At 55.8% G+C, this 54,479-nt stretch carries 61 protein-coding genes, 4 tRNA genes and 2 rRNA genes (2 of these 67 running past the window's edge); 58 read left to right on the top strand and 9 right to left on the bottom strand.

Annotated features, from left to right (window positions below; translation table 11 throughout):
• The 52 genes from U6037_RS26155 to bfr all read left to right on the top strand — a co-directional run.
• Positions 1-1,705, top strand: a 23S ribosomal RNA gene (locus U6037_RS26155); it begins 1,189 nt to the left of the window's first position.
• Positions 1,706-1,871: 166 nt separating this feature from the next.
• Positions 1,872-1,987, top strand: a 5S ribosomal RNA gene (gene rrf / locus U6037_RS26150).
• Positions 1,988-2,119: 132 nt separating this feature from the next.
• Complete coding sequence (birA, locus tag U6037_RS26145; RefSeq protein WP_322844989.1) at positions 2,120-3,073, top strand: bifunctional biotin--[acetyl-CoA-carboxylase] ligase/biotin operon repressor BirA; 954 nt, start codon at positions 2,120-2,122, stop codon at positions 3,071-3,073.
• Positions 3,063-3,815 (top strand): pantothenate kinase, encoded by a 753-nt coding sequence (locus U6037_RS26140; RefSeq protein ID WP_322844988.1) that lies wholly within the window; start codon positions 3,063-3,065, stop codon positions 3,813-3,815. The genes birA and U6037_RS26140 overlap by 11 nt, the downstream gene beginning before the upstream one ends.
• Before the next feature lie 7 nt (positions 3,816-3,822).
• Positions 3,823-4,254: a hypothetical protein gene (locus U6037_RS26135; RefSeq protein WP_322844987.1), complete on the top strand. Its 432-nt coding sequence runs from the start codon at positions 3,823-3,825 to the stop codon at positions 4,252-4,254.
• A 143-nt stretch (positions 4,255-4,397) separates the two neighbouring features.
• Positions 4,398-4,482, top strand: a tRNA-Tyr gene (locus U6037_RS26130).
• A gap of 25 nt (positions 4,483-4,507) precedes the next feature.
• Positions 4,508-4,581 (top strand) — tRNA-Gly (locus U6037_RS26125).
• A gap of 26 nt (positions 4,582-4,607) precedes the next feature.
• Positions 4,608-4,683 (top strand) — tRNA-Thr (locus U6037_RS26120).
• 85 nt (positions 4,684-4,768) lie between these two features.
• Positions 4,769-5,962: an elongation factor Tu gene (tuf, locus tag U6037_RS26115; RefSeq protein WP_322844986.1), complete on the top strand. Its 1,194-nt coding sequence runs from the start codon at positions 4,769-4,771 to the stop codon at positions 5,960-5,962.
• Positions 5,963-6,015: 53 nt separating this feature from the next.
• Positions 6,016-6,091 (top strand) — tRNA-Trp (locus tag U6037_RS26110).
• Positions 6,092-6,136: 45 nt separating this feature from the next.
• The gene (gene secE, locus U6037_RS26105) at positions 6,137-6,505 is read left to right on the top strand and encodes a preprotein translocase subunit SecE (protein WP_007916493.1); all 369 of its coding nucleotides are present in this window, start codon (positions 6,137-6,139) and stop codon (positions 6,503-6,505) included.
• A gap of 9 nt (positions 6,506-6,514) precedes the next feature.
• On the top strand, positions 6,515-7,048 hold the full coding sequence (gene nusG, locus U6037_RS26100; RefSeq protein ID WP_007957598.1) for a transcription termination/antitermination protein NusG: 534 nt from the start codon (positions 6,515-6,517) through the stop codon (positions 7,046-7,048).
• A gap of 117 nt (positions 7,049-7,165) precedes the next feature.
• Positions 7,166-7,597, top strand: a complete 432-nt coding sequence (gene rplK / locus U6037_RS26095) for a 50S ribosomal protein L11 (RefSeq protein WP_003228756.1) — start codon at positions 7,166-7,168, stop codon at positions 7,595-7,597.
• Positions 7,597-8,292, top strand: coding sequence for a 50S ribosomal protein L1 (gene rplA, locus U6037_RS26090; protein ID WP_007916481.1), 696 nt, complete (start codon positions 7,597-7,599; stop codon positions 8,290-8,292). The genes rplK and rplA overlap by 1 nt, the downstream gene beginning before the upstream one ends.
• A gap of 198 nt (positions 8,293-8,490) precedes the next feature.
• The gene (gene rplJ, locus U6037_RS26085) at positions 8,491-8,991 is read left to right on the top strand and encodes a 50S ribosomal protein L10 (RefSeq protein WP_008081912.1); all 501 of its coding nucleotides are present in this window, start codon (positions 8,491-8,493) and stop codon (positions 8,989-8,991) included.
• A gap of 74 nt (positions 8,992-9,065) precedes the next feature.
• Positions 9,066-9,431: a 50S ribosomal protein L7/L12 gene (rplL, locus tag U6037_RS26080; protein WP_322844985.1), complete on the top strand. Its 366-nt coding sequence runs from the start codon at positions 9,066-9,068 to the stop codon at positions 9,429-9,431.
• A gap of 221 nt (positions 9,432-9,652) precedes the next feature.
• Positions 9,653-13,726 carry a DNA-directed RNA polymerase subunit beta gene (gene rpoB, locus U6037_RS26075; RefSeq protein ID WP_016984190.1) on the top strand — a complete coding sequence of 1,358 codons (4,074 nt, stop codon included), beginning with the start codon at positions 9,653-9,655 and terminating at the stop codon, positions 13,724-13,726.
• Between the two features lie 64 nt (positions 13,727-13,790).
• A complete protein-coding gene (rpoC, locus tag U6037_RS26070) occupies positions 13,791-17,990 on the top strand; it encodes a DNA-directed RNA polymerase subunit beta' (RefSeq protein ID WP_007916472.1) in 4,200 nt (1,399 codons plus the stop codon).
• Positions 17,991-18,206: 216 nt separating this feature from the next.
• Positions 18,207-18,578 (top strand): 30S ribosomal protein S12, encoded by a 372-nt coding sequence (gene rpsL / locus U6037_RS26065; RefSeq protein WP_003186084.1) that lies wholly within the window; start codon positions 18,207-18,209, stop codon positions 18,576-18,578.
• A 107-nt stretch (positions 18,579-18,685) separates the two neighbouring features.
• A complete protein-coding gene (gene rpsG, locus U6037_RS26060; protein ID WP_007916467.1) occupies positions 18,686-19,159 on the top strand; it encodes a 30S ribosomal protein S7 in 474 nt (157 codons plus the stop codon).
• Between the two features lie 30 nt (positions 19,160-19,189).
• A complete protein-coding gene (gene fusA / locus U6037_RS26055; protein ID WP_016984188.1) occupies positions 19,190-21,295 on the top strand; it encodes an elongation factor G in 2,106 nt (701 codons plus the stop codon).
• Between the two features lie 31 nt (positions 21,296-21,326).
• Entirely contained in the window at positions 21,327-22,520 is a 1,194-nt protein-coding gene (gene tuf, locus U6037_RS26050) for an elongation factor Tu (protein ID WP_095188538.1), read from the top strand.
• A 157-nt stretch (positions 22,521-22,677) separates the two neighbouring features.
• Entirely contained in the window at positions 22,678-22,989 is a 312-nt protein-coding gene (gene rpsJ / locus U6037_RS26045) for a 30S ribosomal protein S10 (RefSeq protein WP_003186070.1), read from the top strand.
• An 80-nt stretch (positions 22,990-23,069) separates the two neighbouring features.
• Positions 23,070-23,705 carry a 50S ribosomal protein L3 gene (gene rplC / locus U6037_RS26040; protein ID WP_003228738.1) on the top strand — a complete coding sequence of 212 codons (636 nt, stop codon included), beginning with the start codon at positions 23,070-23,072 and terminating at the stop codon, positions 23,703-23,705.
• Between the two features lie 12 nt (positions 23,706-23,717).
• Entirely contained in the window at positions 23,718-24,320 is a 603-nt protein-coding gene (gene rplD, locus U6037_RS26035) for a 50S ribosomal protein L4 (protein ID WP_007918468.1), read from the top strand.
• Positions 24,317-24,616 carry a 50S ribosomal protein L23 gene (gene rplW, locus U6037_RS26030; RefSeq protein ID WP_002555488.1) on the top strand — a complete coding sequence of 100 codons (300 nt, stop codon included), beginning with the start codon at positions 24,317-24,319 and terminating at the stop codon, positions 24,614-24,616. The genes rplD and rplW overlap by 4 nt, the downstream gene beginning before the upstream one ends.
• Positions 24,617-24,630: 14 nt before the next feature.
• The gene (gene rplB, locus U6037_RS26025) at positions 24,631-25,455 is read left to right on the top strand and encodes a 50S ribosomal protein L2 (protein ID WP_003228734.1); all 825 of its coding nucleotides are present in this window, start codon (positions 24,631-24,633) and stop codon (positions 25,453-25,455) included.
• A gap of 16 nt (positions 25,456-25,471) precedes the next feature.
• A complete protein-coding gene (gene rpsS, locus U6037_RS26020; protein ID WP_011336172.1) occupies positions 25,472-25,747 on the top strand; it encodes a 30S ribosomal protein S19 in 276 nt (91 codons plus the stop codon).
• A gap of 11 nt (positions 25,748-25,758) precedes the next feature.
• Entirely contained in the window at positions 25,759-26,091 is a 333-nt protein-coding gene (gene rplV, locus U6037_RS26015) for a 50S ribosomal protein L22 (protein WP_003103908.1), read from the top strand.
• Positions 26,092-26,104: 13 nt separating this feature from the next.
• Positions 26,105-26,791 carry a 30S ribosomal protein S3 gene (rpsC, locus tag U6037_RS26010; protein WP_003176422.1) on the top strand — a complete coding sequence of 229 codons (687 nt, stop codon included), beginning with the start codon at positions 26,105-26,107 and terminating at the stop codon, positions 26,789-26,791.
• A 12-nt stretch (positions 26,792-26,803) separates the two neighbouring features.
• On the top strand, positions 26,804-27,217 hold the full coding sequence (rplP, locus tag U6037_RS26005) for a 50S ribosomal protein L16 (RefSeq protein ID WP_007896757.1): 414 nt from the start codon (positions 26,804-26,806) through the stop codon (positions 27,215-27,217).
• Positions 27,217-27,408 (top strand): 50S ribosomal protein L29, encoded by a 192-nt coding sequence (gene rpmC, locus U6037_RS26000; RefSeq protein ID WP_002555481.1) that lies wholly within the window; start codon positions 27,217-27,219, stop codon positions 27,406-27,408. Before rplP ends, rpmC begins: the two co-directional genes overlap by 1 nt.
• A 2-nt stretch (positions 27,409-27,410) precedes the next feature.
• The gene (rpsQ, locus tag U6037_RS25995; RefSeq protein WP_003194644.1) at positions 27,411-27,677 is read left to right on the top strand and encodes a 30S ribosomal protein S17; all 267 of its coding nucleotides are present in this window, start codon (positions 27,411-27,413) and stop codon (positions 27,675-27,677) included.
• 23 nt (positions 27,678-27,700) lie between these two features.
• Positions 27,701-28,069 (top strand): 50S ribosomal protein L14, encoded by a 369-nt coding sequence (gene rplN / locus U6037_RS25990; protein WP_002555479.1) that lies wholly within the window; start codon positions 27,701-27,703, stop codon positions 28,067-28,069.
• Positions 28,070-28,080: 11 nt separating this feature from the next.
• A complete protein-coding gene (gene rplX, locus U6037_RS25985) occupies positions 28,081-28,395 on the top strand; it encodes a 50S ribosomal protein L24 (RefSeq protein ID WP_008081905.1) in 315 nt (104 codons plus the stop codon).
• A gap of 20 nt (positions 28,396-28,415) precedes the next feature.
• Positions 28,416-28,955 (top strand): 50S ribosomal protein L5, encoded by a 540-nt coding sequence (gene rplE, locus U6037_RS25980; RefSeq protein WP_003176415.1) that lies wholly within the window; start codon positions 28,416-28,418, stop codon positions 28,953-28,955.
• 13 nt (positions 28,956-28,968) lie between these two features.
• Complete coding sequence (gene rpsN, locus U6037_RS25975) at positions 28,969-29,274, top strand: 30S ribosomal protein S14 (protein ID WP_003228726.1); 306 nt, start codon at positions 28,969-28,971, stop codon at positions 29,272-29,274.
• Between the two features lie 209 nt (positions 29,275-29,483).
• Complete coding sequence (gene rpsH / locus U6037_RS25970; RefSeq protein WP_007918458.1) at positions 29,484-29,876, top strand: 30S ribosomal protein S8; 393 nt, start codon at positions 29,484-29,486, stop codon at positions 29,874-29,876.
• Positions 29,877-29,888: 12 nt separating this feature from the next.
• Entirely contained in the window at positions 29,889-30,422 is a 534-nt protein-coding gene (gene rplF / locus U6037_RS25965; RefSeq protein WP_024077677.1) for a 50S ribosomal protein L6, read from the top strand.
• Between the two features lie 10 nt (positions 30,423-30,432).
• Positions 30,433-30,783, top strand: a complete 351-nt coding sequence (gene rplR / locus U6037_RS25960; protein ID WP_003186037.1) for a 50S ribosomal protein L18 — start codon at positions 30,433-30,435, stop codon at positions 30,781-30,783.
• 3 nt (positions 30,784-30,786) lie between these two features.
• On the top strand, positions 30,787-31,287 hold the full coding sequence (rpsE, locus tag U6037_RS25955) for a 30S ribosomal protein S5 (RefSeq protein WP_003186035.1): 501 nt from the start codon (positions 30,787-30,789) through the stop codon (positions 31,285-31,287).
• A 2-nt stretch (positions 31,288-31,289) separates the two neighbouring features.
• Positions 31,290-31,466, top strand: a complete 177-nt coding sequence (rpmD, locus tag U6037_RS25950) for a 50S ribosomal protein L30 (RefSeq protein ID WP_003176408.1) — start codon at positions 31,290-31,292, stop codon at positions 31,464-31,466.
• Between the two features lie 3 nt (positions 31,467-31,469).
• Positions 31,470-31,907 (top strand): 50S ribosomal protein L15, encoded by a 438-nt coding sequence (gene rplO, locus U6037_RS25945; protein ID WP_003228720.1) that lies wholly within the window; start codon positions 31,470-31,472, stop codon positions 31,905-31,907.
• On the top strand, positions 31,908-33,236 hold the full coding sequence (gene secY / locus U6037_RS25940) for a preprotein translocase subunit SecY (protein ID WP_003228718.1): 1,329 nt from the start codon (positions 31,908-31,910) through the stop codon (positions 33,234-33,236).
• Between the two features lie 27 nt (positions 33,237-33,263).
• Positions 33,264-33,380 carry a 50S ribosomal protein L36 gene (gene rpmJ, locus U6037_RS25935; RefSeq protein WP_002555468.1) on the top strand — a complete coding sequence of 39 codons (117 nt, stop codon included), beginning with the start codon at positions 33,264-33,266 and terminating at the stop codon, positions 33,378-33,380.
• A gap of 130 nt (positions 33,381-33,510) precedes the next feature.
• Positions 33,511-33,867: a 30S ribosomal protein S13 gene (gene rpsM / locus U6037_RS25930; RefSeq protein ID WP_003186020.1), complete on the top strand. Its 357-nt coding sequence runs from the start codon at positions 33,511-33,513 to the stop codon at positions 33,865-33,867.
• 30 nt (positions 33,868-33,897) lie between these two features.
• On the top strand, positions 33,898-34,287 hold the full coding sequence (gene rpsK, locus U6037_RS25925) for a 30S ribosomal protein S11 (RefSeq protein ID WP_002555466.1): 390 nt from the start codon (positions 33,898-33,900) through the stop codon (positions 34,285-34,287).
• Positions 34,288-34,305: 18 nt separating this feature from the next.
• Positions 34,306-34,926 (top strand): 30S ribosomal protein S4, encoded by a 621-nt coding sequence (rpsD, locus tag U6037_RS25920; protein ID WP_003176404.1) that lies wholly within the window; start codon positions 34,306-34,308, stop codon positions 34,924-34,926.
• Positions 34,927-34,948: 22 nt separating this feature from the next.
• Positions 34,949-35,950: a DNA-directed RNA polymerase subunit alpha gene (locus U6037_RS25915; RefSeq protein ID WP_003186012.1), complete on the top strand. Its 1,002-nt coding sequence runs from the start codon at positions 34,949-34,951 to the stop codon at positions 35,948-35,950.
• A gap of 42 nt (positions 35,951-35,992) precedes the next feature.
• The gene (gene rplQ, locus U6037_RS25910; protein ID WP_003176402.1) at positions 35,993-36,379 is read left to right on the top strand and encodes a 50S ribosomal protein L17; all 387 of its coding nucleotides are present in this window, start codon (positions 35,993-35,995) and stop codon (positions 36,377-36,379) included.
• Positions 36,380-36,619: 240 nt separating this feature from the next.
• Positions 36,620-38,074, top strand: a complete 1,455-nt coding sequence (locus U6037_RS25905) for a catalase (RefSeq protein ID WP_322844984.1) — start codon at positions 36,620-36,622, stop codon at positions 38,072-38,074.
• Between the two features lie 149 nt (positions 38,075-38,223).
• Positions 38,224-38,691, top strand: coding sequence for a bacterioferritin (gene bfr, locus U6037_RS25900; RefSeq protein ID WP_053124309.1), 468 nt, complete (start codon positions 38,224-38,226; stop codon positions 38,689-38,691).
• 65 nt (positions 38,692-38,756) lie between these two features.
• Here bfr and uvrA read toward each other — a convergent pair whose 3' ends face one another.
• Positions 38,757-41,591, bottom strand: coding sequence for an excinuclease ABC subunit UvrA (gene uvrA, locus U6037_RS25895; RefSeq protein WP_095122208.1), 2,835 nt, complete (start codon positions 41,589-41,591; stop codon positions 38,757-38,759).
• A gap of 191 nt (positions 41,592-41,782) precedes the next feature.
• Between uvrA and U6037_RS25890 the strand changes: the two genes are divergently transcribed.
• The 3 genes from U6037_RS25890 to U6037_RS25880 all read left to right on the top strand — a co-directional run bounded on the left by U6037_RS25890 (position 41,783) and on the right by U6037_RS25880 (position 45,165).
• Entirely contained in the window at positions 41,783-43,180 is a 1,398-nt protein-coding gene (locus U6037_RS25890; RefSeq protein WP_322844983.1) for an MFS transporter, read from the top strand.
• A gap of 9 nt (positions 43,181-43,189) precedes the next feature.
• Positions 43,190-43,714 carry a single-stranded DNA-binding protein gene (locus tag U6037_RS25885; RefSeq protein WP_008081898.1) on the top strand — a complete coding sequence of 175 codons (525 nt, stop codon included), beginning with the start codon at positions 43,190-43,192 and terminating at the stop codon, positions 43,712-43,714.
• A 125-nt stretch (positions 43,715-43,839) separates the two neighbouring features.
• Positions 43,840-45,165: an acyltransferase gene (locus tag U6037_RS25880; RefSeq protein WP_322844982.1), complete on the top strand. Its 1,326-nt coding sequence runs from the start codon at positions 43,840-43,842 to the stop codon at positions 45,163-45,165.
• Positions 45,166-45,242: 77 nt separating this feature from the next.
• Here the strand turns inward: U6037_RS25880 and U6037_RS25875 are convergent, their stop codons facing one another.
• The 7 genes from U6037_RS25875 to U6037_RS25845 form a co-directional block, all read right to left on the bottom strand.
• Positions 45,243-46,400, bottom strand: coding sequence for a glutathionylspermidine synthase family protein (locus U6037_RS25875; protein WP_322844981.1), 1,158 nt, complete (start codon positions 46,398-46,400; stop codon positions 45,243-45,245).
• Between the two features lie 2 nt (positions 46,401-46,402).
• Positions 46,403-47,095: a DUF1190 domain-containing protein gene (locus U6037_RS25870; RefSeq protein ID WP_322844980.1), complete on the bottom strand. Its 693-nt coding sequence runs from the start codon at positions 47,093-47,095 to the stop codon at positions 46,403-46,405.
• 17 nt (positions 47,096-47,112) lie between these two features.
• A complete protein-coding gene (locus tag U6037_RS25865) occupies positions 47,113-47,538 on the bottom strand; it encodes a DUF350 domain-containing protein (protein WP_016983572.1) in 426 nt (141 codons plus the stop codon).
• Positions 47,539-47,553: 15 nt separating this feature from the next.
• On the bottom strand, positions 47,554-48,204 hold the full coding sequence (locus U6037_RS25860) for a DUF2491 family protein (RefSeq protein ID WP_322844979.1): 651 nt from the start codon (positions 48,202-48,204) through the stop codon (positions 47,554-47,556).
• Between the two features lie 199 nt (positions 48,205-48,403).
• Positions 48,404-49,102, bottom strand: coding sequence for a PspA/IM30 family protein (locus U6037_RS25855; protein WP_038362095.1), 699 nt, complete (start codon positions 49,100-49,102; stop codon positions 48,404-48,406).
• Between the two features lie 17 nt (positions 49,103-49,119).
• The gene (locus U6037_RS25850; RefSeq protein ID WP_322844978.1) at positions 49,120-49,701 is read right to left on the bottom strand and encodes a YjfI family protein; all 582 of its coding nucleotides are present in this window, start codon (positions 49,699-49,701) and stop codon (positions 49,120-49,122) included.
• 232 nt (positions 49,702-49,933) lie between these two features.
• Entirely contained in the window at positions 49,934-50,488 is a 555-nt protein-coding gene (locus tag U6037_RS25845) for a cysteine hydrolase family protein (RefSeq protein ID WP_322844977.1), read from the bottom strand.
• A gap of 101 nt (positions 50,489-50,589) precedes the next feature.
• Between U6037_RS25845 and U6037_RS25840 the strand changes: the two genes are divergently transcribed.
• From U6037_RS25840 to U6037_RS25830, 3 genes are all read left to right on the top strand, one after another.
• Positions 50,590-51,591 (top strand): GlxA family transcriptional regulator, encoded by a 1,002-nt coding sequence (locus U6037_RS25840; protein WP_322844976.1) that lies wholly within the window; start codon positions 50,590-50,592, stop codon positions 51,589-51,591.
• Between the two features lie 280 nt (positions 51,592-51,871).
• Positions 51,872-52,981 carry a DUF3182 family protein gene (locus U6037_RS25835; RefSeq protein WP_322844975.1) on the top strand — a complete coding sequence of 370 codons (1,110 nt, stop codon included), beginning with the start codon at positions 51,872-51,874 and terminating at the stop codon, positions 52,979-52,981.
• On the top strand, positions 52,971-53,726 hold the full coding sequence (locus U6037_RS25830; RefSeq protein WP_102901724.1) for an alpha/beta hydrolase family protein: 756 nt from the start codon (positions 52,971-52,973) through the stop codon (positions 53,724-53,726). The genes U6037_RS25835 and U6037_RS25830 overlap by 11 nt, the downstream gene beginning before the upstream one ends.
• A 93-nt stretch (positions 53,727-53,819) precedes the next feature.
• On the opposite strand, the gene U6037_RS25825 is transcribed toward U6037_RS25830, so the two are convergent.
• Positions 53,820-54,479 carry the 3' portion of a lysylphosphatidylglycerol synthase domain-containing protein gene (locus tag U6037_RS25825; RefSeq protein WP_322844974.1) on the bottom strand. It continues 330 nt past the right edge of the window, so only the last 660 of its 990 coding nucleotides appear in the window; its start codon lies off the right edge, out of view — the gene reads right to left on this strand; it ends in the stop codon at positions 53,820-53,822.

Raw genomic sequence — 54,479 nt, 5'->3', positions numbered from 1 at the left:
CTGTAAGCCTGTGAAGGTGAGTTGAGAAGCTTGCTGGAGGTATCAGAAGTGCGAATGCTGACATGAGTAACGACAATGGGTGTGAAAAACACCCACGCCGAAAGACCAAGGTTTCCTGCGCAACGTTAATCGACGCAGGGTTAGTCGGTCCCTAAGGCGAGGCTGAAAAGCGTAGTCGATGGAAAACAGGTTAATATTCCTGTACTTCTGGTTATTGCGATGGAGGGACGGAGAAGGCTAGGCCAGCTTGGCGTTGGTTGTCCAAGTTTAAGGTGGTAGGCTGAGATCTTAGGTAAATCCGGGATCTTAAGGCCGAGAGCTGATGACGAGTGTTCTTTTAGAACACGAAGTGGTTGATGCCATGCTTCCAAGAAAAGCTTCTAAGCTTCAGGTAACCAGGAACCGTACCCCAAACCGACACAGGTGGTTGGGTAGAGAATACCAAGGCGCTTGAGAGAACTCGGGTGAAGGAACTAGGCAAAATGGCACCGTAACTTCGGGAGAAGGTGCGCCGGTGAGGGTGAAGGACTTGCTCCGTAAGCTCATGCCGGTCGAAGATACCAGGCCGCTGCGACTGTTTATTAAAAACACAGCACTCTGCAAACACGAAAGTGGACGTATAGGGTGTGACGCCTGCCCGGTGCCGGAAGGTTAATTGATGGGGTTAGCTAACGCGAAGCTCTTGATCGAAGCCCCGGTAAACGGCGGCCGTAACTATAACGGTCCTAAGGTAGCGAAATTCCTTGTCGGGTAAGTTCCGACCTGCACGAATGGCGTAACGATGGCGGCGCTGTCTCCACCCGAGACTCAGTGAAATTGAAATCGCTGTGAAGATGCAGTGTATCCGCGGCTAGACGGAAAGACCCCGTGAACCTTTACTATAGCTTTGCACTGGACTTTGAATTTGCTTGTGTAGGATAGGTGGGAGGCTTTGAAGCGTGGACGCCAGTTCGCGTGGAGCCATCCTTGAAATACCACCCTGGCAACTTTGAGGTTCTAACTCAGGTCCGTTATCCGGATCGAGGACAGTGTATGGTGGGTAGTTTGACTGGGGCGGTCTCCTCCTAAAGAGTAACGGAGGAGTACGAAGGTGCGCTCAGACCGGTCGGAAATCGGTCGTAGAGTATAAAGGCAAAAGCGCGCTTGACTGCGAGACAGACACGTCGAGCAGGTACGAAAGTAGGTCTTAGTGATCCGGTGGTTCTGTATGGAAGGGCCATCGCTCAACGGATAAAAGGTACTCCGGGGATAACAGGCTGATACCGCCCAAGAGTTCATATCGACGGCGGTGTTTGGCACCTCGATGTCGGCTCATCACATCCTGGGGCTGAAGCCGGTCCCAAGGGTATGGCTGTTCGCCATTTAAAGTGGTACGCGAGCTGGGTTTAGAACGTCGTGAGACAGTTCGGTCCCTATCTGCCGTGGACGTTTGAGATTTGAGAGGGGCTGCTCCTAGTACGAGAGGACCGGAGTGGACGAACCTCTGGTGTTCCGGTTGTCACGCCAGTGGCATTGCCGGGTAGCTATGTTCGGGAAAGATAACCGCTGAAAGCATCTAAGCGGGAAACTTGCCTCAAGATGAGATCTCACTGGAACCTTGAGTTCCCTGAAGGGCCGTCGAAGACTACGACGTTGATAGGTTGGGTGTGTAAGCGCTGTGAGGCGTTGAGCTAACCAATACTAATTGCCCGTGAGGCTTGACCATATAACACCCAAGCAATTTGCGTCGAAGAGACCAGATTGCGGTGTGTGAAGACGAAACGAACCGAAAGTTCGACTGCACCTAAAAAGGCAGCACAAGACACCGAAAGCTATCACGTACCCAATTTGCTGAAGCGAGGCCATAAGGTCACGACTCAGTACCCGAATTTCTTGACGACCATAGAGCGTTGGAACCACCTGATCCCATCCCGAACTCAGCAGTGAAACGATGCATCGCCGATGGTAGTGTGGGGTTTCCCCATGTGAGAGTAGGTCATCGTCAAGATTAAATTCCGAAACCCCAATTGCGAAAGCAGTTGGGGTTTTGTTTTGCCCGCAGGAAATGTATCTGCTTGATTTCTATGCAACGGCCCGGGGCATGGCTATTATTCGGGCCTCATTGTGAGGCGAGACCTGCATGCTGACGTTGTTGAACCTTCTGAAGGATGGTCGATTCCATTCTGGTCAGGATCTGGGCGCTGCCCTGGGAATAAGTCGAAGTGCGGTATGGAAGCAGCTTCAGCATCTGGAGGCTGATCTTGGCTTATCTATTCATAAAGTTAGGGGGCGGGGCTATCAACTGGCTGCGCCATTGATGCTGCTCGACCCTCTGACTATATCTGCAATGGCGCCAGGCTGGCCGGTGACCGTTCTGGATTTGGTCGATTCGACAAACGCTGAGGCTTTGCGCGCGATCGGCCAAGGTAGTTTGGCGCCCTTTTTGGTGCTCGCGGAGCGGCAAGTCTCCGGGCGCGGGCGAAGAGGTCGCAAATGGGTGAGCCCGTTTGCTGAAAATCTTTATTACAGCCTTGTTCTGCGTATTGATGGCGGAATGCGTCAACTCGAGGGCTTGAGTCTTGTCGTGGGGTTGGCTGTCTTGCAGGCTCTGCGAAATTTCGGTGTGCCAAGTGCCGGATTGAAGTGGCCCAACGATGTCCTGGTAGGTAACAAGAAAATCGCCGGTATTCTCCTTGAGCTCGTCGGAGATCCGGCAGACGTTTGCCATGTGGTGTTAGGTATTGGCATCAATGTGAATATGCAGCTAGCTGATGAGGTCGACCAGCAATGGACCTCTATCCGGCTTGAGTCAGGCAAAAGCAGTGATCGTAATGCCTTGGTGGTTGAGCTGAGTGAGCAGTTACATGCTTACATTCAGCGTCATCAGGCGAATGGCTTCTCGGTTCTCCAGGCAGAATGGGAGGCTAATCACCTGTGGCAAGATCGGGCTGTATCGTTGATTGCGGGTTCGAGTCAGGTAGATGGCGTGGTGCTCGGAATAGATAGTCAGGGTGCGCTGCGCCTGAAGGTGGGTGGCGTGGAAAAAGTCTTTAGTGGTGGTGAGCTCAGTCTGAGGTTGCGTGATGATTCTTGAGCTCGACTGCGGGAACAGCTTTATTAAATGGCGAGTACTGAAGGCTGCGCCCGGGGCTCTCTTTTCCGAGGGAGTTGTCGACTCTGATTTGGCGTTGCTGGCTAGTTTGAGATCCCTTGACGGGCTCATGCTGCGCAAGTGTCGCGTGGTCAGTGTCAGGACTGCGGAGGAAACCGATGCATTGATCCATGCGATCGAGCGGGAGTTCGGCATTTCGGTGGTGTGCGCGAAGTCCGCTCGTGAAATGTCTGGTGTCAAAAATGGTTATGAAGACTACGAGCGTCTAGGGCTCGATAGATGGTTGGCCATGCTTGGCGGGTTTCATCTCGCATCGGGCAGCGCTTGCCTGGTACTCGATTTCGGTACGGCGGTAACTGCTGATTTTATTGCTGCTGATGGTGAGCATCTGGGCGGCTTTATTTGCCCGGGGATGCCATTGATGCGAAATCAGTTGCGTACCCATACCCGCAAGATTCGCTATGGCGACCTGGCAGCTGAACGCGCGCTGTCCAGCAATGCGCCAGGGCGGACCACTGTTGAGGCGGTGGAGCGTGGGTGTTCGTTAATGTTGCGAGGCTTTGTGCTGACTCAACTGGAAATGGCGAGTTCCTACTGGGGGAAAGATTTCGCAATCTTTATAACCGGCGGTGATGCTGTATTGGTCGCAGATGTCGCTCCCGAGGCCCGAGTCGTACCCGACCTCGTGTTTGTGGGGTTGGCTATGGCGTGTCCTTTTTCCTGAGGTTTGTATGCGTTGGTTGTTTCTCCTGCTCCTTGTTCTTAATGGTTTCTATTATGTCTGGCATCAGCAGGAGGCACCCTTGCGGGCGAAGGACGTAACGCCTCTTAGTTTATATCGAGGTTCCCAGCAAGACATTCGCCTGCTCAGTGAAACGAAGGGTGATGTTCGGGAGGTGCAGGGAGTTGGGCGGAAAGACTGCCTTTTCCTTGGTGGCTTTTCCCGGGAAGAATCGATTTCCGCCCTTCGGCAGCGGTTGGTTGAAATGGATGTCGATGTGGAATCGTCGTCGAAGGATGCTTCTGGGGCTGGTTATTGGTTGTCTATTGCACCTAAGAGCCAGCGTTTGCTAGGGGATGCCCAGTTGCAAAACCTTTCCAAGGAATTCAATGAGTTAAAACATAAAATAATGCTGTGTGAGGGGGTTGCACCTGCTGAATAGTTTGCATAGAATGGCGCCCGCTCCACAGCGAAGACCTAAACAGGAATTCAAAGTGAGGTGATGTCAATGCAGCTAACCTCAGGTTTTTAAATGAGAAAATGCTTGACAGAGGTTTGGCATAGTATAGAATGCCGGCCTGATTAGGAGGGGTTCCCGAGCGGCCAAAGGGATCAGACTGTAAATCTGACGTCTACGACTTCGAAGGTTCGAATCCTTCTCCCTCCACCAGATTTAAGCGTGAGCTGCAGGCTCCGCGGGTATAGTTTAGTGGTAGAACCTCAGCCTTCCAAGCTGATGATGCGGGTTCGATTCCCGCTACCCGCTCCAAGTTTGCAGGTTGTGCAAAGTGTTTTGCTCTTGTAGCTCAGTTGGTAGAGCACACCCTTGGTAAGGGTGAGGTCAGCGGTTCAAATCCGCTCAAGAGCTCCATATAACAAGGCAGATATGAAAATATCTGCCTTTGTTTTAATGGCTGATATTGTTTGTCTAATTTCTTCTGTTGAGGGTGATATCGATGGCTAAGGAAAAATTTGATCGTTCCCTGCCCCACGTCAACGTTGGGACCATTGGTCACGTTGACCACGGTAAAACCACTCTGACTGCTGCTCTGACTCGCGTTTGCTCCGAAGTTTTCGGTTCTGCAATCGTTGACTTCGACAAGATCGACAGCGCACCAGAAGAAAAAGCTCGCGGTATCACCATCAACACCGCTCACGTTGAGTACAACTCGACAATTCGTCACTACGCTCACGTTGACTGCCCAGGTCACGCTGACTACGTGAAGAACATGATCACTGGTGCTGCCCAGATGGACGGCGCGATCCTGGTTTGCTCGGCCGCCGATGGTCCGATGCCGCAAACCCGTGAGCACATCCTGCTGTCCCGTCAGGTAGGCGTTCCGTACATCGTGGTCTTCCTGAACAAGGCTGACCTGGTAGACGACGCTGAGCTGCTGGAACTGGTTGAGATGGAAGTTCGCGACCTGCTGTCCACCTATGACTTCCCGGGCGATGACACTCCAATCATCATCGGTTCGGCTCGTATGGCGCTGGAAGGCAAAGACGACAACGAAATGGGCACCACTGCCGTTCGTAAACTGGTTGAAACTCTGGATACCTACATCCCTGAGCCAGTTCGTATGATCGACAAGCCATTCCTGATGCCGATCGAAGACGTGTTCTCGATCTCGGGTCGCGGTACTGTTGTGACTGGTCGTATCGAGCGCGGTATCGTTCGCGTTCAGGATCCACTGGAAATCGTTGGTCTGCGTGACACTACCGTCACCACCTGCACCGGTGTTGAAATGTTCCGCAAACTGCTCGACGAAGGTCGTGCTGGCGAGAACTGCGGCGTTCTGCTGCGTGGCGCCAAGCGTGACGACGTTGAGCGTGGTCAGGTTCTGGTTAAGCCGGGTTCGGTTAAGCCGCACACCAAGTTCACCGCAGAAGTTTACGTTCTGAGCAAGGAAGAAGGCGGTCGTCATACTCCGTTCTTCAAAGGCTACCGTCCACAGTTCTACTTCCGTACTACTGACGTGACTGGTAACTGCGAGCTGCCAGAAGGTGTTGAAATGGTAATGCCAGGTGACAACATTCAGATGACTGTTACCCTGATCAAAACCATCGCGATGGAAGACGGTCTGCGTTTCGCTATCCGTGAAGGCGGTCGTACCGTCGGCGCTGGCGTCGTAGCTAAAATCATCGAGTAATTGGTTGTAATGTATTTTTCGGGCCGGCATAATGGTCGGCCTGATTTTGTTTTAGGTCAGTAGCTCAATTGGCAGAGCGACGGTCTCCAAAACCGTAGGTTGGGGGTTCGATTCCCTCCTGACCTGCCAGATTCAATCGGTGTGTCTGGCTTTCTTTTCACAGGATCTTCATAGATGACTCCTAAAGCTGAAGCTCAAGGCTCTCGCTTCGATCTGCTCAAGTGGCTTGTAGTTGTCGCTTTGGTAGTTGTTGGCGTTGTTGGTAATCAGTATTACTCTGCTTCGCCGATCCTGTACCGTGTACTCGCTTTGCTTGTCATTGCTGCTGTAGCTGCCTTTGTAGGCCTGCAGACTGCGAAGGGCAAGTCTTTCTTTGTACTGGTGAAGGAAGCTCGCACCGAGATTCGTAAAGTCGTGTGGCCAACTCGCCAAGAAACCACGCAGACCACCCTGATTGTGGTGGCTGTTGTCCTGGTTATGGCGTTGCTGTTGTGGGGGCTTGATTCCCTGCTCGGTTGGCTTGTTTCCTTGATTGTCGGCTAAGGGTGTCCCGTGGCTAAGCGTTGGTATGTTGTGCATGCTTACTCGGGTTACGAGAAGCATGTGATGCGCTCGCTGATCGAGCGCGTAAAGCTGGCTGGCATGGAAGATGGCTTCGGCGAGATTCTGGTTCCCACTGAAGAAGTGGTTGAAATGCGTAATGGCCAGAAGCGCAAAAGCGAGCGTAAGTTCTTTCCGGGCTACGTGCTGGTTCAGATGGATATGAATGAGGGTACTTGGCACTTGGTCAAGGATACTCCTCGGGTGATGGGCTTTATTGGCGGTACTGCTGATAAGCCTGCACCGATCACCGATAAAGAGGCAGAAGCGATTCTGCGTCGTGTTGCTGATGGTAGCGACAAGCCGAAGCCGAAGACTCTCTTCGAGCCAGGTGAAACGGTGCGTGTCAATGACGGTCCATTCGCTGATTTCAATGGCGTTGTTGAAGAAGTTAATTACGAAAAGAGCCGGATCCAAGTGGCTGTGCTTATTTTCGGTCGCTCTACTCCGGTAGAGTTGGAGTTCAGTCAGGTCGAAAAGGTCTAACTGGACAAGCATCCCAACCCCGCAGCCCTAGGCTGTGGGGTTTTGTCGTCACTGGGATAAACGCGCAAGTAACCGGGGAGCCTTTCGAGGCGTTCGAACCCGTAATTGGAGTGCCTCATGGCCAAGAAAATTACCGCTTACATCAAGCTGCAAGTGAAGGCCGCTCAGGCTAACCCAAGCCCACCTGTTGGTCCTGCTCTGGGTCAGCACGGCGTGAACATCATGGAATTCTGCAAAGCTTTCAACGCCCGTACTCAGGGTCTGGAAGCTGGTCTGCCGACTCCAGTGATCATCACTGTCTACAGCGACCGTAGCTTCACTTTCGAAACAAAATCCACCCCTGCTTCGGTTCTGCTGAAGAAAGCGGCCGGTTTGACCAGCGGTTCCGCTCGTCCGAACACCGTTAAGGTTGGCACCGTTACCCGTGCTCAGCTGGAAGAAATCGCGAAAACCAAAAACGCGGATCTGACTGCAGCTGATATGGATGCAGCCGTGCGTACTATCGCCGGTTCTGCTCGTAGCATGGGCCTTAACGTGGAGGGTGTGTAATGGCTAAGCTGACCAAGCGTCAAAAGGCTATCGCCGGCAAAATCGAAGCAGGCAAGGCCTACAACATTGTAGACGCCGCAGCTCTGCTGGCTGAGCTGTCGACTGTCAAGTTCAGCGAGTCGTTCGACGTTGCTGTAAACCTGGGTGTAGACCCGCGTAAATCCGACCAGGTTGTTCGTAGCGCTACTGTGCTGCCACACGGCACTGGCAAGACTGTTCGCGTTGCTGTCTTCACTCAGGGTCCAGCTGCTGAGGCCGCTTTGGCTGCCGGCGCTGACCGTGTAGGTATGGACGACCTGGCTGCCGAAATGAAAGGCGGCGACCTGAACTATGACGTAGTGATCGCATCCCCGGATGCCATGCGCGTTGTAGGTCAGCTGGGCCAGATCCTCGGTCCACGTGGTCTGATGCCTAACCCTAAGGTTGGTACTGTAACTCCAGACGTAGCTACCGCGGTTAAAAACGCTAAAGCTGGTCAGGTTCGTTATCGCACCGACAAAAACGGCATCATTCACACCTCCGTTGGCAAGATGGGCTTCGACGCCGTCAAGCTGAAGGAAAACGTTGAAGCCCTGATCGCTGATCTGAAGCGTATCAAGCCAGCTTCTTCGAAAGGTATCTATGTCAAGCGCGTTACCCTGAGCACCACTATGGGCCCAGGTCTGGTTATCGATCAGAGCTCGCTGGACGCGTAAGACAAAGGTTGGCGCGATTGTTCGCGCCAATCGAAAGATTGGGGTCCCTGCCTGGCGGGGGCTATCCAAGACCGTAGGCGACGCAAGTCTTAAACCATAAGCCTACGCAGATGGTGCTCCCGGTTCCTTACCGAATCAGACACCAAAACGACATTCGGTTTCGATCGAATGAAACGGTAACAAGCAGGAGTTAAACCCGTGGCAATTAATCTCGAAGACAAGAAGGCCATCGTCGCTGAAGTCAACGAGGCTGCCAAAGTCGCTCTGTCCGCTGTCGTGGTTGATGCACGTGGCGTAACAGTAGGCGCAATGACCGGACTCCGTAAAGAGGCTCGTGAAGCTGGCGTTTACGTACGTGTTGTACGTAACACCCTGCTCAAGCGCGCTGTTGCTGACACTCAATACAGTGTCCTCAACGACGTGTTCACCGGCCCGACCCTGATTGCATTCTCGAACGAACATCCGGGCGCTGCTGCTCGTATTTTCAAAGAGTTTGCCAAGGGTCAGGACAAGTTCGAGATCAAGGCAGCTGCGTTCGAGGGCAAGTTCCTCGCAGCTAATCAGATCGACGTACTGGCAACCTTGCCGACCCGTGACGAAGCAATTTCTCAGCTGATGAGCGTGATTCAAGGCGCTACCAGCAAATTGGCTCGTACTCTGGCGGCAATTCGCGACCAGAAAGAAGCTGCCGCAGCCTAAGGCTCGTCAACTTCTCGCGTTTTTTGTTTATTTCGATGGTCGCGTAGGCCGTCCCCCAATTCAGGAATTGAGTCATGTCTCTGACTAACGAACAAATCATCGAAGCAATCGGCCAGAAATCCGTAGTGGAAATCGTTGAGCTGATCAAAGCGATGGAAGAAACTTTCGGCGTTACCGCTGCTGCTGCTTCGGCTGGTCCAGCTGCTGCTGCCGCTGTTGTTGAAGAGCAAACCGAGTTCAACGTAATCCTGAAAGGCGCTGGCGAGAAGAAAGTCAACGTGATCAAGGCTGTACGTGAACTGACCGGTCTGGGTCTGAAAGAAGCCAAGGAGAAGGTTGACACCGCTCCTCAGGTTATCGCTGAAGGCGTTTCGAAAGAAGCTGCTGAAGACGCGAAGAAGAAGCTGGAAGAAGCAGGCGCTGAAGTCGAAGTTAAGTAACTTTCGACTTTGCACCTCCAGCCCGAGCGTCAAGCGACAGGCTGATGGCTGGTGGCTCTTGCCACCGGCCTTTTTCCGTTATTGGCAGCCGACTGGGTCGGTGCTGATAAAGGCGCTGTAACCACCCGATGCGGTGGCGCAAACCATGGGGTTTGCACGATTTTCTGGCTGCTCCCGTCGGGAGGGGCCAAACAAGCAGGTGACCAAGCTGGGGAACGCTGATGGCTTACTCATATACTGAGAAAAAACGTATCCGCAAGGACTTTAGCAAGTTGCCGGACGTCATGGATGTGCCTTACCTCCTGGCCATCCAGCTGGATTCGTATCGTGAATTCTTGCAAGCGGGAGCGACTAAAGATCAGTTCCGCGACGTGGGCCTGCATGCGGCCTTCAAATCCGTTTTCCCGATCATCAGCTACTCCGGCAATGCTGCGCTGGAGTACGTCGGTTATCGCCTGGGCGAACCGGCATTTGATGTCAAAGAATGCGTATTGCGCGGTGTAACTTTCGCCGTACCTTTGCGGGTAAAAGTGCGCCTGATCATTTTCGACAAAGAATCGTCGAACAAAGCGATCAAGGACATCAAAGAGCAAGAAGTCTACATGGGTGAAATCCCCCTGATGACTGAGAACGGTACCTTCGTAATCAACGGTACCGAGCGTGTAATCGTTTCCCAGCTGCACCGTTCCCCGGGCGTGTTCTTCGATCACGACCGCGGCAAGACGCATAGCTCCGGCAAACTGCTGTACTCCGCGCGCATCATTCCTTACCGCGGTTCGTGGTTGGACTTCGAGTTCGACCCGAAAGACTGCGTGTTCGTGCGTATTGACCGTCGTCGCAAGCTGCCGGCATCGGTACTGCTGCGTGCGCTCGGCTATACCACTGAAGAAGTGCTGGACGCTTTCTACACCACCAACGTTTTCAAACTGAGCGGCGAGACCCTCAGTCTGGAACTGATTGCTTCGCGTCTGCGTGGTGAAATTGCGGTTCTGGATATTCAGGACGAGAAGGGCAAGGTCATTGTTGAAGCGGGCCGCCGTATTACTGCGCGCCACATCAACCAGATCGAAAAAGCCGGCATCAAGACCCTGGAAGTGCCTCTGGACTACGTCCTCGGTCGCACCACCGCCAAGGTCATCGTGCACCCGGCTACCGGCGAAATCCTGGCAGAGTGCAACACCGAGCTGAATACTGAAGTCCTGGCAAAAATTGCCAAGGCCGGCGTTGTTCGCATCGAAACTCTGTACACCAACGATATCGACTGCGGTCCGTTCGTCTCCGACACGCTGAAGATCGACTCCACCAGCAACCAATTGGAAGCGCTGGTCGAGATCTATCGCATGATGCGTCCAGGCGAGCCGCCAACCAAAGACGCTGCCGAAACCCTGTTCAACAACCTGTTCTTCAGCCCTGAGCGCTATGACCTGTCTGCGGTCGGCCGGATGAAGTTCAACCGTCGTATCGGTCGTACCGAGATCGAAGGTTCGGGCGTGCTGTGCAAGGAAGACATCGTCGCGGTACTGAAGACTCTGGTCGACATCCGTAACGGTAAAGGCATCGTCGATGACATCGACCACCTGGGTAACCGTCGTGTTCGCTGCGTAGGCGAAATGGCCGAGAACCAGTTCCGCGTTGGCCTGGTACGTGTTGAGCGTGCGGTCAAAGAGCGTCTGTCGATGGCTGAAAGCGAAGGCTTGATGCCGCAAGACCTGATCAATGCCAAGCCAGTGGCTGCAGCGGTGAAAGAGTTCTTCGGTTCCAGCCAGCTCTCGCAGTTCATGGACCAGAACAACCCGCTGTCCGAGATTACCCACAAGCGTCGTGTCTCTGCACTCGGCCCTGGTGGTCTGACTCGTGAGCGCGCAGGCTTTGAAGTCCGTGACGTACACCCGACTCACTACGGTCGCGTATGCCCGATTGAAACGCCGGAAGGTCCGAACATCGGTCTGATCAACTCCTTGGCTGCTTACGCTCGCACCAACCAGTACGGCTTCCTGGAAAGCCCGTACCGCGTGGTGAAAGAGGGTGTTGTCACCGACGAAATCGTGTTCCTGTCCGCTATTGAAGAAGCCGATCACGTGATCGCGCAGGCTTCGGCGACCATGAACGACCAGAAAGTCCTGATCGACGAACTGGTAGCCGTACGTCACCTGAACGAGTTCACCGTCAAGGCGCCTGAAGAAGTCACCTTGATGGACGTTTCGCCGAAGCAGGTAGTTTCGGTTGCAGCGTCGCTGATTCCGTTCCTCGAGCACGACGACGCCAACCGTGCGTTGATGGGTTCGAACATGCAGCGTCAAGCTGTACCAACCCTGCGCGCTGACAAGCCGCTGGTAGGTACCGGCATGGAGCGTAACGTAGCCCGTGACTCCGGCGTTTGCGTCGTAGCTCGTCGTGGTGGCGTGATCGATTCCGTCGACGCCAGCCGTATCGTGGTTCGAGTTGCTGATGACGAAGTTGAAACCGGCGAAGCCGGTGTCGACATCTACAACCTGACCAAATACACCCGCTCGAACCAGAACACCTGCATCAACCAGCGTCCGCTGGTGAGCAAGGGTGATCGCGTTCAGCGTAGCGACATCATGGCCGACGGCCCGTCCACCGACATGGGTGAGCTGGCACTGGGTCAGAACATGCGCATCGCGTTCATGGCATGGAACGGCTTCAACTTCGAAGACTCCATCTGCCTGTCCGAGCGTGTGGTTCAGGAAGACCGTTTCACCACGATCCACATTCAGGAACTGACCTGTGTGGCCCGTGACACCAAGCTTGGGCCTGAAGAGATCACTGCAGACATCCCGAACGTGGGTGAAGCTGCACTGAACAAACTGGACGAAGCCGGTATCGTTTACGTAGGTGCTGAAGTTGGCGCAGGCGACATCCTGGTCGGTAAGGTCACTCCGAAAGGCGAGACCCAGCTGACTCCGGAAGAAAAACTGCTGCGTGCAATCTTCGGTGAAAAAGCCAGCGACGTTAAAGACACTTCCCTGCGCGTACCTACCGGTACCAAAGGTACTGTCATCGACGTACAGGTCTTCACCCGTGACGGCGTCGAGCGTGATGCTCGTGCACTGTCGATCGAGAAGACTCAGCTCGACGAGATCCGCAAGGATCTGAACGAAGAGTTCCGTATCGTTGAAGGCGCGACTTTCGAACGTCTGCGTTCCGCTCTGGTAGGCCACAAGGCTGAAGGCGGCGCAGGTCTGAAGAAAGGTCAGGACATCACCGACGAAGTGCTCGACGGTCTTGAGCATGGTCAGTGGTTCAAACTGCGCATGGCTGAAGATGCTCTTAACGAGCAACTCGAGAAGGCTCAGGCCTACATCGTTGATCGCCGCCGTCTGCTGGACGACAAGTTCGAAGACAAGAAGCGCAAACTGCAGCAGGGCGATGACCTGGCTCCAGGCGTGCTGAAAATCGTCAAGGTTTACCTGGCAATCCGTCGTCGCATCCAGCCGGGCGACAAGATGGCCGGTCGTCACGGTAACAAAGGTGTGGTCTCTGTGATCATGCCGGTCGAAGACATGCCGCACGATGCCAATGGCACCCCGGTCGACGTCGTCCTCAACCCGCTGGGCGTACCTTCGCGTATGAACGTTGGTCAGATCCTTGAAACCCACCTGGGCCTCGCGGCCAAAGGTCTGGGCGAGAAGATCAACCGGATGGTCGAAGAGCAGCGTAAAGTCGCTGAGCTGCGTACCTTCCTGGACGAGATCTACAACCAGATCGGCGGTCGTAACGAAGATCTGGATAGCTTCTCCGATCAGGAAATCCTGGATCTGGCGAAGAACCTGCGTGGCGGCGTTCCAATGGCCACTCCAGTGTTCGACGGCGCCAAGGAAAGCGAAATCAAGGCCATGCTGAAACTGGCAGACCTGCCGGAAAGCGGCCAGATGCAGCTGACTGACGGCCGTACCGGCAACAAGTTCGAGCGTCCAGTTACCGTTGGCTACATGTACATGCTGAAGCTGAACCACTTGGTAGACGACAAGATGCACGCGCGTTCTACCGGTTCGTACAGCCTGGTTACCCAGCAGCCGCTGGGTGGTAAGGCGCAGTTCGGTGGTCAGCGTTTCGGGGAGATGGAGGTCTGGGCACTGGAAGCATACGGTGCTGCTTACACTCTGCAAGAAATGCTCACAGTGAAGTCGGACGATGTGAACGGCCGTACCAAGATGTACAAAAACATCGTGGATGGCGATCACCGTATGGAGCCGGGCATGCCCGAGTCCTTCAACGTGTTGATCAAGGAAATTCGTTCCCTCGGCATCGATATCGATCTGGAAACCGAATAACACGTGACGCGAATCGAGAGCGGGGCAGGATTGCCCGCTCTCTGCTCCGCCAGGAGGAAAGGCCTTGAAAGACCTACTGAATTTGCTGAAAAACCAGGGTCAAGTCGAAGAGTTCGACGCCATCCGTATCGGATTGGCCTCGCCTGAGATGATCCGCTCATGGTCGTTCGGTGAAGTTAAAAAGCCGGAAACCATCAACTACCGTACGTTCAAACCTGAGCGTGACGGTCTGTTCTGCGCCAAGATCTTTGGCCCGGTAAAGGATTACGAGTGCCTGTGCGGTAAGTACAAGCGCTTGAAGCACCGTGGTGTGATCTGCGAGAAGTGCGGCGTTGAAGTTGCACTGGCCAAGGTTCGTCGTGAGCGCATGGCGCACATCGAACTGGCTTCGCCGGTTGCCCACATCTGGTTCCTGAAATCGCTGCCGTCCCGTATCGGCTTGCTGATGGACATGACCCTGCGTGATATCGAACGCGTTCTCTACTTCGAGAGCTATGTCGTTATCGATCCAGGCATGACCACCCTTGAAAAAGGTCAGCTGCTGAACGACGAGCAGTACTTTGAAGCGCTGGAAGAGTTCGGTGACGATTTCGATGCCCGTATGGGTGCTGAAGCTGTCCGTGAACTGCTGCACGCTATCGACCTGGAACACGAGATTGGCCGTCTGCGTGAAGAAATTCCGCAAACCAACTCGGAAACCAAGATCAAGAAGCTGTCCAAGCGTCTGAAGTTGATGGAAGCCTTCCAGGGTTCCGGCAACCTGCCAGAGTGGATGGTGCTGACCGTTCTGCCGGTTCTGCCGCCAGATCTGCGTCCACTGGTCCCGCTGGACGGCGGTCGTTTCGCGACTTCCGACCTCAACGATCTGTATCGTCGAGTGATCAACCGTAACAACCGTTTGAAGCGCCTGCTGGATCTGTCCGCTCCGGACATCATCGTGCGCAACGAAAAACGTATGTTGCAGGAAGCTGTCGATGCGCTGCTCGACAACGGCCGTCGTGGCCGCGCTATCACCGGTTCGAACAAGCGTCCTCTGAAATCCCTGGCTGACATGATCAAGGGTAAGCAGGGTCGTTTCCGTCAGAACTTGCTCGGTAAGCGTGTTGACTACTCCGGTCGTTCGGTAATTACCGTAGGCCCGACCCTGCGTCTGCATCAGTGCGGTCTGCCGAAGAAGATGGCTCTCGAGCTGTTCAAACCGTTCATTTTCGGCAAGCTGGAAATGCGTGGTCTCGCGACCACCATCAAAGCGGCCAAGAAAATGGTCGAGCGCGAACTGCCAGAGGTTTGGGACGTTCTCGCTGAAGTGATTCGCGAACACCCGGTTCTTCTCAACCGTGCACCGACCCTTCACCGTCTGGGTATCCAGGCGTTTGAACCGGTTCTGATCGAAGGTAAGGCTATCCAGCTGCACCCTCTGGTCTGCGCCGCGTACAACGCCGACTTCGACGGCGACCAAATGGCCGTGCACGTACCGCTGACACTGGAAGCCCAGTTGGAAGCGCGTGCGTTGATGATGTCGACCAACAACATTCTGTCGCCAGCCAACGGTGAGCCAATCATCGTTCCGTCGCAGGACGTTGTATTGGGTCTGTACTACATGACTCGTGAAGCGATCAACGCCAAAGGCGAAGGTCGTGTGTTCGCGGATCTGCAGGAAGTTGACCGTGTGTTCCGTGCCGGCGAAGCCGCACTGCACGCCAAGGTCAAGGTTCGTATCAACGAAACCGTCAACGACCGTGACGGCAACAGCGTAAGCGGCACCCGTATCGTCGACACTACTGTCGGCCGTGCGCTGCTGTTCCAGGTTGTGCCAAAAGGTCTGTCGTACGATGTCGTCAACCTGCCGATGAAGAAAAAGGCGATCTCCAAGCTGATCAACCAGTGCTACCGCGTGGTTGGTTTGAAAGAGACCGTGATCTTCGCTGACCAGTTGATGTACACCGGTTTCGCTTACTCGACCATCTCCGGCGTTTCCATCGGTGTTAACGACTTCGTTATCCCGGACGAGAAAGCCCGCATCATCGGTGCAGCCACCGACGAAGTGAAAGAGATCGAGAGCCAGTACGCCTCCGGCCTGGTAACCCAGGGCGAGAAGTACAACAAAGTGATCGACCTTTGGTCGAAAGCGAACGACGAAGTTTCCAAGGCAATGATGGCCAACCTCTCGAAAGAGAAGGTTATCGACCGTCACGGCGTTGAAGTCGATCAAGAGTCTTTTAACTCGATGTACATGATGGCCGACTCGGGTGCTCGGGGTTCCGCAGCACAGATTCGTCAGCTGGCCGGTATGCGTGGTCTGATGGCCAAGCCGGACGGTTCCATCATTGAAACGCCGATTACTGCGAACTTCCGTGAAGGTTTGAGCGTACTTCAGTACTTCATTTCGACTCACGGTGCTCGTAAAGGTCTGGCGGATACCGCGTTGAAAACTGCGAACTCCGGTTACCTGACTCGTCGTCTGGTAGACGTGGCGCAGGATCTGGTTGTAACCGAGATCGATTGCGGCACCGAACACGGTCTGCTGATGACTCCGCACATTGAAGGCGGTGACGTTGTAGAGCCGTTGGGTGAACGCGTATTGGGTCGTGTTATTGCCCGTGACGTATTCAAGCCAGGTACCGAGGACGTTATCGTTCCGGCCGGTACTCTGGTAGACGAGAAGTGGGTCGAGTTCATCGAGCTGAACAGCATCGACGAAGTGATCGTGCGTTCGCCGATCAGCTGCGAAACCCGCTATGGCATTTGCGCCAAGTGCTACGGCCGTGATCTGGCTCGTGGTCACCAGGTGAACATCGGTGAAGCGGTCGGCGTTATCGCTGCCCAGTCCATCGGTGAGCCGGGTACCCAGCTGACGATGCGTACGTTCCACATCGGTGGTGCGGCAAGCCGTACTTCCGCAGCTGACAGCGTTCAGGTGAAGAATGGCGGTACCGTCCGTCTGCACAACTTGAAGCACGTTGAGCGAGTGGATGGTCACCTGGTTGCTGTGTCCCGTTCCGGTGAGCTGGCCATCGCTGATGACTTCGGTCGTGAGCGCGAGCGTTACAAGCTGCCGTACGGTGCTGTGATTTCGGTTAAAGAAGGTGACAAGGTCGACGCTGGCGCAATCGTGGCCAAGTGGGATCCGCACACTCACCCAATCGTTACCGAAATGAAAGGTACCGTGACCTACGTAGGCATGGAAGAAGGCATCACGATCAAGCGTCAGACTGACGAATTGACCGGTATGACCAACATTGAAGTCCTCGACGCGAAAGATCGTCCAGCTGCGGGCAAAGAAATCCGTCCAGCAGTGAAGATGGTCGACGACAACGGCAAGGATCTGTTGCTGCCAGGCACTGACGTTATCGCTCAGTACTTCCTGCCAGCCAACGCCCTGGTCGGTGTTGCGGACGGTGCGAAGATCGCGATCGGTGATGTTATCGCTCGTATCCCGCAAGAAACTTCGAAGACCCGCGACATCACCGGTGGTCTGCCGCGTGTTGCCGACTTGTTCGAAGCTCGTCGTCCGAAAGAAGCGTCGATTTTGGCTGAAGTCAGCGGCACCATCGCGTTCGGTAAAGAGACCAAAGGCAAGCGCCGTCTGGTTATTACCCCGAACGACGGTACCGATCCGTACGAAGAGCTGATTCCGAAGTGGCGTCACCTGAACGTGTTCGAAGGCGAGCAGGTAAACCGCGGCGAAGTTATCTCCGACGGTCCAAGCGATCCGCACGACATCCTGCGTCTGCTGGGTGTGAGCGCGCTGGCCAAGTACATCGTGAACGAGATCCAGGACGTTTACCGTCTGCAAGGCGTGAAGATCAACGACAAGCACATCGAAACCATTCTGCGTCAGATGCTGCGTAAAGTTGAAATCGCTGAATCCGGCGATTCCAGTTTCATCAAGGGCGACCAGATGGAACTGACTCACGTACTGGTAGAGAACGAGCGTCTGGGCGGCGAAGACAAGTTCGTCTCCAAGTACACTCGCGTTCTGCTGGGTATCACCAAGGCGTCGTTGTCCACCGAATCGTTCATCTCGGCGGCTTCCTTCCAGGAAACCACCCGCGTACTGACCGAAGCGGCAGTCACCGGCAAGCGCGATTACCTGCGCGGCCTGAAAGAAAACGTGGTCGTGGGTCGTCTGATCCCGGCAGGTACCGGCCTGGCATATCACAGCGAGCGCAAGCGTCGTCGTGAAGCAGACAAGCCGTTGCGCGTAAGCGCCAGTGAAGTGGAAGCTGCACTGACCGAAGCGCTGAACTCGAGCGGTAACTGAGTTCTGCGATAAATGAGCGTAAGGCCCTGATCGCTCCGTTCATCGAATCGAGACAATTTGTCGAGGTTCGAAGGGCGGGGAGGTCGGGGCCTTGCCTTGACTGGGGGCAAGATCCTCTTTAGACTCTTGATCCCCTAAATTTGGCGGGAATTCGTTCCTGCCATTTTGCTTTTCTTGCAAGACAATAGCGTCGCAAGACAACAGTGGAGCTAGTAGATGGCAACTATCAACCAGCTGGTACGTCAGCCGCGTAAGCGTATCGTCGAGAAATCCGACGTACCTGCGCTGCAGAACTGCCCGCAACGTCGTGGCGTGTGCACCCGTGTGTACACCACTACGCCGAAAAAACCTAACTCGGCACTGCGTAAAGTATGCCGTGTGCGCCTGACCAACGGTTTCGAGGTTTCCTCGTACATCGGTGGTGAAGGTCACAACCTGCAAGAGCACAGCGTGGTACTGATCCGCGGCGGTCGTGTAAAAGACTTGCCAGGTGTTCGTTACCACACCGTTCGCGGCTCCTTGGATACTTCCGGCGTTAAAGGTCGTAACCAGGGTCGTTCGAAGTACGGTACCAAGCGTCCGAAGTAATCGGCCGTTTTGCAGATTTTCATTTTATTGAGTCGATAAGAGTAAGGTCGGGCACGCATCCATTGGATCTGTCCCGAGCTAACCTGAAGACCGCTTGAGGGCTTATCATGCCAAGACGTCGCGTAGCAGCAAAGCGTGAGATTCTGGACGATCCGAAATACGGAAGCCAGATCCTCGCCAAATTCATGAACCACGTTATGGAAAGCGGCAAGAAAGCCGTTGCCGAGCGTATCGTTTATGGTGCCCTGGAAACCGTTGCGACCCGTAAGGCTGGCACCGATCCCCTGGAACTCTTCGAAAAAGCACTCGACGCCATCGCTCCGCTGGTCGAAGTGAAGTCGCGCCGCGTTGGTGGTGCTACTTACCAGGTTCCGGTCGAGGTTCGTCCTTCCCGTCGTAACGCTCTGGCAATGCGCTGGTTGGTAGACTTCGCCCGTAAGCGTGGCGAGAAGTCTATGGCTCTGCGTTTGGCTGGCGAACTGCTGGATGCTGCTGAAGGTAAAGGTGCTGCTGTTAAGAAGCGTGAAGACGTGCACCGTATGGCTGAAGCCAACAAAGCTTTCTCGCACTACCGCTTCTAATTTTAGCTTCACTAATTTTGCGAGGGCTTTATGGCTCGTACTACTCCGATTAGCCGCTACCGTAACATCGGTATCGTCGCTCACGTGGATGCTGGTAAAACCACCACCACCGAGCGCGTCCTTTTTTACACCGGCAAAAGTCACAAAATGGGCGAGGTGCATGATGGCGCCGCGACCACAGACTGGATGGTGCAGGAGCAGGAGCGTGGTATTACCATTACTTCTGCTGCTATCACCGCCTTCTGGAAAGGTTCCGAGAAGCAGTACAAGGATGAGCATCGCTTCAACGTAATCGATACCCCGGGCCACGTTGACTTCACAATTGAAGTTGAGCGTTCGCTGCGCGTACTCGACGGCGCTGTCGTTGTGTTCTGCGGTACTTCGGGTGTTGAGCCGCAGTCGGAAACCGTATGGCGTCAAGCCAACAAATACGGTGTTCCACGTCTTGTTTACGTAAACAAGATGGACCGTGCTGGCGCCAACTTCCTGCGCGTGATCGGTCAGATCAAGCAGCGTCTGGGTCACACTCCGGTGCCGATCCAGTTGGCCATCGGTTCCGAAGACAACTTCCAGGGTCAGATCGATCTGATCAACATGCAAGCTGTCTACTGGAACGACTCTGACAAAGGTATGGTTCCTGTTCGCAAGGACATTCCTGCTGAGCTCCAAGAGCTGGCTGAAGAGTGGCGCAACAACATGGTTGAAGCTGCTGCTGAAGCCAACGAAGAGCTGATGAACAAGTACCTGGAAGGCGAAGAGCTGTCGATCGAAGAGATCAAAGCTGCTTTGCGTCAGCGTACTATCGCCGGCGAAATCGTTCTGGCTGTTTGCGGTTCTTCGTTCAAGAACAAGGGCGTTCCCCTGGTTCTCGACGCCGTTATCGACTTCCTGCCTGCACCGACCGACATTCCTGCTATCAAGGGTACTGACCCGGATAACGAGGAAATCGAGCTGGAGCGTCATGCAGACGATGCGGAACCGTTCTCGGCTCTGGCGTTCAAGATCGCTACCGACCCATTCGTGGGTACTTTGACCTTCGTCCGCGTTTACTCGGGCGTGTTGAACTCCGGCGACGGCGTGATCAACTCGGTTAAAGGCAAGAAAGAGCGCGTGGGTCGTATGGTGCAAATGCACGCAAACGCCCGTGAAGAGATCAAGGAAGTGCGCGCTGGCGACATCGCGGCCCTGATCGGCATGAAGGACGTCACCACTGGTGAAACCCTCTGCAACGCTGACAAGCCAATCATCCTGGTTCGCATGGACTTCCCGGAGCCGGTTATTTCGGTTGCCGTAGAGCCTAAGACCAAGGATGACCAGGAAAAAATGGGTATCGCTCTGGGCAAACTTGCTCAGGAAGACCCGTCTTTCCGCGTTAAAACTGATGAAGAGACTGGTCAAACGATCATCTCCGGCATGGGCGAGCTGCACCTGGACATCCTGGTTGACCGGATGCGCCGCGAGTTCAACGTCGAAGCCAACATCGGCAAGCCTCAGGTTTCGTATCGTGAGCGCATCACGAAGAACTGTGAAATCGAAGGCAAGTTCGTTCGTCAGTCCGGTGGTCGCGGCCAGTTCGGTCACTGCTGGATTCGTTTTGCTCCTGCTGACGAAGGTCAGGAAGGTCTGCAATTCGTGAACGAAGTTGTAGGTGGTGTGGTTCCTAAGGAATACATCCCGGCTATCCAGAAGGGTATCGAAGAGCAGATGAAGAACGGCGTTGTTGCCGGCTATCCGCTGATCGGCCTGAAGGCTACCGTGTTCGATGGTTCTTACCACGACGTCGACTCCAACGAGATGGCGTTTAAAGTGGCTGCCTCCATGGCGACCAAGCAGCTGGCCCAGAAGGGCGGTGGTGAGTTGCTTGAGCCGATCATGGCTGTAGAGGTTGTTACGCCTGAAGACTATATGGGTGATGTAATGGGCGACCTTAACCGTCGTCGCGGCATGATCCAGGGTATGGAAGACACAGTGTCCGGCAAGGTTATCCGCGCCGAAGTTCCACTGGGTGAGATGTTCGGTTATGCGACCGACGTTCGTTCCATGTCTCAGGGTCGCGCAAGCTACTCTATGGAATTCAAAAAATACGATACGGCTCCGTCGCACATCGTCGAATCCGTAACCAAAAAACAAGGCTGATTCAGCCCCTTTAGGCTAGGAGTTAATTGTCGTGGCTAAAGAAAAATTTGATCGTTCCCTACCGCACGTCAACGTTGGCACCATTGGTCACGTTGACCACGGTAAAACCACTCTGACTGCTGCTCTGACTCGCGTTTGCTCCGAAGTTTTCGGTTCTGCAATCGTTGACTTCGACAAGATCGACAGCGCACCAGAAGAAAAAGCTCGCGGTATCACCATCAATACCGCTCACGTTGAGTACAACTCGACAATTCGTCACTACGCTCACGTTGACTGCCCAGGTCACGCTGACTACGTGAAGAACATGATCACTGGTGCTGCCCAGATGGACGGCGCGATCCTGGTTTGCTCGGCCGCCGATGGTCCGATGCCGCAAACCCGTGAGCACATCCTGCTGTCCCGTCAGGTAGGCGTTCCGTACATCGTGGTCTTCCTGAACAAGGCTGACCTGGTAGACGACGCTGAGCTGCTGGAACTGGTTGAGATGGAAGTTCGCGACCTGCTGTCCACCTATGACTTCCCGGGCGATGACACTCCAATCATCATCGGTTCGGCTCGTATGGCGCTGGAAGGCAAAGACGACAACGAAATGGGCACCACTGCCGTTCGTAAACTGGTTGAAACTCTGGATACCTACATCCCTGAGCCAGTTCGTATGATCGACAAGCCATTCCTGATGCCGATCGAAGACGTGTTCTCGATCTCGGGTCGCGGTACTGTTGTGACTGGTCGTATCGAGCGCGGTATCGTTCGCGTTCAGGATCCACTGGAAATCGTTGGTCTGCGTGACACTACCGTCACCACCTGCACCGGTGTTGAAATGTTCCGCAAACTGCTCGACGAAGGTCGTGCTGGCGAGAACTGCGGCGTTCTGCTGCGTGGCACCAAGCGTGACGACGTTGAGCGTGGTCAGGTTCTGGTTAAGCCGGGTTCGGTTAAGCCGCACACCAAGTTCACCGCAGAAGTTTACGTTCTGAGCAAGGAAGAAGGCGGTCGTCATACTCCGTTCTTCAAAGGCTACCGTCCACAGTTCTACTTCCGTACTACTGACGTGACTGGTAACTGCGAGCTGCCAGAAGGCGTTGAAATGGTAATGCCAGGTGACAACATTCAGATGACTGTTACCCTGATCAAAACCATCGCGATGGAAGACGGTCTGCGTTTCGCTATCCGTGAAGGCGGTCGTACCGTCGGCGCTGGCGTCGTAGCCAAAATCATCGAGTAATTCTCTTTTTAGAGTTTGCTTGATGCTTTGAAAAAGCCCCCGCTCAGCGGGGGCTTTTTTATTGGGTTGACACCTATCTGGGGCGTCTATAGAATTGCGCCTCCTTTTAACGGGCGTATTGCGCTCGGTGGGAATAGCAGCCGGAGTCTGAAATCCAATGCAAAATCAGCAAATCCGTATCAGGTTGAAGGCTTTTGACCATCGCCTGATCGACCAATCAACCCAGGAAATCGTGGAAACCGCGAAACGTACTGGTGCTCAAGTGCGTGGTCCAATTCCACTGCCTACCCGTAAAGAGCGGTTCACCGTTCTGGTTTCCCCGCACGTCAACAAAGACGCGCGTGACCAGTACGAGATCCGCACTCATAAGCGCGTTCTGGACATCGTTCAGCCAACGGATAAAACCGTTGATGCACTTATGAAGCTTGATCTTGCGGCCGGTGTGGAAGTGCAGATCAGCCTCGGCTAAGACTCGGTCTTAGTCGTGTAACGCTCTGAAATGGGCGGCCATAGCGGGTGAAAGCCCCGTACACTCATGAGGTTTACAACATGACTATTGGTGTAGTCGGTCGTAAATGCGGTATGACCCGTATTTTCACCGAAGAAGGTGTCTCCATTCCGGTCACGGTCATTGAGATCGAGCCGAATCGCGTCACCCAGTTCAAAACTGAAGAGACCGATGGCTATCGTGCAGTGCAAGTCACTGTCGGCGAGCGTCGTGCTTCGCGTGTAACAGCAGCTCAGGCTGGCCACTTCGCTAAAGCGAACGTTGCCGCTGGTCGCACTACCATGGAATTCCGCCTTGAAGAAGGCGAGTACCAGGCTGGCGATCTGATCAACGCTGAAATCTTCGCCGCTGGCCAACTGGTTGATGTAACCGGTCAGTCCAAAGGTAAAGGCTTCCAGGGTACGATCAAGCGTTGGAATTTCCGCGGGCAAGATAACACCCACGGTAACTCCGTATCCCACCGCGTCCCAGGCTCTATCGGCCAGTGCCAGACTCCTGGTCGTGTATTCAAGGGCAAGAAAATGTCCGGTCATATGGGCGCTGAGCGCGTGACCGTGCAGTCCCTGGAAGTAGTGCGCGTGGACGCTGAACGCAATCTGTTGTTGGTCAAGGGTGCTGTTCCTGGCGCTACTGGCGGCAACCTGGTTGTACGTCCAGCAGCCAAGGCTCGCGGTTAAGGGGAAGCTGACATGCAATTAAATGTAAATGACGCTCAAGCGATCGAAGTTTCCGAACTGACATTTGGCGGCGAATTCAACGAGACGCTGGTTCACCAAGCAGTCGTGGCCTACATGGCCGGCGGCCGTCAAGGTACCAAGCAGCAAAAGACCCGTTCCGACGTTCGTGGTGGCGGTAAGCGCCCATGGCGTCAGAAAGGTACTGGCCGTGCTCGTGCCGGTACTATCCGTAGCCCAATCTGGCGTGGCGGCGGTACCACTTTTGCAGCACGTCCACAGGATCACTCCCAGAAGCTGAACAAGAAGATGTATCGCGCAGCAATGCGTTCCATCCTTGCTGAGCTGGTGCGTACTGATCGTCTGGTCGTGGTTCAGGATTTCGCTGTTGAAACTCCGAAAACCAAAGATCTGCTGGGCAAGCTGAACAACATGAGCCTGACCGACGTTTTGATCGTGTCGGACGCTGTTGATCAGAACCTGTACCTGGCTGCTCGTAACCTGCCGCACGTAGATGTACGTGACGTCCAAGGTTCCGATCCAGTTAGTCTGATCGCATACGACAAGGTGTTGATCACCGTGTCGGCCGTGAAGAAATTCGAGGAGCTGCTGGGATGAACCAGGAACGCGTATTTAAAGTTCTGCTTGGCCCGCACGTTTCCGAGAAGGCTACGGTTCTGGCAGACAAGAAAGGCCAGTTCGTTTTCAAGGTTGCTACTGACGCAACCAAGCTGGAAATCAAGAAGGCCGTCGAAAGCCTGTTCAGCGTGAAAGTAGAGCGCGTCACTACCCTGAATGTTCTGGGTAAGAGCAAGCGCACTGCTCGCGGTCTGGGCAAGCGTAATGACTGGAAGAAGGCAGTTATCTCCCTTCAGCCAGGCCAAGATCTCGATTTCAGCAGCAGTGCTGAGTAAGGAAGGGGTGCATCATGGCAATCGTTAAATGCAAACCGACTTCCCCTGGCCGCCGTTTTGTGGTCAAGGTGGTCAACCAGGAGCTGCATAAAGGCGCTCCTCACGCACCGCTGCTCGAGAAAAAATCGAAGACTGGTGGTCGTAACAACAATGGCCGTATTACCACGCGTCACATCGGTGGTGGTCATAAGCAGCATTATCGTATGGTCGATTTCCGTCGCAACGACAAAGATGGCATCGTCGCCACTGTCGAGCGTATCGAATACGATCCAAACCGTACTGCTCACATCGCACTGCTCTGCTACGCAGACGGCGAGCGCCGCTACATCATCGCCCCTAAAGGCGTGAGTGCTGGCGACCAGCTGATCGCAGGCGCTCTGGCTCCAATCAAGCCAGGCAACGCTCTGCAACTGCGCAACATTCCAGTGGGTTCTACCGTACACGGCATCGAACTGAAGCCAGGTAAAGGCGCACAGATCGCTCGTTCCGCTGGTGCTTCGGCTCAGCTGATCGCTCGTGAAGGCGTTTACGTTACCCTGCGTCTGCGTTCCGGTGAAATGCGTAAAGTCCTGGCTGAATGCCGTGCGACCCTGGGCGAAGTCTCGAACTCCGAGCACAGCCTGCGTTCGCTGGGTAAAGCTGGTGCCAAGCGCTGGCGTGGCGTTCGCCCAACCGTTCGTGGTGTTGCCATGAACCCGGTTGACCACCCACATGGTGGTGGTGAAGGTCGTACCTCTGGTGGTCGTCATCCGGTATCGCCATGGGGCTTCCCGACTAAGGGCGCGAAGACTCGTGGTAATAAGCGTACCGACAAAATGATCGTCCGTCGTCGCAAGTAAATAGAGGGATACGACAGTGCCACGTTCTCTGAAAAAAGGTCCTTTTATTGATCTTCACCTACTGAAGAAGATCGAAGTGGCGGCGGAAAAGAACGATCGCAAACCAATTAAGACTTGGTCGCGTCGTTCGATGATCCTGCCACAAATGGTCGGTCTGACCATCGCAGTACACAACGGTCGTCAGCACGTCCCAGTTCTCGTTAACGAAGACATGGTCGGCCACAAACTGGGCGAGTTCGCCGGTACCCGCAACTATCGCGGGCACGTGGCTGACAAGAAAGCCAAGCGTTAAGGGGTTAGGAAATGGAAGTAGCCGCTAAGTTGTCGGGCGCTCGAATCTCCGCCCAGAAAGCCCGCTTGGTCGCCGACCAGATCCGCGGGAAGAAGGTGGGCGAAGCGCTCAACTTGTTGGCTTTCAGCAGTAAGAAAGCCGCCGAGATCATGAAGAAAGTGCTGGAGTCGGCCGTAGCCAACGCCGAGCATAACGAAGGCGCAGACGTTGATGACCTGAAGGTCAGCACCGTTTTCGTCAACGAAGGGCGTTCGCTGAAGCGCATCATGCCACGTGCCAAAGGCCGTGCTGATCGCATCGTCAAGCGGTCTTGCCATATCACTGTCAAGGTTGCTGACAAGTAACGGAGTCGAAGAGATGGGTCAGAAAGTACATCCCATTGGCATTCGCCTGGGAATCGTCAAGGAGCACACCTCCGTCTGGTACGCAGACGGTCGGACTTATGCGGACTACTTGTTCGCAGATCTGAAAGTGCGTGAGTATCTCCAAGACAAACTAAAAAGCGCGTCCGTAAGCCGTATCGATATCCATCGTCCGGCCCAAACTGCACGTATCACCATCCACACCGCTCGTCCAGGTATCGTTATCGGGAAGAAAGGTGAAGATGTTGAGAAACTGCGTCAGGACCTGACCAAGCAAATGGGTGTGCCTGTGCACATCAATATCGAAGAGATCCGCAAGCCGGAGCTCGACGGTATGCTGGTTGCGCAGAGCGTAGCTCAGCAGCTGGAGCGTCGTGTAATGTTCCGTCGCGCTATGAAGCGCGCAGTTCAGAACGCCATGCGCATTGGTGCCAAGGGCATCAAAATCCAAGTGAGCGGTCGTCTCGGCGGTGCTGAAATCGCACGTACTGAATGGTATCGCGAAGGTCGTGTGCCATTGCACACCCTGCGTGCCGACATCGACTATGCCAACTACGAAGCTCACACCACTTACGGTGTGATCGGTGTAAAGGTTTGGATCTTCAAAGGCGAAGTAATTGGTGGTCGCCAAGAAGAGCTGAAACCACAAGCACCAGCGCCTCGTAAAAAAGCTGCTAAGTAAGGGGTACGCCAAATGTTGCAACCTAAGCGTACGAAGTTCCGCAAGCAGATGACAGGCCACAACCGTGGTCTGGCTCAGCGCGGTAGCAAAGTCAGCTTCGGCGAGTTCGCGCTGAAGTCTGTAGCTCGTGGTCGTCTCACCGCTCGTCAGATCGAGTCAGCGCGTCGTGCTCTGACCCGTCACGTTAAACGTGGCGGCAAGATCTGGATCCGTGTATTCCCGGACAAGCCTATTTCCAAAAAGCCCCTCGAAGTTCGTATGGGTAAAGGTAAGGGTAGTGTGGAGTACTGGGTTGCCCAGATTCAGCCAGGCAAAGTCCTGTATGAAATCGAGGGTGTTTCTGAAGAGCTGGCGCGTGAGGCTTTTGCCCTGGCTGCTGCAAAGCTGCCGCTCGCCACCGCCTTTGTTAAACGGACGGTGATGTGATGAAAGCGAATGAACTTCGTGAAAAATCCGCACAGCAGCTGAACGAGCAACTGCTCGGCTTGCTGCGCGACCAGTTCAATCTGCGTATGCAGAAAGCAACTGGCCAGTTGGGGCAGTCTCATCTGCTCTCGCAAGTTAAGCGTGACATCGCTCGCGTGAAGACTGTGCTCAACCAGCAGGCAGGTAAGTGATCATGGCTGAAGCCGAAAAAACTGTCCGTACGCTGACTGGCCGTGTTGTCAGCGACAAGATGGACAAAACCATCACCGTATTGATCGAGCGTCGCGTAAAGCACCCGATCTACGGTAAATACGTTAAGCGTTCGACTAAGCTGCACGCGCACGACGAAACCAACCAGTGCCACATCGGCGACAAAGTCACTATTCGTGAAACTCGTCCTATGGCCAAGACCAAGTCTTGGGCGCTGGTTGATGTTCTCGAACGCGCTGTGGAAGTCTAAGGACTAGGGGTCGGAGAAATTATATGATTCAGACTCAATCCATGCTCGATGTGGCCGATAACAGCGGCGCTCGCCGTGTTATGTGCATCAAGGTGCTGGGTGGCTCCCATCGTCGTTACGCTGGTATCGGTGACATCATCAAAGTTACCGTGAAGGAAGCAATTCCTCGCGGTAAAGTGAAAAAAGGCCAAGTGATGACTGCTGTTGTAGTCCGCACTCGTCACGGCGTACGTCGTGCTGATGGCTCCATTATCCGCTTTGATGGCAACGCTGCTGTTCTTCTGAACAACAAGCAAGAGCCGATCGGCACCCGTATCTTTGGGCCAGTGACCCGTGAACTTCGTACTGAGAAGTTCATGAAGATCGTCTCGCTCGCCCCAGAAGTGCTGTAAGGAGATCCGACATGCAAAAGATTCGTCGTGACGACGAGATCATCGTGATCGCCGGCAAAGACAAAGGTAAGCGCGGTAAGGTGCTCAAGGTTCTTGCTAATAACCGTCTGGTTATTAGCGGTTTGAACCTGGTCAAGCGTCATACCAAGCCTAACCCGATGTCGGGCGTGCAAGGCGGTATCGTCGAAAAAGAAGCTCCACTGGACGCTTCTAACGTCGCCATTTTCAACGGCGAAACCAACAAGGCTGACCGCGTTGGTTTCAAAGTAGAAGACGGCAAGAAAATTCGTGTCTTCAAGTCGACCCAAAAAGCGGTTGATGCTTGAACACTGCTAGGTAGAAGACCATGGCACGACTAAAAGAGATTTACTGGAAGGAAATCGCACCGAAGCTTAAGGAAGAACTTAAGCTTTCGAACGTGATGGAAGTTCCACGCGTTACAAAAATCACCCTGAACATGGGTCTGGGCGAAGCTGTTGGTGACAAAAAAGTCATCGAGCATGCTGTTGCTGACCTGGAAAAGATCACCGGCCAAAAAGTCGTTGTGACCTACGCTCGTAAATCCATCGCTGGCTTTAAAGTCCGTGAAGGATGGCCGATCGGCGTCAAGGTGACTCTGCGCCGTGAGCGTATGTATGAGTTCCTGGATCGTCTGCTGTCGATCTCCCTGCCTCGGGTTCGCGACTTCCGCGGCCTGAATGCCAAGTCCTTCGATGGTCGTGGTAACTACAGCATGGGCGTGAAAGAGCAGATCATTTTCCCGGAAATCGACTACGACAAGATCGATGCTCTCCGCGGTCTGGACATTACCCTGACCACCACTGCCAAGAACGATGATGAAGGCCGCGCTCTGCTGCGTGCTTTCAAATTCCCGTTCCGCAACTGATTGGAGTAGGAAAATGGCCAAGAAGAGCATGAAAAACCGTGAGCTGAAGCGTCAGCTCACTGTTGCCAAGTACGCCACCAAGCGTGCAGCGCTGAAAGCTATCATCGTCGATCTGAACGCAAGTCCAGAAGCGCGTTGGGAAGCTACCGTAGCTCTGCAGAAGCAACCACGTGACGCAAGCGCCTCGCGCATGCGTAACCGTTGCCGCCTGACTGGTCGTCCGCACGGCGTTTACCGCAAGTTCGGCCTTGGCCGTAACAAGCTGCGTGAAGCTGCAATGCGTGGTGACGTACCAGGTCTGGTTAAAGCCAGCTGGTAATTGCTGTCAAAGTCTCGATGTTCGGGTTCGCAAGAACCTGACCATCGGTGGCCTTGAATCTGAATCAAGCCCCTTTTGGGGCTTGATTCATTTCTGGGGTGTGTCTAGAATGACCGGCTCGCCTGAGCCCGTGTTTTTCATGCCCGGAAGTTCTCGGCGACAAGTAGTAGCCGCAAGGCTAATTTTTCTGTATTAGGAGCGTCTAGCCCATGAGTATGCAGGACCCGTTAGCGGACATGCTAACTCGAATCCGTAATGCCCAGATGGCTGAAAAGTCTGTCGTAAGCATGCCGTCTTCCACGTTGAAGGTGGCTGTAGCAAAAGTCCTGAAGGACGAAGGTTACATCGCGGATTTTCAGATCACCACCGACGCTAAGCCGTCGTTGTCCATCGAGCTGAAGTACTTCGAAGGCCGTCCGGTTATCGAAGAAGTGAAGCGCGTTAGTCGTCCAGGCCTGCGTCAGTACAAGTCCGTTGAAGATCTGCCGAAAGTTCGTGGCGGTCTTGGCGTGTCTATCGTCTCCACCAACAAAGGTGTGATGACGGATCGTGCTGCGCGCGCTGCCGGTGTCGGCGGCGAAGTTCTTTGCACTGTGTTCTAAGGGGGGATAAGCATGTCTCGCGTCGCTAAGAACCCCGTTAAGCTGCCAGCCGGTGTCGAAGTAAAATTCGCAGGCCAACAGCTTTCGGTGAAGGGTGCCAAGGGTACTCTTGAACTGAACATCCATTCGTCCGTTGAGATCGTTGAAGAAGCTGGTGAGCTGCGTTTCGCTGCTCGCAATGGCGATCAACAAACTCGCGCAATGGCCGGTACCACGCGTGCGTTGGTAAACAACATGGTCCAAGGCGTAAGCCAAGGCTTCGAGCGCAAGCTCCAGCTGGTCGGTGTTGGTTACAAAGCGCAAGCAAAAGGCTCGGTTCTGAACCTGGCCCTTGGCTTCTCGCACCCAGTGGATTACGAACTGCCGGAAGGCATCACCGCTGAGACTCCTAGCCAGACCGATATCCTGATCAAGGGCATCGACAAGCAGCTGGTAGGTCAAGTGGCCGCTGAGATCCGCGACTTCCGTCCACCAGAGCCGTACAAAGGCAAAGGTGTGCGCTACGCGGACGAAGTCGTCCGTCGTAAAGAAGCCAAGAAGAAGTAGGGCATAGCAAATGACCGACAAAAAAGTTACTCGACTGCGTCGCGCTCGCAAAGCACGCCTGAAAATGCACGAACTCGAAGTCGTGCGTCTCTGCGTGTTCCGCTCGTCGCAGCACATCTACGCCCAGGTCATCTCGGCCGACGGCAACAAGGTCCTGGCAAGCGCCTCGACTTTGGATAAAGAACTGCGTGATGGTGCCACTGGCAACATCGACGCGGCCACAAAGGTTGGCCAGCTGGTCGCTACGCGTGCTAAGGCCGCTGGCGTCTCGCAAGTGGCTTTCGACCGCTCTGGCTTCAAGTACCACGGTCGCGTGAAAGCGCTGGCTGATGCTGCTCGTGAAGCTGGGCTGGAGTTCTAAGTTATGTCAAATAACGACCAAAAGCGCGACGAAGGCTACATTGAGAAGCTGGTTCAAGTTAACCGCGTAGCCAAAACCGTTAAAGGCGGCCGTATCTTCACTTTCACCGCGTTGACCGTGGTTGGTGATGGTAAAGGGCGTGTTGGCTTCGGCCGTGGCAAGTCGCGTGAAGTGCCTGCTGCGATCCAGAAGGCAATGGAAGCTGCTCGCCGCAACATGATCCAAGTTGATCTGAACGGCACCACTCTGCAGTACGCAATGAAGTCCGCTCACGGCGCTTCGAAGGTGTACATGCAGCCTGCTTCTGAAGGTACCGGTATCATCGCTGGCGGCGCTATGCGTGCTGTCCTCGAAGTTGCTGGCGTTCAGAACGTTCTGGCCAAGTGCTACGGCTCGACTAACCCGGTAAACGTGGTTCACGCCACTTTCAAAGGTTTGAAAGCAATGCAGTCTCCTGAATCCATTGCCGCCAAGCGTGGCAAAAGCGTCAAGGAGATCTTCTGATCATGGCTACCGTTAAAGTAACGCTGATCAAAAGCATGACCGGCCGCATCCCTAACCACAAATTGTGCGTTAAGGGTCTGGGTCTGCGTCGCATCGGTCACACTGTAGAAGTCCAGGATACTCCCGAGAATCGCGGGATGATCAACAAGGCTTACTACATGCTGCGTGTCGAGGGTTAATCGATGAAACTCAATGATCTGAGTCCAGCGCCGGGTTCCCGTCGCGAAAAGCATCGTCCGGGCCGTGGTATCGGTAGCGGTTTGGGTAAGACTGGTGGCCGTGGTCACAAAGGTCAGACCTCCCGCTCCGGTGGCACCATTGCTCCAGGCTTTGAAGGCGGTCAACAGCCGCTGCATCGTCGCCTGCCGAAGTTCGGTTTCGTTTCCCTGAAAGCCATGGATCGCGCAGAAGTGCGTCTGTCCGAGCTGGCTAAAGTGGAAGGCGACATCGTCACCGTGCAGTCCCTGAAAGATGCCAACGTGATCAACGTCAACGTACAGCGTGTGAAAATCATGCTGTCCGGTGAAGTGACTCGCGCTGTCACTATCGGCAAGGGAATCGGCGCCACCAAAGGTGCGCGTGCGGCTATCGAAGCAGCTGGCGGCAAGTTCGAGGAATAAATGGCTAAGCAAGGTGCTCTCTCTGCGCTCGGCAAAGGCGGTATGTCTGAACTCTGGGCTCGTCTGCGTTTTCTGTTCCTGGCGATTATCGTCTACCGAATAGGCGCACACATCCCGGTTCCAGGTATCAACCCGGACCGACTCGCAGACCTGTTTCGACAGAATGAGGGGACCATTCTTAGCTTGTTCAACATGTTCTCCGGCGGCGCGCTGGAACGGATGAGCATCTTTGCACTGGGGATCATGCCGTACATTTCGGCATCGATCATCATGCAATTGATGACCGCCGTCAGCCCGCAGCTGGAGCAGTTGAAGAAGGAAGGTGAAGCTGGCCGTCGCAAGATCAGCCAGTACACCCGCTACGGCACCGTCGTCCTCGCTCTCGTTCAGGCTATTGGCATGTCCATTGGTCTGGCGGGGCAGGGCGTTGCGTTCACTGGTGACTTTGGCTTCCATTTCGTCGCGGTATCCACGTTTGTGGCTGGTGCGATGTTTATGATGTGGCTGGGTGAGCAGATTACTGAGCGTGGTGTAGGCAACGGTATCTCGATGTTGATTTTTTCGGGTATCGTCGCCGGTCTTCCGAGAGCAATCGGGCAGTCTTTCGAGTCTGCGCGACAGGGTGATATCAACATCTTCGCCTTGGTTGCCATCGGTTTGCTGGCAGTAGCGATTATCGGTTTTGTGGTGTTCATTGAGCGTGGTCAGCGTCGTATTGCTGTTCACTACGCCAAGCGTCAGCAGGGCCGCAAGGTTTTTGCTGCGCAGACAAGCCACTTGCCGCTTAAGGTGAACATGGCCGGTGTTATTCCGGCTATTTTCGCGAGCAGCATTTTGCTGTTCCCGGCTTCGTTGGGTGCCTGGTTCGGTCAGTCTGAAGGTATGGGCTGGTTGCAGGACATCTCGCAGTCGATCGCTCCTGGTCAGCCGTTGAATATTCTGCTGTTTAGTGCAGGGATTATTTTCTTCTGCTTCTTCTATACGGCGTTGATGTTCAATCCGAAAGACGTAGCGGAAAACCTGAAGAAGTCCGGTGCCTTTATTCCGGGCATCCGTCCAGGTGAGCAGTCTGCACGCTATATTGATGGCGTTCTGACCCGCTTGACCATGTTCGGTGCTCTTTACATGACGGCCGTGTGCCTGTTGCCCCAGTTCCTGGTGGTTGCAGCAAACGTTCCGTTCTACCTTGGCGGGACCTCGTTGCTGATCGTGGTCGTGGTTGTGATGGACTTCATGTCCCAAGTACAATCGCACCTCGTTTCGCACCAGTACGAATCCCTGATGAAGAAAGCCAACCTGAAGGGTTACGGCAGCGGCATGTTGCGCTGAGTACCCATAAGGTTCGAGGAGTTGGTGATGAAAGTTCGTGCATCGGTGAAAAAGCTGTGCCGTAACTGCAAGATTATTCGCCGCGAAGGTGTTGTTCGAGTAATTTGCAGCGCGGAACCGCGTCACAAACAGCGCCAAGGCTGAGTGTGATTGTGCTTCAAGCCCGGTAGCTAGTGCGCTACCGGGTTGATTATTTGTTATTACAGCGATATTATCTCGCGCCCTATTTCTTGGCTTCCGGGGCGTAGGTAGCTGTCAATTGGAGTCCCACTGAATGGCCCGTATTGCAGGCGTTAACATTCCAGATAACAAGCATACTGTTATCTCGCTGACCTACATCTATGGTGTTGGTCGCACTACTGCGCAGAAGATCTGTGCAGTGACTGGGGTAAACCCAGCAGCAAAGATCAAAGATCTGAGCGACGAGCAAATTGAACAGCTGCGTGGCGAAGTGGCGAAGTTCACCACTGAAGGTGACCTGCGTCGCGAAATCAACATGAAAATCAAGCGCTTGATGGACCTCGGTTGCTATCGCGGTCTGCGTCATCGTCGTGGTCTTCCAGTACGCGGTCAGCGTACCAAGACCAACGCGCGTACCCGTAAAGGTCCGCGTAAGCCGATCCGCAAGTAATCGCCCCAGCGAATCGACAGGAATTTAATCATGGCAAAACCTGCTGCTCGTCCTCGTAAAAAAGTTAAAAAGACAGTGGTTGATGGCATCGCCCACATCCATGCATCTTTTAACAACACCATCGTGACCATTACCGACCGTCAAGGTAACGCTCTTTCCTGGGCTACCTCCGGTGGTTCGGGTTTCCGCGGTTCCCGCAAGTCCACCCCGTTTGCTGCTCAAGTAGCTGCTGAACGTGCTGGTCAAGCTGCGCTGGAATACGGCCTGAAAAACCTCGACGTTAACGTCAAAGGTCCAGGTCCAGGTCGTGAATCCGCAGTCCGCGCTTTGAACGGCTGTGGCTACAAGATCGCCAGCATCACCGACGTGACGCCAATCCCGCACAACGGGTGCCGTCCGCCGAAGAAGCGCCGCGTGTAATCCAGGAGATTGTAAAGAATGGCTCGTTACATTGGTCCAAAATGCAAACTCGCTCGTCGCGAAGGCACCGATCTCTTCCTGAAGAGCGGCGTGCGCGCGATCGAATCGAAGTGCAACATTGAAGCAGCACCTGGTATCCACGGCCAACGCCGCGGTCGCCAGTCCGATTACGGCACCCAACTGCGTGAAAAGCAGAAGGTCCGTCGTATCTACGGCGTTCTCGAGCGTCAATTCAGCGGCTACTACAAAGAAGCTGCTGGCAAGAAAGGTGCAACCGGTGAAAACCTGCTGCAACTGCTCGAATGCCGTCTGGACAACGTTGTATACCGTATGGGCTTTGGTTCGACTCGTGCCGAATCCCGTCAGCTGGTATCGCACAAGTCGATCAGCGTTAACGGTCAGACCGTAAACGTTCCGTCGTATCAGGTTCGTGCTGGTGACGTGGTTGCAGTTCGCGAGAAAGCAAAAAACCAACTTCGCATTGTCCAAGCTCTCGATCTGTGTGCCCAACGTGGCCGCGTAGAATGGGTAGAAGTAGACACTGAGAAGAAGTCGGGCGTTTTCAAGAACGTTCCTGCTCGCAGTGATCTGTCCGCCGACATCAACGAAAGCCTGATTGTCGAGCTCTACTCCAAGTAAGGGCTAGAAAATAGGTGCATCCATGCAGATTTCGGTAAATGAGTTCCTGACACCCCGCCACATTGATGTGCAGGTTGTCAGTCCAACCCGCGCCAAGATCACTCTCGAGCCTCTCGAGCGTGGTTTTGGCCACACCCTGGGCAACGCGCTGCGACGCATCCTGTTGTCCTCAATGCCCGGCTGCGCAGTAGTCGAGGCCGAGATTGACGGTGTGCTCCACGAGTACAGCGCCATCGAAGGTGTACAGGAAGACGTAATTGAAATCCTGTTGAACCTTAAAGGTCTGGCCATCAAGCTGCACGGTCGTGACGAAGTTACGCTGACCTTGTCGAAGAAGGGTTCGGGGGTGGTTACCGCTGCCGATATTCAGCTGGATCATGATGTCGAGATCGTTAATCCCGATCACGTAATCGCTAACCTGGCGTCTAACGGCGCCCTGAACATGAAGCTCACCGTAGCTCGTGGTCGTGGTTATGAACCAGCCGACTCGCGTCAGAGCGATGAAGACGAAAGCCGCAGCATCGGTCGCTTGCAGCTTGACTCTTCGTTCAGTCCGGTTCGCCGTATCGCATACGTGGTGGAAAACGCCCGTGTCGAGCAGCGTACCAACCTGGACAAGCTGGTTATTGATCTGGAAACCAACGGTACTCTGGATCCTGAAGAGGCTATCCGCCGCGCTGCAACCATTCTGCAACAGCAGTTGGCTGCGTTCGTCGACCTCAAAGGTGACAGTGAGCCAGTGGTTGTCGAGCAGGAAGACGAGATCGATCCGATCCTGCTTCGCCCGGTTGACGATCTGGAACTGACTGTACGTTCGGCTAACTGCCTTAAGGCGGAAAACATCTACTACATCGGCGACCTGATTCAGCGTACCGAAGTAGAGCTGTTGAAGACTCCGAACCTGGGCAAGAAATCCTTGACTGAAATCAAGGACGTTCTGGCCTCCCGCGGTCTGTCCCTCGGCATGCGCCTCGACAACTGGCCGCCTGCAAGTCTTAAGAAGGACGACAAGGCGACTGCCTGATCGTCGTAATCACCGAACGTAGTGTTTGGTAAGGAATGAACCATGCGTCATCGTAAAAGTGGTCGTCACCTGAGCCGCACCAGCTCGCACCGCAAGGCCATGTTCCAAAACATGGCGGTGTCGCTGTTCGAGCACGAGCTGATCAAAACTACTCTGCCAAAAGCCAAAGAACTGCGCCGCGTTGCTGAGCCGCTGATCACTCTGGCCAAGACAGACAGCCTGGCTAACCGCCGTCTGGCTTTCGACCGTACTCGTTCGAAAGCTATCGTTGGTAAGCTCTTCAACGACCTGGGCAAGCGTTACGCTACCCGTGAGGGTGGCTACCTGCGCATCCTCAAGTGCGGTTTCCGCGCTGGCGACAACGCGCCTATGGCGTACGTCGAGTTGGTTGATCGTGCTACTGCTGGCGAAGCTGTATCCGCCGAGTAAGACGACAGTCTGAAACAAAGAACCGGGCCTAGTGCCCGGTTTTTTGTGCGTGTAAGAAAATGATCTGTTCGTACAAGCTTCTGACACTGGCCTGTTGTCACTATGTGCTGGGAAACATAATTAGTAATTATCTATCGATGTCTGCAGGTTAATGAATTTGTGGCTGTCACATGGATGATCAATACTTCCCATCAAGCCGATTAGCCGGCAGTTTCAAGACTGACAGAGGAAGAAGACCGTATGAGCCAGATCAAAACGCTTACGAGCGCCAGTGGCGCACCTGTCGCTGATAATCAGAATTCTCGCTCCGCCGGCCCGCGTGGCCCGCTGCTGCTCGACGATTTTCATTTGCTCGAGAAGCTTGCCCACTTCAACCGTGAAAATATCCCTGAACGCCGCGTGCATGCGAAAGGCTCGGGTGCTTACGGCACGTTCACCGTGACCCGTGATATCACTGAATACACCAGCGCCAAGCTGTTTGAATCCGTCGGCAAGCAAACCCCGACCTTCCTGCGCTTCTCTACGGTGGGTGGCGAACGCGGATCGGCTGACACCGAGCGAGATCCGCGTGGTTTCGCGCTGAAGTTCTACACCGAGGAAGGCAACTGGGACATCGTTGGCAACAACACGCCTGTATTCTTCATCCGTGATCCACTGAAATTCCCTGACTTCATCCACACCCAAAAGCGCCTGCCGCAAAGCAACCTGAAAAGCGCGCAGATGATGTGGGACTTCTGGTCGCATTCGTCTGAAGCGCTGCACCAGGTCACCATTCTGTTCTCCGATCGGGGCATCCCGGACGGCTACCGTCACATGCACGGTTTCGGCAGCCACACCTACAGCCTGATCAGCGCGCAAGGCGAGCGTCACTGGGTCAAATGGCATTACAAGACCAAGCAGGGCATCAAGAACCTCGCACCAGCGGATGCTGCTCGTATTGCCGGTACCGATCCGGATTACGCCCAGCGCGATCTGTTCGAGGCGATTGAACGCGGTGATTTCCCAAAATGGCGCGTGTGCATTCAGATCATGACTGAAGCCCAGGCGGCAGCGCATTACGAGAACCCGTTCGACGTGACCAAAACCTGGTCGCAGAAGGAGTTCCCGTTGATCGAAGTCGGCGAACTGGAACTGAACCGCAACCCGCAGAACTACTTCGCTGAAGTCGAGCAAGCTGCGTTTGGTCCGAGCAACATGGTGCCGGGCGTCGGTCTTTCGCCTGATCGCATGCTGCAAGGTCGTGTGTTTGCGTACGCCGATGCTCACCGCTACCGTGTGGGCACCAATCACCAGCAACTGCCAGTGAATGCGCCACGCAGCCCGGTCAACACTTACCAGCGCGACGGCTCGATGGCGTTTGGCAGCAATGGTGGGGCTGCGCCTAACTACGAGCCAAACAGCTACATCGAATCGCCGAAACAAGCTCCGCATTACGCTGAGCCTGCCCTGGCCCTGAGCGGCGCGGCCGATCGCTACGATCACCGTGAAGACACCGATTACTACAGTCACGCCGGTGCACTCTTCCGCTTGATGAGCGACGAGCAGAAAGCGTTGCTGGTCAGCAACATTGCCGGTGCGATGGGTGGCGTTTCAAGTGATGTGGTTGACCGCCAGTTGCAGCATTTCTACAAAGCCGACCCGGCGTATGGAGAAGCAATCGCAAAGCTGCTCAACGTACAGCTTAACGAAGTCTAAACGAGAAGCAGAACCGCCCTCATTTGGGCGGTTTTTGCGTTATTTAGGCTGGTTTTCTCAGAATATCTTCGCTTTTATTGCGCGAAACGGGTGACCTTCCAGTCAGGTTGGTTCAAACTACAGACTTTCAAGTAGGGAGATGTAGGGCGATGCAAGGCCACCCAGACGTAATCGATTACCTCAACACGTTGCTGACCGGCGAACTGGCCGCGCGTGATCAATATTTCGTTCATTCGCGGATGTATGAGGACTGGGGGTTCACCAAGCTCTACGAGCGAATCAACCACGAGATGGAAGAAGAAGCGGGTCACGCTGATGCATTGATGCGCCGGATTCTGATGCTCGAAGGTACGCCGCGCATGCGTCCGGATGATCTGGATGTCGGCAGTACTGTGCCGGAGATGCTCGAAGCGGATCTGCGTCTCGAATACAAGGTTCGCGCTGCCCTGTGCAAAGGCATTGAACTGTGCGAGCAGCACAAGGACTACGTCAGCCGTGAGATCCTGCGGGTTCAGCTCAACGACACCGAAGAAGATCACACCTACTGGCTGGAAAAGCAGTTGGGCCTGATCAAGCTGATCGGTCTCGAGAACTACCTGCAATCCCACACGTCCTGATTGTAAAAGATACAAAAAAGCCCCTGTCACAGATCAAGTGACAGGGGCTTTTTTATGTCTCGCGTTTAAGCCCGATCGCGGATCAGTAGCGGCTTAAGGTAGTGACCGGTGTGAGATTGCTTCATCTCGGCCACGTCCTCAGGGGTGCCAGTGGCAATGATCTGCCCACCTTTTGAACCGCCCTCAGGCCCGAGATCGACCAGCCAGTCAGCCGTCTTGATCACGTCGAGGTTGTGTTCGATCACCACGACAGTGTTGCCGTGATCGCGCAGACGATGCAGCACGTCGAGCAATTGCTGAATATCCGCGAAGTGCAAACCGGTGGTTGGCTCATCAAGGATGTACAGGGTCTTGCCGGTATCGCGCTTCGACAGTTCGCGAGACAGCTTGACCCGCTGCGCCTCGCCACCAGACAGCGTGGTCGCCGACTGTCCAAGCTTGATGTACGACAGGCCGACATCCATCAATGTTTGCAGCTTGCGCGCCAGCGCCGGCACCGCGTCGAAGAACTCCCGCGCCTCCTCGATGGTCATCTCGAGGGTTTCGTGGATGCTCTTGCCCTTGTATTTGATCTCGAGGGTTTCGCGGTTGTAGCGCTTGCTCTTGCACACGTCGCACGGCACGTAGATGTCCGGCAGAAAGTGCATTTCCACCTTGATCAAGCCATCGCCCTGGCACGCTTCGCAGCGACCGCCCTTGACGTTGAACGAGAAACGCCCCGGGCCGTAACCGCGCGAGCGTGACTCGGGTACGCCGGCAAACAGTTCACGGATCGGCGTGAACAGCCCGGTATACGTCGCAGGGTTGGAGCGCGGTGTACGACCGATCGGGCTCTGGTCGATATCGACGACTTTATCGAGATGCTCCAGGCCTTTAATGCTGTCGTGCGCTGCCGCTTCCAGGGTGGTCGCACCATTGAGCGCCGTGGCGCTCAGCGGGAACAGCGTGTTGTTGATCAGCGTCGACTTGCCCGAGCCGGACACGCCGGTGACGCAAGTCAGCAGACCGATCGGGATGTCCAGATCGACATTGCGCAGGTTATTGCCGCGCGCCCCTTTGAGCGACAGGTTGAGCTTCTTGTTGCGCGGGGTGCGTTTGGCTGGCACTTCGATCTTCACCCGGCCCGACAGGTATTTGCCGGTCAGTGAGTCCGGGTGCGCCATGACTTCAGCCGGCGTACCTTCGGCAACGATTTGCCCGCCATGCACACCGGCGCCCGGGCCGATGTCGACGACATAGTCAGCCAGACGAATCGCGTCTTCATCGTGTTCGACCACAATCACCGTGTTGCCGATATCGCGCAGGTGCTTGAGTGTGCCGAGCAGTCGATCGTTGTCTCGCTGGTGCAAGCCGATGGACGGCTCGTCGAGGATGTACAGAACGCCGACAAGACCGGCACCGATCTGGCTGGCCAGACGAATCCGCTGCGCCTCGCCACCGGACAGCGTGTCGGCGCTGCGATCCAGCGAAAGATAGTCGAGACCGACGTTGACGAGGAACTGCAGACGCTCACGGATTTCCTTGAGAATCTTGTCAGCGATCTCGCCGCGACGGCCGGTCATCTTCAGTTCGCCGAAGTACACGCACGCATCGCCGATCGGCAGGTTGGTCACTGCCGGCAGCGTTTTCTCGCCAACCCAGACATGCCGCGCTTCACGGCGCAGACGAGTGCCACGGCAATCCGGGCAGGACTGGGTGCTGAGGAACTTGGCCAGTTCTTCACGCACGCTCGCCGACTCGGTTTCGCGGTAGCGACGTTCCAGGTTCGGCACGATGCCTTCGAACGGGTGCGAGCGTTTGACGATGTCGCCACGGTCGTTGAGATATTTGAAGTCGACGTTCTGCGAGCCGCTGCCATGCAGGATGAATTTCTGCTGATCGGCGGGCAGTTCGTTGAACGGCACCTCGAGGCTGAACCCATAATGCGAGGCCAGTGAGCCCAACATCTGGAAGTAATATACGTTACGCCTGTCCCAGCCACGTATCGCGCCTTCGGCCAGCGTCAGATCACCGTTGACCAGTCGTTTGATGTCGAAGAATTGCTTCACCCCCAGACCATCGCAGGTCGGGCAGGCGCCGGCCGGGTTGTTGAAGGAAAACAGCTTCGGCTCAAGTTCGCTGATGGCATGGCCACAGATTGGGCAGGCGAAGCGCGCGGAGAAGATCATCTCTTCACCGGGCTCGTCGTCCATCGGCGCAACCAGTGCAATGCCGTCCGCCAGTTTCAGCGCGGTTTCGAAGGATTCGGCCAGACGCTGCTGCAAATCGGCGCGCACTTTGAAGCGGTCGACGATCACGTCAATCGAGTGCTTCTTCTGTTTATCCAGTTTTGGCAGCTCGTCGAGCTCGCAGATGCGGCCGTTGACCCGGGCGCGAACAAAACCTTGCGCGCGTAGCTCTTCGAAGACCGAAAGGTGTTCGCCTTTACGCTCGCGAATCACTGGCGCCAGCAACATCAGTTTGCTGCCTTCGGGCTGAGCCAACACCAGATCAACCATCTGGCTGACGGTCTGCGCCTCCAGTGGAATGTCGTGATCCGGGCAGCGCGGCGTACCGACGCGTGCATAGAGCAAACGCAGGTAGTCGTAGATTTCGGTGATGGTGCCGACCGTGGAGCGCGGGTTGTGCGAGGTCGACTTCTGTTCGATGGAGATTGCCGGCGACAGGCCTTCGATGGTGTCGACGTCGGGTTTTTCCATCATCGACAGGAACTGGCGGGCATAGGCCGACAGCGATTCGACATAGCGGCGCTGACCTTCGGCATACAGCGTATCGAAGGCCAGGGACGACTTGCCGGATCCGGACAGGCCGGTGATGACGATCAGCTTGTCCCGTGGCAGGGTCAGGTCGATGTTCTTCAGGTTGTGGGTACGGGCCCCACGTATCAGGATCTTGTCCAAAGTGGCCTCGCTCGGCGGGCGTCGAAAACGTAGGAGTATACGGGCAAATACTGGATGGATGCACACTATCAAACGAAGGGTTTTTCGCCCTGGATGAAGAGAGTTTCATCTATACGCGTCAAAGCGTCGCGATCTACCCCGTCTTCCGATGGGACTGGTAGAATCGCCGCCGGTTCACACGAGGTTTTTCCATGCACGATCCCCACAGCGAACGCATGAGTGGCAGCGAGACCCGCGCGGCGAGCGGTCTGGCCCTGGTGTTCGCCTTCCGTATGCTGGGCATGTTTATGGTGTTGCCGGTACTGGCGACCTACGGCATGGATCTGGCAGGTGCGAGCCCGGCCCTGATCGGGTTGGCAATCGGCGCCTACGGCTTGACCCAGGCAATTTTCCAGATTCCGTTCGGGATCATTTCCGACCGCATCGGCCGGCGTCCGGTGATTTACCTCGGGCTGATCGTCTTCGCCCTTGGCAGCGTGCTGGCCTCGCAAGCCGATTCGATCTGGGGCGTGATTGCCGGCCGGATCCTGCAAGGTGCCGGCGCCATTTCAGCGGCGGTCATGGCATTGCTTTCCGATCTCACCCGCGAGCAACACCGCACCAAGGCCATGGCGATGATCGGCATGACAATTGGTCTGTCGTTCGCCGTGGCTATGGTCGTGGGGCCTTTGCTGACGCGCGCGTTCGGCTTGTCCGGGTTGTTCCTGGCCACGGGTGGCATGGCATTGGTGGGGATCGTGATCGTGATGTTCATGGTGCCCAAGTCCACTGGACCGCTGACGCACCGTGAGTCCGGCGTGGCGCGTCAGGCGCTGATGCCGACACTCAAACATCCGGACCTGCTGCGGCTCGATCTGGGCATCTTTGTGTTACATGCCATGTTGATGTCGAGCTTCGTTGCATTGCCTCTGGCACTGGTGGAAAAAGCCGGTTTGCCCAAGGAACAGCACTGGTGGGTCTACCTCACCGCGCTGCTGATTTCGTTCTTCGCCATGATCCCGTTCATCATCTATGGCGAGAAGAAACGCAAAATGAAACGAGTTTTGCTTGGCGCCGTCCTGACGCTGATGCTGACTGAGCTATTCTTCTGGCAGTTCGGTGACAGCTTGCGGGCTCTGGTGATCGGTACGGTGGTGTTCTTCACCGCGTTCAATCTGCTGGAGGCTTCATTGCCGTCGCTGATCAGCAAGGTTTCACCGGCGGGCGGGAAGGGCACGGCCATGGGCGTGTATTCCACCAGCCAGTTCCTCGGTTCGGCACTCGGCGGGATACTCGGCGGCTGGCTGTTTCAGCATGGCGGTCTGTCGGTTGTGTTCCTTGGATGCGCGGGTCTGGCTGCCATCTGGCTGGCCTTTGCTGTTACCATGCGTGAACCTCCCTACGTGACGAGCCTGCGCTTGCCGTTGTCGCCCGAGGCGATCCGCGAAGCGGGTCTGGTCGAGCGCCTCAAGGCCCTCGTAGGGGTAACCGATGCAGTGATAGTTGCTGACGAAGCAGCTGTTTACATCAAACTGGACAAAGAATTAGTGGATCGCGACACCCTCGAACGCCTGGTGAACAACCCGGCCGGGGCTGCTTGCGAAGCCTAGGAGAACGTTATGGCCCGTGGGGTTAACAAAGTCATATTGGTCGGCACTTGCGGCCAGGATCCCGAAGTTCGCTACCTGCCTAACGGTAACGCCGTGACCAACCTGAGTCTGGCAACCAGCGAACAGTGGACCGACAAGCAAACCGGTCAGAAGGTCGAGAAGACCGAGTGGCACCGTGTTTCGATGTTCGGCAAGGTTGCCGAAATCGCCGGCGAATACCTGCGTAAAGGTTCGCAGGTTTACATCGAAGGCAAGCTGCAGACCCGCGAGTGGGAAAAAGACGGTATCAAGCGTTACACCACCGAAATCGTGGTCGACATGCAAGGCACCATGCAACTGCTCGGCGGCCGTCCACAACAGGGCGATCAGCAGGGCGGTGGCAACAACTATCAGCAGTCCGCTCCTGCTCCACGTCAGCAGGCTCCGCGTCCGCAGCAGTCGGCTCCGCAGCAGCGTTCGGCCCCAGCTCCACAGCAGGCCGCACCGCAACCGGCTCCGGATTTCGACAGCTTTGATGACGATATTCCGTTTTGATTTGTCCCTGAGCCATCACCTGGCTTAGCTCGAAACCCCCGCATTGCGGGGGTTTCGTCGTTTTGGCGAAACATAAAACCAATCTTCGTGTTGCCGCGCATGCCGGTAAAGTTTGCCGAGGGCTCTTGAACGCCATCGCAAGCCATTCCATGATCGGCCCCGGCGGCTGGAGAACCGGCCGGTCTTCTCAAGAACAGATTGCGCGACGATCAGCGCCCGTTCATTCAAAAAAACAAGAGAAACCAATGAGCAGTAGCAAAAACAAGGAAATCGAGTTTCTGCGGGGGGTGGCCATTCTCATGACCATTTTTGCCCATCTCCCTCAGTTGTTACCGTTCTTCGGTCTGCACCTGTTGAAGGTGTTCAATGTGTATGCGCCGTGGACCGGCGTAGACCTTTTCTTCTGTATCTCTGGTTTCGTCGTCAGCAAGGCCTATCTCGATTACTTCGATAAAAACCGCGAGCAGAACCGCTTTGGCCTTGCGGCCACATCCTTCTGGATCCGGCGTGCCTACCGGCTGCTACCGACAGCTTGGCTATGGGTGCTGATTCCGCTGGCGTTCTCGATTTTTTTCAACCAGTCGAATGCGTTCCAGTCCTGGTACGAGAACCTGCGCAGCTTCACCGCGGTGGCGACGTTTTCCGGCAACCTGGCGAATCAATACGGTGTGCTGCTGGGACCGAATTCCGTGTATTGGAGCCTGGCGCTGGAAGAGCAGTTCTACTTCATCTTTCCATTGTTCCTGCTGTTGGTGACGTCGCCCCGCTGGCGCGTGACTATTCTGCTCTTGCTGATCGCGGCGCAATTTCCGTTCAATCGCGATACCTTCGCAGCCCCTCCCGCACCGATGCTTTTCTCGTTCCGCCTGGACGCGATGATGTGGGGGATTCTGCTTTGCCTGTTCACCCGCACCTCGTTGTACAAGGATATTGAGCCTGTCGGGCTTGGCGGCAGCAGGTTCAAGCGTCTGGCCATCACGTTGTTTCTGCTGTACATGATGGGTGCCATCGCCGGTCAGATGATCATGGCGCCGATTGCCGTCGGTCTGATCGCGATCACGGCGTTGATCATTGTCTGGCTCGCCAGTTATCAGAAGGGCTACATCTACTGCCCGGCGCTGCTCAATGGTCTTTTCCAGTGGCTCGGTTCGCGCTCTTACGCGTTATACGTCGTGCACATCTTTGCCTACCATCTGAGCACCGAGATCTGGACACGCATTGCCGCCAGCAGAGATGTGGAGCTGGGGGCTGCCTTTACGGTAGAACTGCTGCTGACCTCGCTGGTGATCATGGTCGTGTGCAGTGAACTCAATTTCCGCTTCGTCGAAACGCCATTGCGGCGCCGTGGGGCAGAGATCGCCCGGCGCAGAATGGCCGGCGTCGGCGCAACTGAAACGGTCAGGGAAAAACCTCCCGTGAAAACACCGGCCCGCTCGGTGGATATCGCGTAACCCGGCGCAGAAACGAAAAAACCGCAGCGCGCAAACGCTGCGGTTTTTTAGTGTCGGGCAGACATCTGCCGAGCAGGTCAGTCGAGGATCAGATGCGGCAGAAAACGGCTTGAATCTTTAGTGATCAGACTGTTGTCTTCCCGCACACCAATCCCCGCCGCTTGATCGCCAATCACCCAGGAACCGATCAGCGTGTAGCTGTCGCCAAATTTCGGCAGCGGTGCAAATTCCTGCAGGATAAACGGCGCATCAGTGTAGGGGCCGTCCTCCTTGACGGTCAGACCGTCAGCCGTTTGCAGCTCAATGTTGGCGCCTTCGCGGGAGAAGTACGGTTTGCGTACCCAGCCTTTGGGCACTGCATTGGCTGGATTCGGATCAAGATGCGCCGCCAGCAGATTTGGATGGCCCTTGTGCATTTCCCACAGCAACGGCAACGCGCCCTTGTTCGACAGAATCGCCTTCCATGCCGGTTCGAAAAACTGTGTATCGCACTCGGCAATCGCCGCGCCGAACGGCTCGTGGAAGATAAACTCCCAGGCATGCAGCTTGAATAGATGCGGGATCCAGCGATCTTCCAGGTCGACAAAACGACCTTCAGACGTTAAACCGATGTCTTCAATATCGATGTGCCGCGATTCGATGCCGACCTTCTCGGCGATCAAACGCAGGTAATCCGTGGTGCCCTTGTCTTCGACCGAGTCTTTCATTGAGGCAAAATAGAACGGCCGCTTCAGTTGTAACTCGGCGAAGGCCTGATGCAGTTTGGTGTCGATGCTGTTGAACTGATCAGCATGACGCGGCAGTGTGCCGCGCTCGATGCATTGTTCCAGCCAGCCCCACTGGAACGCCGCCGCTTCATAAAGACTGGTTGGCGTGTCGTAGTTGAGCTCCAGCAGCTTCGCCGGGCCGTTGCCGCTGTAGGAAAAGTCCATGCGCCCGTACAGATGCGGATGACCTTCCAGCCAGGATGTGCGGATCATGTCGTAGTACTGCGCCGGGATGCTCAGGCGATCCAGTAGTTCTTCGCTGTGCACCACTCGGTCGACCAGGTCCATGCACATCTCGTGCAGTTCGGTGGTCGGGTCTTCGAGATCGTTTTCGATCTGCGCGAGCGTGAACTGGTAGTACGCGCTTTCGTCCCAGTACGGCTCGTCGTCGATGGTATGAAACATGAAACCGAGGCTCTCGGCGGTCTGTTTCCAGTCGGGGCGTTCGGCGCAGAAAATCTTCTTCATCGTCAGCTGCTCGAACGACCAGAACCAGAACTGCTGCCCCAACCACCCCAGCCGCTACGCGCACTGGACTGGCTGCCGAAGCCGCCGCGTGAGGTCGAAGAAGCCACGTTGACCGGGTTGCTTTTACTGCTTTCGTAATCCGTTTGGCTGCGCGTCGTGGTGTCGGCTCTGCGGTACTGCGTCGAGGTATTGTAGGGCTGGCGCGTTTCGCGATCGCGGTAAACCGTGCGTTCGGCGTTGTTGCTCATCGCGTTGCCGATCAGCCAGCCGGTCAGCCAGCCATTTCCGCCACCGCTGGAGACGTGCGAAGTGCTTTGCACATTCTGCGCCGTTGCATTTCCGGCGGGCATTTGGGCATTAGCGATGGCGTCGAGGTTCTGCGCCGGCTCACCTTCCTTAGGTACTTTGAAACCGCCGAGTTTCGGCACGAAGCGGCCGTCGGAATTCTTCTGACACCAATCGGCGGCAAAGTCCGCATCGCACTTGGCCTTGTCGTTGTACACCGGGGCGATGCGCCGGTGTTCGGTCAGGGCGGCGACGTAGGCGCTGGAGCAGACGTCGGCAGCCACTTCGGCGCCGACACACTGTTCCAGGCTCTGGAAATTGCGCGGTTGATCCGCGGCTGTCACCTGGCCGGAAATGGCCATGGCCACCGAGGCCGCGAGGGACAGCTGAACGTATTTGCTGCGTTTCATCGAAGGCTTCCTGCCGATCAGTTGGACGGTGTCATGCACGCCGCATTGAGCATGCCGACGCTGATCGCGACTGCAGCGACATAAATACCCGAAGCGATTTCACCGTTGGCGATGCGTTGCGAAGTGCCTTTGAGCACCAGACCCGTGGCAAGAAACGCCAGCAGTTGCACGACGGCGGCAATCACCGCCCAGAGCACGAAATCGAGAACATTGACCGAAAATGCAATCACGTTACTCGCCGGAATCGCGAAGCCGATGATCGCGCCGGCCAAGGCGATGGCGGCGGCAACGTTACCGGAGCGAATCAGCTCGAACTCCTTGTGCGGCGTGATACGCGTATAGACGAATTGAAACAGCATGAACAGCAGTACGGCGCCGATGAGGTAGACGACGAAACCGACCAGCGCGGTTTTGTTCAGGGAAACGGCCAGCACTTCCAGCATGTAAAACTTCCTTTTTTAAATGGTGCTCAGATCTGTCGTGTACAGCGAGATGCCGAGCGAGGTGCTCAGGCTGACGGTGCCTTCTTCGTCCTGTTCGACGGAGAACAGCAGCAATTCGCGGCGATCGGTCAGGCCGGTCTCGCGCGCATAAAGCATGGAGTGGTGTTCGATGGTGTAGCTCTCGTCCGGATTGACCACTTGTTCGGTCATCGGTACCAGTTCGGTCTGGCCTTGTTCGGTGCCCCACTCGCGGGTGTACTCGACACCTTCGAGGGTGTAGGTCGGCAGACCGATCGCGCTGTTGGGGCCGGCGAGACGCTGCAGTTCAGCGTCGCTGTTGACCGTCACGTAACTGAGGTAGTTGAACAGGGTGACCGATTCGATCTGATCGTCACCGGTGACGTGGATCTGCAGCCAGAAATCCTCGTCATTCATGTAATAGCGGTGCAGTTTGTTGGACTGGCCGAGGTCGACCCAGCCGTGGCTCCAGATCGCCTGATCAAAGGGCACGCGCACCGTGGTCGAACCGTCGAGCAACAGCGCCAGCGTCGTATCGAACCTGACAGCCTTGCCCTGAGCCATGCCGAGTGGGCCACTGGCAACGGTCGGTATTGGCGCAGCGGTCTGCCAGTTGCTGGTGCCCAGCAAGTCTTTAAACCATCCCATGAGTACGTTCCTTGAAGCGGGTGGAAGTGTTCGTCGGCGAAAAAAGCGTGGCTAGTGTACCGGGCTGAGCGATCAACGACACGCCACAAACCATGCGGGAGCGAGCCTGCTCGCGAAAGCGTCATGTCAGCTGACTCATATGCCGACTGATACTCCGTCTTCGCGAGCAGGCTCGCTCCCACAGGTTTTGTGCAAATGCTTACTGCGCGGACTTTTGCTTCAGACGCTCAAGAATCGCGTTGGCGCTGCCTTCGTTCGGCGTGATGCCGGCGTCGCGCAGTTTGCGTTCCAGGTCGTTGCCGGTCGAAGCGTCAGCCAGTTCGTCGGCAGCGCTCAATTCAGCCGCGCGCTGCTGCTGCTTGGCTTGCAGGCGGTTCAACGTACCGACGGCGGTTTCCAGTTTGCCGTTGGCGCCGCCGCTGGCGATGGAAGCGCTGACCTGGGCTTTCTGCACGCTTTCGCGGGCCTTGGCCATGTCCACTTGCTGGCGCAGGCTCTTGATACGCGACTCGGCTTTGCTGATGTCTTTGCGCATGTTTTCGGCGTAAGTACCGAATTCGTCGCTCTGCTTTTTCTCAACATCCAGCTCGTTGGTCAGGGTCGAAATCGCTTCGGCCACTTCCAGCGCCAGGTCTTCACGGCCGGCGTTCAGCGCCGAGACGGCTTTGGCTTCCAGATCCTTGATCTTGGCGTCGTACTCGCTCACGCGGTCGGCGGCCAGTTTGTGCTTGGCCATGATGGTGACCAGTTCGCGACGAGCGTTCGACAGCGCGCTGTCGGCATCGCGGATTTCCTGATCGAGGATGCGCAGGGCCTGTTGGTCGGCGATTGCTTCGCCGACTTCGTTGGCGCCGCCGCGCAGTGCGGTGAACAACTTGCTCCAGATGGACTGAGTCATTGGATATTCCCTGTTGATTACTTGAAGAAGTGTTCGAAGGCTTCACTGGCGCGCTGCACATTGTCGACAAGGGTTTTCACCTCGGTGACGACGTTGGTCAGGCTCGAGTCGGCGCTGAGGGCACCAAACATGTTGTAAACGGTCTGCCCGTTGGGCATCGACTCGATACCGATCGACGACAGCGGGAACATTTCCCGGCTGCGCAACACGGCGTCGTTGAAGGCCGCTACGTTCGAGATCGAATCGATGTCCACCAGTACGGTGTCGACGATGATCTGCTGGCCGGCCAGGGCGATGTGAATCGGCAGACCGCCGAATTCGTTCATTTCCAGCTTGATGCTGGGTTCGGAGCTCTGGATCAGCGACAGCGTGATCTCTTGCGAAGCCACCTCGTCCAGAGCCTTGAGGGCGTTGAAGAGGCTATCGATGTTCCAGTTGTTGCCTGCGCTCATGTAATTCTCCGACATGAAAGAGCCAGCCAGAATCGGTTGGCGTAGCTGTTGCTCCATTTGCTTGAGCAAGCTTCGGTTTTCGGGAAGCACCCAAGTTTCGTGTTTCACATAACCGGCAGCGGCCAGGCCCGCGCGCATCTGCTTCATATAGAAGCTCGACGGTTTTTTCGCTGACGGTTTCGCGCGCTCTCCCTTCGGACTCTCTGATTTCGCTGTGGGGGAACGGCTGTTCATGGCAATGGCTCGGTTATGAAAATCTCACGCGTGAGCCACACTACAACCAATTCAAAGTGCCATCAATGGCTCACGCGTGAGATTTTTATGACAGACGAAAAAAGGCCCGCAACAGGGCGGGCCGGCTATTTTTGCAGAATATGACTCAGCGATTGGCGGCGAGGAATTCGTCGGTGGAGACCACACTGGCGTAGGCGAATCCCAGCGCCGACATGAAGGCGGCATGGACGTGGGCCGCCGGAACCGTAAGACCATTGAAGTCAAGATCGCGGCTGGCGCAGGCATCGTGAATCACGGTGACGGTATAGCCCAAATCCGCCGCCGCACGGGTAATGCCGTCAACACACATGTGGCTCATGCTGCCGACGACTACCAATTCCTTGATGCCTTGTTCATCAAGGATCGCTTGCAGTTCGGTTTCGCGGAACGAGTTGACGAAGTGCTTGAGTACCACCGGTTCGTCAGCGCGGTTGAGCACTTTCGGATGCAGTTTGGCGCCGTCCGATCCCGGGATGAAAAATGGCGCATCCGCGGAGGTGAATTCATGACGAATGTGCACCACCGAATCGCCGGTCTCGCGGAACGCGGCGATCAGCCGTGCGGCGTTGTCGGCGGCGGCATCAGCACCGGCCAGCGGCCACTTGCCTTGGGGGAAGTAGTCGTTCTGGATATCGACTACGATGAGCGCTTGCTTGGCCATGGGTGTGTCCTCGATGGATTGGCTGGAAGTGGCTTCAGTATTGGTGCTGGCCGACATTTCGTGGATTGGCCGCACCGACAATAGACAGGGGAAAACTGACAATGGGCGCAGAAAGGGCTGCCATCGCTGATCTGGGCGTGCTGATCTATCCCGGCGCGCAGATGGCAGCGGTGCATGGTCTGACTGATCTGTTTGCGGTGGCCAACCGGATTGCCGCCGAACATCAGGCTGCGCAATTGCCGCTGCTGCGAATCAGCCATTGGCAGGTCGAAGGCGATCAGCCGCCGAGGCGTATTTACAACAGCCTCGCGGGGGACAACGGCGCTTTGCTGGCGGTGCTGATTCCGCCATCGATCGGCGGGTTTTCGGCGGCGCAAACCCCGGCCAGCCTGATGCAATGGCTACGGGATAAACATGCACTTGGCGCGACGCTCGGCGGCGTCTGTGTGGGCTCGCTGCTGTTGGCTGAAAGCGGTCTGCTCGACGGCCGCAGCGCCACCACCCACTGGACTTCCGCCAAGGCCTTTGCCGAGCGTTACCCGAAGATCAAACTCAAGGCTGATACGCCGATTGTCGATGACGGCGACCTGATCACCACGGCCGGATTGATGGCCTGGTCGGAACTGGGTTTACGCCTGGTCGATCGCCTGCTCGGGCCGAGCATTGCTACCGCCACTGCGCGATTCCTGGTGATCGAGCACAGCGACAGCGCGAGTGAGTGCGGGAGTAATTTCGCGCCGATTCTGAACCATGGCGACGCGCCGATTCTCAAGGTTCAGCACTGGCTACAAAGCACTGGCGCAACCGATGTTTCGCTGACGGCGATGGCCGAGCGGGCAGGCCTGGAGGAACGCACGTTTCTGCGCCGGTTTCGCGGGGCGACCGGGTTGAAACCCACCGAGTATTGCCAGCACTTGCGGGTGGGCAAGGCGCGGGAAATGCTCGAGTTCACCAATGGCACCATCGATCACATCGCCTGGACGGTCGGATATCAGGATCCGGGGGCGTTTCGCGGGATCTTCAAGAAGATAACCGGGCTGGCGCCGAGTGATTATCGGGCGCGGTTTGGTGTGACCCCAAACCCGAAGTCGACGAATATCTAATGTGGGAGCGAGCCTGCTCGCGAAAGCGGTGGATCTGCGCAATTGCTGTCCGCTGACACGACGCCTTCGCGAGCAGGCTCGCTCCCACATTGAGCGCTTCAGAGGCATAGATCGTGCAATTTGCCGGGGTTTGACGCGCGGTCGTGCAGATTGAAACAGGCGTGGTGCCAGCACGATTCTGGCAAGTTTCTGATTGGACTAGGATTTTCGTAGAGTGGCCGTTGGCCTGATCTCTGCACCTCTCACCGCTACAGTCATCGAACCGATGGAAGGGGGACGCATGACCCCGAAACCCCGCAGGAAAATCGTCGTCGCCCACTCGGTGCGCGCCGACGCACCGCAACATGAAGTACAGACCAACAAGTCTCTGGCGCGATGGCTGGCGCAGATTCTCGGATGCAAATTCGGCGGCAGCTACGACCCGGACAAACACCGCGGCCGTGACCTGTATCTGCTACCGACGCAAACCATCGTCGGCGCCGCCAGCGCTCATCAACTCGGTATCACAGGCCCTGACGATTTGTGGGGTGGCTTTGTCGAGCACGATTTTATTTGCACCAAAGCCATCAGCCACGGCCTGCGCAGTCATCTGGCCCACGCGCCGCAAGGCTGGTCCCCGCTGTTTTCCGAGCGGGTGCGCAATGTCGTGCTCGATGGCCTCAGTGTGTTTGCACTGGCAGATGCGCGGCCCGCCGCCGAGCATCTGCTCTACAGCGGTCCCATTCGCCTGAAGCCGATTCATGCCTGCGCCGGACGCGGCCAGGAAGTGATCAATAGCCTCGACGCCTTCGACGAAGTGCTCGCTCGACCTGAAGCCGCGAAGTTGTTCAGCGAAGGCGTGGTGCTGGAGCAGGACTTGAGCGACGTCGTCACCCACAGCGTCGGCCAGTCATTCATCGGCGATAGAGTGCTGAGTTACTGCGGTGATCAATACTTGACCAAGGATGCCCGCGGCGAAGAGGTTTACGGCGGCTCGAACTTGCTCGTGGTGCAGGGTGGTTACGACGAGCTGCTGACGCTGGATCTGCCTGACGATGTGCGTCTGGCCATCGAGCAGGCGCAGGTTTTCGATAGTGCGGCGAATGAAGCCTATCCACGCTTTTACGCCTCACGACGCAACTATGACATCGCCCAAGGCCTGGACAGCAACGGCAAAACCCGCAGCGGCGTGCTCGAGCAATCCTGGCGTATGGGCGGTGCCAGCAGCGCCGAAGTGGCAGCGCTACAAAGTTTCGTCAATGATCCGGGGATGCGCGCGATCCGCGTGTCTTCGGTGGAAACCTACATCGATCAGCCGCTGCCGGCGGACGCCATCGAGGTCTATCGCGGACCGGCTGAAAACAGTGAATTTCTCCTCAAATACGTAACGGTCAAATCCTATGACGGCTAGAAGCGAAAGCATTCAAATCGACATTGATGATGAACAGATGAGCGGGACCTTTCTCAGTCCCAAATCGAAAGTGCCGGGGGTGTTGTTTGTCCATGGTTGGGGTGGTAGTCAGGAGCGCGACCTTGAGCGCGCCAAAGGCATCGCCGGTCTGGGTTGCGTGTGCCTGACCTTCGACTTGCGCGGACACACCGGCGGCACCGGGATCCCGCTGACCCGCGTTACCCGTGAAGATAACCTGCGTGATTTGCTCGCGGCCTATGACCGCTTGCTCGCGCATCCGGCGCTCGACACCTCGGCGATCGCCGTGGTCGGCACCAGTTATGGCGGTTACCTGGCGGCGATCCTCACCTCGCTGCGCCCGGTGCGCTGGCTGGCGTTGCGGGTGCCGGCGCTGTACCGCGACGAGCAATGGCACACACCCAAGCGTGAGCTTGACAAGGCCGATTTGCGTGATTACCGCAGCACGCTGGTGCGGGCTGACACTAATCGGGCATTGCATGCCTGTTCGCAATTCACCGGCGATGTGTTGCTGGTGGAGTCTGAAACCGACGATTACGTGCCACACGCGGCGATCATGAGTTACCGCGCGGCGTGCCAGCAGACCCATTCACTGACGCACCGGATTATCGATGGCGCCGATCATGCGTTGAGCGAGCCGGTGTCGCAGCAGGCGTACACCTCGATTCTGGTGGACTGGATTACCGAGATGGTCGTGGGTGAGCGGTTGAGCATTATCCAATCCTGAAGATCAAAAGATCGCAGCCTTCGGCAGCTCCTAGATTTGAAATGTATTCTCCCTGTAGGAGCTGCCGAAGGCTGCGATCTTTTGATCTTGATTCTAATGTCTGGGTTTCTTCTCTATTCGCAGTGCCTTGGCCTTGGCCTCAACCACCAGATACATCACGACTGTGATCAACAACGGCAGCAGAAAATAAATCGCCCGATACGCCAACAGTCCCGCCACCAGACTGCCCCGCGAAGCCTCGTGTTGCAGCAATGCCACAAACACCGCCTCCAGCACCCCAAGCCCCGCCGGAATATGCGTAATGACCCCGGCGATCGCACTGATCAACAACACGCCCAGCACCAACGGATAATCCAGTTTGCTCGGCAGCAAGGTGAAAATCACCGCCGCCATCAGCGACCAGTTCAATGCCCCCAACAACAATTGCAGGACCGCCATGCGCAACGACGGCAAATTGATTTCCACGCCGCGAATCGACCACTCGCGACGTTTGGAAAACTGACAGGCCGCGAGATATCCCGCGCCGATCAGCAGTAACAGCACGCCGATGCCTTGCAACGCACTGCTGCTGACTTTCCAGCCTGGCGGCATTGTCACCAGCCCACTGCTGAACACCACGCCAGCAATGGTCATGTAGCCGAACCAATTGGTCGCCAGACTCAAACCGAGAATCTTGGCAATGTTGCCTTTGCTCACGCCAAGGCGCGAATACAGCCGATAACGCATGGCGATGCCGCCGACCCAGGCGCTGAG

Source organism: Pseudomonas sp. B33.4 (assembly GCF_034555375.1).
Classification (GTDB): Bacteria; Pseudomonadota; Gammaproteobacteria; order Pseudomonadales; family Pseudomonadaceae; genus Aquipseudomonas.
The sequence above is the reverse complement of the archived record's forward strand: the minus strand, read 5'-3'. Positions and strand labels throughout refer to the sequence as shown.

Excerpts from the sequence above, each read along its gene's own strand:
- birA (WP_322844989.1), top strand. The coding sequence starts at position 2,120 with ATGCTGACGTTGTTGAACCTTCTGAAGGATGGTCGATTCCATTCTGGT.
- U6037_RS26140 (WP_322844988.1), top strand. The coding sequence starts at position 3,063 with ATGATTCTTGAGCTCGACTGCGGGAACAGCTTTATTAAATGGCGAGTA.
- U6037_RS26135 (WP_322844987.1), top strand. The coding sequence starts at position 3,823 with ATGCGTTGGTTGTTTCTCCTGCTCCTTGTTCTTAATGGTTTCTATTAT.
- tuf (WP_322844986.1), top strand. The coding sequence starts at position 4,769 with ATGGCTAAGGAAAAATTTGATCGTTCCCTGCCCCACGTCAACGTTGGG.
- secE (WP_007916493.1), top strand. The coding sequence starts at position 6,137 with ATGACTCCTAAAGCTGAAGCTCAAGGCTCTCGCTTCGATCTGCTCAAG.
- rplK (WP_003228756.1), top strand. The coding sequence starts at position 7,166 with ATGGCCAAGAAAATTACCGCTTACATCAAGCTGCAAGTGAAGGCCGCT.
- rplA (WP_007916481.1), top strand. The coding sequence starts at position 7,597 with ATGGCTAAGCTGACCAAGCGTCAAAAGGCTATCGCCGGCAAAATCGAA.
- rplL (WP_322844985.1), top strand. The coding sequence starts at position 9,066 with ATGTCTCTGACTAACGAACAAATCATCGAAGCAATCGGCCAGAAATCC.
- rpoB (WP_016984190.1), top strand. The coding sequence starts at position 9,653 with ATGGCTTACTCATATACTGAGAAAAAACGTATCCGCAAGGACTTTAGC.
- rpsL (WP_003186084.1), top strand. The coding sequence starts at position 18,207 with ATGGCAACTATCAACCAGCTGGTACGTCAGCCGCGTAAGCGTATCGTC.
- rpsG (WP_007916467.1), top strand. The coding sequence starts at position 18,686 with ATGCCAAGACGTCGCGTAGCAGCAAAGCGTGAGATTCTGGACGATCCG.
- fusA (WP_016984188.1), top strand. The coding sequence starts at position 19,190 with ATGGCTCGTACTACTCCGATTAGCCGCTACCGTAACATCGGTATCGTC.
- rpsJ (WP_003186070.1), top strand. The coding sequence starts at position 22,678 with ATGCAAAATCAGCAAATCCGTATCAGGTTGAAGGCTTTTGACCATCGC.
- rplC (WP_003228738.1), top strand. The coding sequence starts at position 23,070 with ATGACTATTGGTGTAGTCGGTCGTAAATGCGGTATGACCCGTATTTTC.
- rplD (WP_007918468.1), top strand. The coding sequence starts at position 23,718 with ATGCAATTAAATGTAAATGACGCTCAAGCGATCGAAGTTTCCGAACTG.
- rplW (WP_002555488.1), top strand. The coding sequence starts at position 24,317 with ATGAACCAGGAACGCGTATTTAAAGTTCTGCTTGGCCCGCACGTTTCC.
- rplB (WP_003228734.1), top strand. The coding sequence starts at position 24,631 with ATGGCAATCGTTAAATGCAAACCGACTTCCCCTGGCCGCCGTTTTGTG.
- rplV (WP_003103908.1), top strand. The coding sequence starts at position 25,759 with ATGGAAGTAGCCGCTAAGTTGTCGGGCGCTCGAATCTCCGCCCAGAAA.
- rpsC (WP_003176422.1), top strand. The coding sequence starts at position 26,105 with ATGGGTCAGAAAGTACATCCCATTGGCATTCGCCTGGGAATCGTCAAG.
- rplP (WP_007896757.1), top strand. The coding sequence starts at position 26,804 with ATGTTGCAACCTAAGCGTACGAAGTTCCGCAAGCAGATGACAGGCCAC.
- rpmC (WP_002555481.1), top strand. The coding sequence starts at position 27,217 with ATGAAAGCGAATGAACTTCGTGAAAAATCCGCACAGCAGCTGAACGAG.
- rpsQ (WP_003194644.1), top strand. The coding sequence starts at position 27,411 with ATGGCTGAAGCCGAAAAAACTGTCCGTACGCTGACTGGCCGTGTTGTC.
- rplN (WP_002555479.1), top strand. The coding sequence starts at position 27,701 with ATGATTCAGACTCAATCCATGCTCGATGTGGCCGATAACAGCGGCGCT.
- rplX (WP_008081905.1), top strand. The coding sequence starts at position 28,081 with ATGCAAAAGATTCGTCGTGACGACGAGATCATCGTGATCGCCGGCAAA.
- rplE (WP_003176415.1), top strand. The coding sequence starts at position 28,416 with ATGGCACGACTAAAAGAGATTTACTGGAAGGAAATCGCACCGAAGCTT.
- rpsN (WP_003228726.1), top strand. The coding sequence starts at position 28,969 with ATGGCCAAGAAGAGCATGAAAAACCGTGAGCTGAAGCGTCAGCTCACT.
- rpsH (WP_007918458.1), top strand. The coding sequence starts at position 29,484 with ATGAGTATGCAGGACCCGTTAGCGGACATGCTAACTCGAATCCGTAAT.
- rplF (WP_024077677.1), top strand. The coding sequence starts at position 29,889 with ATGTCTCGCGTCGCTAAGAACCCCGTTAAGCTGCCAGCCGGTGTCGAA.
- rplR (WP_003186037.1), top strand. The coding sequence starts at position 30,433 with ATGACCGACAAAAAAGTTACTCGACTGCGTCGCGCTCGCAAAGCACGC.
- rpsE (WP_003186035.1), top strand. The coding sequence starts at position 30,787 with ATGTCAAATAACGACCAAAAGCGCGACGAAGGCTACATTGAGAAGCTG.
- rpmD (WP_003176408.1), top strand. The coding sequence starts at position 31,290 with ATGGCTACCGTTAAAGTAACGCTGATCAAAAGCATGACCGGCCGCATC.
- rplO (WP_003228720.1), top strand. The coding sequence starts at position 31,470 with ATGAAACTCAATGATCTGAGTCCAGCGCCGGGTTCCCGTCGCGAAAAG.
- secY (WP_003228718.1), top strand. The coding sequence starts at position 31,908 with ATGGCTAAGCAAGGTGCTCTCTCTGCGCTCGGCAAAGGCGGTATGTCT.
- rpmJ (WP_002555468.1), top strand. The coding sequence starts at position 33,264 with ATGAAAGTTCGTGCATCGGTGAAAAAGCTGTGCCGTAACTGCAAGATT.
- rpsM (WP_003186020.1), top strand. The coding sequence starts at position 33,511 with ATGGCCCGTATTGCAGGCGTTAACATTCCAGATAACAAGCATACTGTT.
- rpsK (WP_002555466.1), top strand. The coding sequence starts at position 33,898 with ATGGCAAAACCTGCTGCTCGTCCTCGTAAAAAAGTTAAAAAGACAGTG.
- rpsD (WP_003176404.1), top strand. The coding sequence starts at position 34,306 with ATGGCTCGTTACATTGGTCCAAAATGCAAACTCGCTCGTCGCGAAGGC.
- U6037_RS25915 (WP_003186012.1), top strand. The coding sequence starts at position 34,949 with ATGCAGATTTCGGTAAATGAGTTCCTGACACCCCGCCACATTGATGTG.
- rplQ (WP_003176402.1), top strand. The coding sequence starts at position 35,993 with ATGCGTCATCGTAAAAGTGGTCGTCACCTGAGCCGCACCAGCTCGCAC.
- U6037_RS25905 (WP_322844984.1), top strand. The coding sequence starts at position 36,620 with ATGAGCCAGATCAAAACGCTTACGAGCGCCAGTGGCGCACCTGTCGCT.
- bfr (WP_053124309.1), top strand. The coding sequence starts at position 38,224 with ATGCAAGGCCACCCAGACGTAATCGATTACCTCAACACGTTGCTGACC.
- U6037_RS25890 (WP_322844983.1), top strand. The coding sequence starts at position 41,783 with ATGCACGATCCCCACAGCGAACGCATGAGTGGCAGCGAGACCCGCGCG.
- U6037_RS25885 (WP_008081898.1), top strand. The coding sequence starts at position 43,190 with ATGGCCCGTGGGGTTAACAAAGTCATATTGGTCGGCACTTGCGGCCAG.
- U6037_RS25875 (WP_322844981.1), bottom strand. The coding sequence starts at position 46,400 with ATGAAGAAGATTTTCTGCGCCGAACGCCCCGACTGGAAACAGACCGCC.
- U6037_RS25870 (WP_322844980.1), bottom strand. The coding sequence starts at position 47,095 with ATGAAACGCAGCAAATACGTTCAGCTGTCCCTCGCGGCCTCGGTGGCC.
- U6037_RS25865 (WP_016983572.1), bottom strand. The coding sequence starts at position 47,538 with ATGCTGGAAGTGCTGGCCGTTTCCCTGAACAAAACCGCGCTGGTCGGT.
- U6037_RS25860 (WP_322844979.1), bottom strand. The coding sequence starts at position 48,204 with ATGGGATGGTTTAAAGACTTGCTGGGCACCAGCAACTGGCAGACCGCT.
- U6037_RS25855 (WP_038362095.1), bottom strand. The coding sequence starts at position 49,102 with ATGACTCAGTCCATCTGGAGCAAGTTGTTCACCGCACTGCGCGGCGGC.
- U6037_RS25850 (WP_322844978.1), bottom strand. The coding sequence starts at position 49,701 with ATGAAGCAGATGCGCGCGGGCCTGGCCGCTGCCGGTTATGTGAAACAC.
- U6037_RS25845 (WP_322844977.1), bottom strand. The coding sequence starts at position 50,488 with ATGGCCAAGCAAGCGCTCATCGTAGTCGATATCCAGAACGACTACTTC.
- U6037_RS25840 (WP_322844976.1), top strand. The coding sequence starts at position 50,590 with ATGGGCGCAGAAAGGGCTGCCATCGCTGATCTGGGCGTGCTGATCTAT.
- U6037_RS25835 (WP_322844975.1), top strand. The coding sequence starts at position 51,872 with ATGACCCCGAAACCCCGCAGGAAAATCGTCGTCGCCCACTCGGTGCGC.
- U6037_RS25830 (WP_102901724.1), top strand. The coding sequence starts at position 52,971 with ATGACGGCTAGAAGCGAAAGCATTCAAATCGACATTGATGATGAACAG.